This is a genomic window from Proteus genomosp. 4 str. ATCC 51469 (genome assembly GCF_003144375.1).
Classification (GTDB): domain Bacteria; phylum Pseudomonadota; class Gammaproteobacteria; order Enterobacterales; family Enterobacteriaceae; genus Proteus.
Map to the genome: position 1 here is coordinate 288,358 of NZ_PENV01000003.1, position 46,985 is coordinate 335,342.

Genomic DNA, 46,985 nt, shown 5'->3' on the forward strand with positions numbered 1-46,985 from the left:
GCTGGCTTAATTGTTCTAATAATAATTCATGCGTTGATTCAAAACAGCGCAGATGAATTTGCTCATGATCAATCACCGCCGTTTCTAATACGCGACTGACTAATTGTTTAGATAATGCATCCGCAACACCGACATCAAACAACAAGTTCGATTCACGACTATAGTTGACGATATCCAGCATCTCTTGGCTTAACATAAACATTTTATCGGCATAACGAAAAATAAGTTGCCCCAACTCTGAAGGAACTAACCCCCTTCCTTGGCGTTTAAACAACTTACCACCCAATCTTTCTTCTAATGCCTTAATTTGCCCTGTAATCGTCTGAGGTGTCAGATACAGAGCTTCTGCTGCACCTACAACAGAGCCTTCTTTACACACATGCCAAAAATAATAAAGATGGTTAAAATTGAGATGTGACACCCGCATAGTTATCTTCCTTTCAACTTCTGTGCCTTAAACACAGATTATGTAATAACGCATTAGTTTGCGATTGGCTTTCCTTGCATCCAATCCTCATAAAAACACCTACGGCACAATACACTGTATTGCACCGTAGATTTAAATATATAGCTCGGTATTTATTGTGTTGAGAAACTCAAATCCGTAATAAATTTCCTTATATTGACTTCGTTTTTGACTTCGGTAAAACAGAACGAAGCAACAAATATCCCACAACTGCAGCTACCGTTGAACCTACTAAAATACCCAGCTTAGAGTAGGTATTATAAGCTTCACTTGCACCATCAAATGCTAATCCTGCGATAAAGATAGACATAGTAAAACCGATACCACAGAGCACAGATACTGCAAATATTTGCTTAAGATTAATCGCATCTGGTAATTTTGCAATGCCTAGTTTTACCGAAACCCAACTAAAGAGGAAAATTCCAATCGGCTTACCCAAAAATAGTCCCAATGCGATACCTAATGGTAATGCGGATAACATGCCATCTAATGTCACGCCATTTAAGGAAACGCCCGCATTACTAAATGCAAATAGTGGCAAAATTAAATAGGCAACCCAAGGATGTAACACATGCTCTAATTCTTCAGAAGGCGAATCACCCTCTTTATTTCTTAATGGGATAATGAATCCGACAATAACACCCGCAATAGTGGCATGAATGCCCGATTTTAAAATACACACCCACAAAACAAACCCAAGAACTAAGTAAGCAGCAGTATTACCAACTTTACGCCAGTTCATTATGCCCAGAGCAATAACAATCAACCCAGCCAAAGCCAATGGCATCAGTGCAATACTCTTTGAATAAAAGAGTGCAATAATCACAATAACGCCTAAGTCATCGATAATTGCTAAGGCCAATAAAAAAACCTTTAATTCAACAGGGACACGTTTACCTAATAACGCCATCACCCCCAATGCAAATGCAATATCTGTTGCCGCTGGAATTGCCCAACCTTGTTGCCCTACAGCATCGGTATGATTGAACATAAGATAAACCAATGCAGGCGCTAACATTCCACCTACAGCGGCAATTGCAGGGAAAATGGCTCTATCACGTTGAGCTAAAGAACCTTCTTTTAATTCACGTTTAACTTCTAATCCGACCACCAAAAAGAAAATAGCCATTAAGGCATCATTTACCCAAAGCAGTAATGGCTTATCAAGTTCGAATGCACCAAACTTGAGCATAATAGGAATAGATAAAAACTCATTATACAAAGCACTTAGAGGTGTGTTCGCCATAATTAATGCGATAATAGCAGCAATAATCAGAAGAATACCGCCTGATGCCTCTAATCTCAAAAATTGTCTAATAATTGCCGTCATAATATTAACCTCAAAATTACTAATCTTGTTAATAATATGCTAACCATGGATTCGTAAAAAACAGTTTATTTATGGATAACAGATCGTTTTTTTCGAGTTGATAGAGAAATATTAAGGAAAACAAGATAGGTAGTCATAATTAAGTAACATTATTTCTTAATGTGAAAATATAACCATAATTAGAAAGGTAACATGCAATATATTGAAAAATATATAATTTTTTAACTCATTAATAAAAATAAGCATCTAGTTCAATAAACAACACCAATCGACAAAATAGACCAAACATATTAATTTTTAATTATCAAAAAATAATATTATTTTTGTCTCTTTCATTTATAGCATCCTTAGATTATGAGAGAAAAGAAAATGTTATATATTTCACTATTTATCCATTGTGTTATGGTTTTATAAAAATAATTTTCGCTTTAGTACAAAGGCCTTTATCAATATGTCGATTACCGTTTTTATTGCCGTGCTATTTGCCGCTGTCTTCCATGCATGTTGGAATGCATTAGTCAAAGTAGGCAGTGATCGATTTCTTGGGATCTCATTACTTACTTTTTTTTCAGGTATTGTGACAATCCCTGCTCTATTTTGGGTTGGACTACCCGATATAGAAGCATGGAAATGGCTTATTCTTTCTGTCCTATTTCATATTGGTTACACTCTTTCTTTAAGCCGATGTTATACCTTGGCAGACTTTAATCAGGTCTATCCGATTTCTCGCGGTAGTGCGCCATTAATGACCGCTGTCCTTGGCTTTTTTCTTTTTCATGAAACCCTTCCTGTTAATGGCTTGCTCGGCATTTTATTGATTATTTTGGGTATTATCCTTATTTCACGTAGCCGAAAAATAGCGACGTTTAATTTACGTAAAGATGCACTCTTTTTTGCGCTTCTTACCGCATTATTTACCGCAAGTTATACCCTATCTGATGGTAATGGCTCCCGAGTAGGAGAAACACCTTTTGCTTATATTTTATGGCTCTTCTTTTTAAATGGTATCGTAATGTATTTGCTGGCATGGCTCCGTTATCGCCAGCACTTAAAAGCCAAAATAAAAGATTATTGGAAGCCCGCATTTTTAGGTGGTGTCATGCAATTAATCAGTTATGGCATAGTGATATGGGCGATGAGTCATGCTTCTATTGTGCTGGTAGCGGCATTAAGAGAAACCAGTGTATTGTTTGCTATGGTCTTATCTGTTTATTTGCTAAAAGAACAATTTAACCGCAAACAATTATTAGCGTGTTTAGTCATTTTAGCGGGTATTGTCGCCATCAAGATGGGATAATCTTGCGCCATATTCAAATAAAAAGGCCCGATGATAAATACTATCATCGGGCCTTTTTGAAAGAAGGAGTAAAAATTATTTCGTTAAATCATCAAAGAATTTTTTCACACCATCTAGGAAGCTTTTAGAGCGCGGTGTATTTTTCTCACCACTTTTACCACCGAATGATTCACCAAGTTGTTCCATTAACTCTTTTTGTTTCTCATTGAGTTTAACTGGAGTTTCAACAACAACACGGCACATCAAATCACCGATAGTGCTACTACGTACAGACTTGACGCCTTTACCTTTCATACGGAACATTTTGCCCGTTTGAGTTTCTGCTGGGATTTTAAGTTTTACACGGCCATCCAGTGTAGGAACTTCAATTTCGCCCCCCAAAGCAGCAATCGCAAAGTTAATCGGAACTTCACAATAAAGGTTATTACCATCACGCTCAAATATATGATGTTGACGAACATGAACCTGTACATATAAATCGCCTGCTGGTGCACCATTCTCGCCGGCTTCACCTTCACCACTTAAGCGAATTCGATCACCCGTATCAACGCCAGCTGGGATTTTAACAGACAGTGTTTTATAACGCTCAACACGACCATCACCATGACATTTAGAGCAAGGCTCTTTAATCACTTTACCGCGACCATGACACGTTGGACATGCTTGTTGTACAGTGAAGAAACCTTGACGTAAATGAACCTGACCCGCCCCATGACAGGTAGAGCATGTTTCTGCCGAAGTACCTTCTTTAGCACCACTACCGTGGCATTTATCACAAGTTTCTAATGTCGGTATACGAATTTCTTTGGTCACACCACGAACCGCTTCTTCAAGCGTTAATTCCATGTTGTATTGTAAGTCAGAACCTCGTGATGCGCGTTGTTGACGGCGACCACCACCAAAAATATCACCAAAGACATCACCGAAAATATCACCAAAGTCAGCGCCACCACCGAAACCGCCACCACCTTGGCCGCCAAATCCGCCTTGCTCAAAAGCAGCATGACCATATTGATCGTAAGCTGCACGCTTTTGTGCATCACTTAAAATTTCGTAGGCTTCTTTAATTTCTTTAAATTTTGATTCTGACTCTTTATCACCCTGATTACGGTCTGGATGATATTTCATTGCTAAACGCTTATATGCACGCTTAATTTCTTTTTCATCGGCATTTTTGCTTAAACCGAGAACTTCGTAAAAATCTCTTTTTGCCATTCTAGATTACCCTTGACATAAGCACACGGGCGTAGAGTTTCCTCGACGCCCGTGTTCGGTATCAGTAACTATTCACAGTGAGTTACCGTGGCCCGTTAAGGGCATTATTTCTTGTCTTTGCCGTCAACTTCTTCAAATTCTGCATCGACAACATCATCATCTTTCTTCGCACTTGCATCTGCGCCAGCAGCATTACCTGCGGCACCTGCTTGTGCTTGTTGTTGTGCGATTTCTAACAGTTTCTCAGAAGCTTCAACTAATGCTTTAATTTTTGCTTCGATAGCGTCTTTATCTTCGCCTTTAGAAGCAATTTCTAACTCACTTACCGCTTTTTCGATAGCTTCTTTATCGTTCGCCGGTAATTTATCACCAGCTTCTTCAATTTGTTTACGAGTACCGTGAACTAATTGGTCTGCTTGGTTACGAGTTTGCACTAATTCTTCAAATTTACGGTCTGATTCTGCATTGGCTTCTGCATCACGTACCATTTTTTGGATTTCTTCTTCATTTAAACCAGAAGAAGCTTTAATTGTGATGTTTTGCTCACGACCACTGTTTTTATCTTTAGCTGATACATGCAAAATACCATCAGCATCGATATCAAAAGTAACTTCGATTTGTGGCATACCGCGTGGCGCAGCCTGAATGCCATCTAAGTTAAATTGACCCAGTGATTTGTTATCACTAGCACGTTTACGTTCACCTTGTAATACGTGAATAGTTACAGCAGATTGGTTATCTTCTGCGGTAGAGAACACTTGACTATGTTTAGTTGGGATTGTGGTATTTTTTCCGATCAGGGAAGTCATTACACCACCCATTGTTTCGATACCTAAAGACAGTGGAGTTACGTCAAGTAACAGAACGTCTTTAACATCACCCGCTAATACACCGCCTTGAACCGCAGCACCCATTGCAACCGCTTCATCAGGGTTAACGTCTTTACGTGGTTCTTTACCAAAGAAATCAGCAACAGTTTTCTGAACCATTGGCATACGAGTTTGACCACCAACCAGAATAACGTCGTTAACTTCACTTACTTTCAGGCCAGCATCTTCTAATGCAACACGTACTGGTTCCATTGAACGCTTAACTAAATCTTCAACTAAAGATTCTAATTTTGCACGAGTTACTTTGATATTTAAGTGTTTAGGACCTGTTGCATCGGCAGTAACGTATGGCAAGTTAACATCTGTTTGTTGTGCTGAAGATAATTCAATTTTCGCTTTTTCAGCAGCTTCTTTCAGACGTTGCATTGCTAATGGATCGTTACGTAGATCAATGCCTTGTTCTTTTTTAAACTCATCAACTAAGTAGTTAATTAAACGGCTATCGAAATCTTCACCACCTAAGTGAGTATCACCATTGGTTGACAGAACTTCATAGGTTTTTTCGCCATCTACTTCATCGATTTCGATGATAGAGATATCGAATGTACCACCACCTAAGTCATAAACTGCGATAGTACGGTTACCGACTTCACGATCTAAACCGTAAGCCAGAGCAGCCGCTGTTGGTTCGTTAATAATACGTTTAACTTCAAGACCTGCGATACGGCCCGCATCTTTAGTTGCTTGACGTTGCGCATCATTAAAGTAAGCAGGAACGGTAATCACTGCCTCAGTAACTGCTTCACCTAAATAGTCTTCTGCTGTTTTCTTCATTTTTTTCAGGACTTCAGCAGATACTTGTGGTGGAGCCATTTTATCGTTACGAGCTTCAATCCAAGCATCACCATTATCAGCCTTAACAATTTTGTAAGGCATGATAGCAACGTCACGTTGAACTTCTTCATCTTCAAAACGACGGCCAATTAAACGTTTGATGGCAAATAAAGTATTTTGTGGGTTAGTCACAGCCTGACGTTTTGCTGGCTGACCAACTAAGATTTCACCATCTTGTGCATATGCAACGATTGAAGGAGTAGTACGATCGCCCTCACTGTTTTCAATAACCCGGGCAGTTTTGCCATCCATTACAGCAACACAAGAGTTAGTTGTACCCAGGTCAATACCAATAATTTTACCCATTTAAACGCCTCCAAAGAGAATTCTTTATCAATTTGACTACCAATCTATATGAGGATGAATATTCATTTTTCAAGTCAAAAATTAATAGACTTAACAACATCATCTCAAAGCGGATATAAAATCAACGCAACTCAATAGTGGTAATTGCAGTTGAAAAGAAGATGGGGTCATAAATACATTCATCAAGGGGAATCATTAAAAAAAATGCAAAAAATGCGAAAAAAATGATCCAGCCAAGTCCGGATAAATTAAAAGTTATTATTTATCAATATATTAAAACAATCACCAATAGCATCATGGTGAATTAACACACAAATTTTAAGACTTAACTTAAAATTCGAGTATAACAAGTTGAAAATAAAGGTTTTTTAATAAATCACGAAGAAAAAAGAGATTAAATAGAATGAGGTTATTTTTGTACTACTTGAATACAGTATGAATTCCAAGCATTCATACAAACAAACAGTTTAAATAACCTCTTAAATTATTTATGCAGAGGTAGAACGACGGGCTGATTTTGGTCTAAATGCTTTCACAATATCTTCATTTGTTTCAACGTAAGGGCCATCTAACAACTGGATACAATAAGGTACACTCGCAAAAATACCACTAACAATCACTTTGCCTTCGCTATCTTTTAACCCTTCTAACGTTTCTGCAATCGCTTTGGGTTGTCCGGGTAAGTTTAAAATTAATGCTTGGTTACGAATAACACCAACTTGTCGGGATAAAATTGCAGTGGGTACAAATTTTAGGCTAATTTGGCGCATTTGTTCACCAAAACCAGGCATTTCTCTATCTGCAATGGCCAATGTTGCATCTGGAGTAACATCACGGCGTGCAGGCCCCGTTCCTCCCGTTGTTAGCACTAAATGGCAACCTGATTCATCAACAAGTTCACAAAGTGTTTGCTCAATCATCAATTGTTCATCTGGGATCAAACGAGATTCGATATGAAAAGGCGTTGTTAACGCAGTTTTTAGCCAAGCCTCTAAAGCGGGTAAGCCTTTATCTTCATAAACCCCACTTGATGCGCGATCAGAAACAGAAACTAACCCTATGCGTAATTCATTCATATCAACCTCAATTAATCAATGACCATCTAACTTGCGCGCAGATATTACCATGAGAACACAAGAGAATTAAAAATAATCTCAATATATTAATGATGTTTAATATTTGATTATTGAGAACGGATAATAAAAATTGATAACTCTCTATTTTTATTTATCGTTAACTAAAATAGAAAAAGGGAGCGTAAGCTCCCCCTCTTTAATCCTAAATAATATTAATTAATATTATTCATCAATATATTTAGCTATATAAGATGCCGCTAAACTTTTAGCTTCTGCTAATTGTGCTGCATTTAATGCACGAGCAGTACGTTTTAGCATTGCTTCATCACCATCACCATTTTCAACAGCAACAGTAAACCATGCATAAGCTTCTTTCAGGTCACGTTTAACGCCTTTACCGTAGTAATAGTTTAACGCAAGATTGTTTTGTGCAAGACCATTACCTTGAATCGCTGATTTTTTGTACCATTCAACGGCTTTACGTGCATCTTTAGCCACACCATCACCTTCATCGTACATCACACCTAAGTTATTTTGTGCGTCACGATTACCTTGGTTTGCAGCCTTCGTATACCAGAAAACAGCTTTAGCACCGTTACGCTCTACACCTTCACCGTCATCATAAGAGACAGCAAGATTATATTGTGCATCAGAGTGGCCTTGTTCTGCTGCTTTTGTATACCAGACAACTGCTTTTTCATGATCTTGTGCTACACCGATACCTTCATCATAAGAGATACCGAGATTGTATTGCGCATCACTATCACCTTGCTCACCAGCTTTAGTATACCAATACACGGCTTTCTCATGATCTTGCTTTACACCATCACCATCGTCATAAGAAACAGCAAGGTTGTATTGTGCTAAAGAAACGCCTTGAAGCGCAGCTTTGTTATACCAATAAACTGCTTTTTCTGCATCGCGATCAATGTCATCGCTCATGTCATACATAAGTGCTAAGTTTAACTGTGCTTCAGCATGACCTTGCTCTGCAGCTTTGGTATACCATTCCAGCGCTTTTTGCGCATCTTGTTCGACACCTTCGCCATTCTCATATTTTACGCCCAATTGATATTGAGACGCTGAATTTCCACCTTCAGCACTTTTTTCAATTGCAGGTAAAGAGAAAGCGGTTTTGCTCTCTGCCATTGCAGCGCCACCGAAAAATAACGATGCAAGTACCGTTGCCAAGACAATCTTTTTCATAATTCACCAATAATAAATAGAGTATTCTAATAATATATTTTTATAATTATTACTGGATAAATAATATATTCCAATCAATTTAATCTTAAAATTTTCTTAAATGTTATTTTGAGAAGAAAAAAATAAAAATACCCACCTGTAAAAGATGGGTATTTAAGATTTTTATAAGAATTTAACGACGAATTATAATAAATCCGCAATCATTTTCTCTAATTTTTCCTGATCGACAGCAAATTTACGAATACCGTCAGATAATTTATCTACTGCCATTGGGTCTGCATTATGCTCCCAATAGAATTGTGCTTCAGTGATAGCTTCTGGACGTGCTTTCACTTCACCTTTATAAGATAACTTATGTTCAACTTCACCTTCAGCTTCTGATAATTCTTTTAACAGAGCTGGTGCGATAGTTAAGCGGTCACAACCGGCTAATTCTAAAATCTCCCCCATATTACGGAAGCTTGCGCCCATAACAACAGTGTTATAACCATGTTGTTTGTAATAGTTGTAGATTTCAGTCACAGAAATAACACCTGGATCTTCAGCAGGTGCAAATTCTTTTTTATCTGTATTGGCTTTATACCAATCCATGATACGACCAACAAATGGAGAAATCAGGTAAACACCCGCTTCAGCACATGCACGAGCTTGAGCAAAAGAGAACAGTAAAGTCAGGTTACAGTTGATACCTTCTTTTTCTAATTGCTCTGCGGCACGAATACCCTGCCAAGTAGATGCTAATTTGATAAGAATACGGTCGTTACTAATACCTGCATCGTTATAAAGCTTCATTAAGTGGCGTGCTTTTTCGATACATGCTTGAGTATCATAAGACAGACGAGCATCCACTTCTGTTGAAATGCGGCCAGGGATCAGTTTTAAAATTTCTAAACCAATATTTACTGCCAGCTTGTCACAAGCATCAACGATTTGTTGTTCACGAGAATCGCTTTGTGAGCGTGCCCATTCAATCGCTTCATCAATTAATTTACGATATTCAGGAATTTGAGCTGCATTTAAAATTAAAGATGGGTTGGTAGTTGCGTCTTGAGGCTGATACAGTTTCATTGCTGCAATGTCGCCAGTGTCAGCAACAACTGTTGTCAGTTTACGCAAAGAAGTCAATTTGTTGGTCATTTTGTTTATCTCATCTACTAGGTAAATCTGTTTGCAGTCACCTGCGGATATCTATTGATAATAACATGGACTGCTCACACTACAAGACGCTTAGATTCATACAAAGCAATTATTTGAATGCCAAACGTTTTCGCGAAACAAAAGCGGAAAAAAACAGAAAAAGATCACAGGCTGAATCGTTTAAATTGTCGATTTTTACCCCAAATAAGAGAAACCATTGTTTTTTCCTATTACTATAATTTAGCCTATTATCGAAAGAATTTGTTATATTTGATGAACATTAAAATAGCCAATTGAGGGAATTATGCTAATTACTATTTCACCAGCTAAAACACTGGACTTCGAATCGCCTTTAGCAACAACGCATTTCACCCAACCTGAATTGCTAAAATATTCCCAACAACTTATCGAAGAGTGTCGAAAGTTATCTTCAAGTGATATTGCAAGCTTAATGAAGATAAGCGATAAACTCGCAGGATTAAATGCTGCTCGTTTTGGTGAGTGGCAACCTAATTTCACACCTGAAAATGCGCGCCAAGCTATTTTGGCATTTAAAGGTGATGTTTATACAGGCATGCAAGCTGAACTCTTTTCTGAAGATGATTTTCAATTTGCTCAACAACATTTACGCATGCTTTCAGGTTTATATGGTGTATTACGCCCTCTGGATTTAATGCAACCTTATCGTCTTGAAATGGGAATAAAGCTAAAAAATAAGAAAGGTAGTGATTTATACCAATTTTGGGGAAACACGATTACAGAAGCATTAAATAAAGCGATTGAAGCACAAGGTGATAACGTTTTAGTTAATTTAGCCTCTGATGAATATTTTAAATCAGTTAACCCGAAAAAACTCAATGCTGAAATTATTAAACCTATTTTTCTAGATGAGAAGAATGGGAAATACAAAGTCATTAGCTTTTACGCTAAAAAGGCGCGCGGATTAATGAGCCGTTTTATTATTCAAGAAAAACTCACTGACAAAACACAACTTAAAGAATTTGATTTAGAGGGTTATCAATTTAACGCTGCTGAATCTGAAGGTAATACCTTAGTATTTAAACGTACCGAATCACTGGTCAAATAAAAATATTGATCACCCATTATCTTACAAATAAAAACAGCACTAACATAAGTGCTGTTTTTTATATTGAAGATCACAAATGTTTTGTCACTAATGGCAAAGGTGACCATATAGGTGATGGAATAAATTCACTACCTTGCATTATTGCCAATTGTTGCTCGTTAAATTGAGCCATTTCTTGAATAATTAAAGCAAGAGATGGTATAGAAAGCGTGCTTTGCTTTTCAATAACAGTAACTGAAGAATTAATCTCATCTTCTTTTACCCTTAAGGTTAAAGTAAATTGGTTATCTTGTGTTTTATACTGCCTTTCATCACCAATTTGAGAATAAATTAACCTATCATGCTCAGATAACCCAGAAATAAAAATATGGCTATTTTTACCTTCATCATAAACAATAACTTCACCACAGCGTTTTTTTACAATATAAACATTACTGCCAGTTCCCCCACTTAAATAATCAAGGCCTGATCCCGAGATCAAAAGGTCATTTCCACTCCCTGCATTTAGGCTATCATTACCCTCTCCAGCAATTAAAATATGATGCCCATGATTAACCACAATACTATCGTCTCCTGCACCAGCATCTATCACAGAACTATTTTTATTGTGATTAACAACAATATCATCCCCATCCATAAGGTAGAGAACTGACAATAGATCGGTTGCTTGGTTTTGTTGCTCTTGCAAGGTGGTAGAGGTCGATACTAATTCAGAGTGAGAAGGATAAAGGGAATATGCAAGCAATGCCTCTTTATTTAAGCTCAGTGATCCAGGGATCATAAGTACATCATCTTCTGAGCTGAGAGCTAAATTTAAATCATCAGTAGGTATAAGCAATTGTTGCTTATTCTCTTGTGTGGGAAGAGTAAAGACGACATTGTCTTTATCAATTAGGCGAATTTTCATACCAGAGTCAACAATAGATTGAAGATGTGATAATTCAAATACAAGTTTCAGGTGAGCATTCGGATGATAGCGGTGAGATAAAACACCATTATGAAACTTTAAATCAAACCCACTGATATCAGATAAAATAAAATTACTAATACAATCAGGAGTTAATTTATTTGAATGGTTAGAAAGAGAGATAGTGATTGTTTCATGTTTATCTTGCGCTAAAAATGTTTTGATTTGATAGCTATCATGACCTGAACTGAGTTTAATTAACGAATTAGGAGTAATACCAAGATAATAATTATCACAATCATTGCCATCAATAGTAAATCGTATGTTCTCGTCGATAGAAAATCCACTGTAATGTAATTGGGGTAATAAGTTAATTATTATCATTTCATTAGGATATGAAATACTTAAAGAGTGATTATTATTATCTATATAAAAATGTTGAACATTCTTATTGTTACTGCTGTATTGTTGTAAATAACTAAACTGATAAAATATATTATCTTTACTACTTGTACATTCTTTAGCTGTTAGCATAAATCCGTCATTCATAACTAAAGTATATCGATGAGATAATGCTTTCCCTTCTTTATCTTTATAAACATTTTTCAATTTTATTGAATGATAAATTAAATCATTATTTTTATTTCCATCATTCACTTTTATATCAAATAAAATATCTTTTCCATAACGACGGATCGCAGAAATCTCATCAAAACGATAATTCAATTTTACAATACTGGTATTATCTTGAGAAAATTCATTAATAATTGTTTCAAACTGAATATTATAACTTTGTTCTAACGATGCCCTTAAAATAATATAACTATCATTCCCTTCACCACCTTCAGCATATCCTTCCTGTAATACTAAAGTATCATTTCCCCCTAATCCATATAATAAATCTGCCCCGCCACCACCATCTAAGTAATTATCCTCTTGATTGCCATAAATAATATCATTGCCTGTTTCACTCCCTATAACATTTTCAATACTGTCTAAATAAGCAATGACACTTTGATTTTGTAATACGATATTAGGCATAGAATCAATCAATTGCCTTGAGTAAAAGCCATCCTTATCTTGATAAAGAAAAAGTTTCGAGTGGAAATTTTGGCTATTTGTTTCTTCTTCTGCCTCTTTGAACTTAACGTAATTATCTAATAAATTAACTTCATAACCCGTATATTTATTTTTTGTCTTAATAATACGGAGTGTGTCACATCCTTCACGCCCATAAAAACGACTAGCATAAAGAGGTGATCTCGAAGTAAATAAATTAAATGTATCATCTTTATTTCCTCCACTTAGCCTTTTAGTTCCATTATAAATATCAAAGGTATTTTTAGTATTTGAAGGAGCGACAATAATATCATCACCGTTATGAGTATTAAAATAAAAAACCTCACTTTCATTCCAACCCAAATTATAATATCTTTCATATTTATTAGCTTTTATTAAATCATTAGTTACTTTTTTTTCACCAAATAGATGAATGCTATTTTCTCGTGTTGTTTTTATTCTTCTGAAAAAATCATCATCAACAACCTCAGAGAATATAGGTGAATTATCATCTGAAATAATATCTATAGAGTAACGTTTCAATTCATTAATATAAAAATCCATATCAAAAATAAGTATTTCATTTGTGGCTATAGCTTCTTTAGGTAGATAATACTTATATTCTGTTTTTTCTGAACGTAAATGATAAGAGAGTGCTGCTATTTTTTCTGCTTCTTTTTGACTCATATTTAATGATATTCGCTGAGCAACATACTCACCAAAAGAATTTAAAATTGAATCTAATTTCTTACCCATTAGGTTTGGCACTATCTTATAATAATAACATTCTTGATATATTTGTTTCTCATTAGTATAGAAATAACGAGCAAGATTAAATTGCTTTCTTATTTCTTCAAGATAATTAGCTGCATTTTTATCGATCAATGATTCTAATTGCGTTTTGGTTTCTAAATAGATAATTTCATTTTTTTTATCCGGTATAAGATCCCCCATCAAAAATGCATAAAAGCCATTATTCAGCTCTTCTAGTGGTGTAAAATGCACTTTTGTTTTTGCTTCCTCAATAAGCCTTGCTGCTGTATAAATTGAAGTTGCTAAAGCAATAACGGCGCCTGCAACAATACCTATAGGACCAGCAATTGTTGAGCCTGCAAGCATCGCAACAGAAACCCCCAAAGTTACCAATCCAGACACTACAGCCAAAGATCCATTAACAATATAATCAATACGTTGCTTTTCACTATTTTCATCTGAAATTCGACTAAAATTATCGTAAACATTATAAATATCGAAGCCAATAGAAAGTATATTCAGCCCAACACCTATTTTTGTGCTTATTTTATTAATATATTCCAATGGATTATTACTATATTTTAGCAATCCTTTAGCTAATGAAATTTCAATTACTTCAGACAAACCATTGTAGACCATTTCAGACCACATTATAGCAAGGTTATTAATGATCTCTTGACGTTCTTTTGATGTCAACAATGGATTATTAAGTTGTTCAGCCAGCATAAACGTAGAATTAACTGACTGCCACATACTATAAGTAATATTAGCATAACCAATCTTACTTATTATTTTCATATGTCGTGGAATTATTGATGACAGTTTCCTTAATACATCCCAATCATTATTACTATATTTTTTATTTTCTAACTCAATAATTTTAGCTAATCTTTCATAAGCAACAATATAATCAATTCTATTAGCATCATTAGAAAGTAGATATTTAATTTTATCTTCTTTACTATTTAGCAAATAAGAAAATAGAGAAATTATCTGTTTGTCTTTTTCATTGCCAGAAATAGATAAAAAATAATCATTCAAATGATGAGGATCGAAGGTGAGTTTTGACTCCCATTTATCTATCTTACTAAGATCAATTAAATCGATACTTTTTCCATTAATTATCGCTCCTACATTAACCAATAATTGCTTATCAAAAAAATGTTCATTTATTTTTAATTTTTCTTTATTAAATAATAGTTGGCCATTCATCTCTAATATATTTAATTGATTAAAGTTACTTGCTTTTTCTAAAGCCTTAGAGGGAGATGATGTATTTAGTATCTCTTTATGATGGATCATTGTAATAATATTTTTAAGTGAATTTATGATCCTTTTATAGTTTTCAAAATTAGAGATATTATCTAATAACACTCTGTATAAATTACCTTTTTTATTTCTATCAAAAAATGAATTAAGTAAATTTCTTGAAAAGAAACTTAATTTATTTATCAATGTTGGATTATCATAAATTGCATGAATCACCTCAATTGTTTTATTTGTTTTTTCAATTAATGTCAGTGATCCTTCTGATAAGGAAATCAATGATTGCCATTGTTGATATGTTATTCCCCCCATTAAATATTGATTAAATTTTTTATTAATCAGCGGATCATGTATCATTTGTGTTAACTTATTTTTTATTTTTGTTTTACTTGAAACATTAAAAAAAGCAGATAACTCATATTGATATTTTTCACATGCAATATTTATGGAAATATCATTATTGATAAGCTTATCACTGAGCTCATTTAATTTTTCCCTATACTGTTTGATATTAACATTATCAATTTTATTGATGATAGAACCGAGTTGATAAAGATTAAGCCCATAATGATTAAGTTTAATGTAATTAAAGATATCTAATACTGTGATTTTATCTGAATAGTCATAAATAACAGTTTTAATATCTTTTTCATAGCCTAGTTTAAATTCTTTATTATCACGATAATTAGGATGTATTTTAGAAACAAATTGGTATAACCCCTCAGTTAATTTTTGATTTTCTTTTTTTATTTTTTCATTAAGTGAGATGGGTTCTATATTATTAGATTCTATCTCAGGAATGATGACATGAGATAGTACAACATTTGCAAGTAAAGGTTTATCTATATGTTGTCGTTTGACTAAAGGTTTAACAATTACGTTATCCTTTGATAGAGATAATCTATTATCAATTATTTGATAAATAGGCATATTTAGTCGTTGAGCAACTCCTTCAATAAAAAAATCACCATATTGGTGACTTAACAATTTATCCTTTTTTGCAAAAACAATTGTTTTTTCATTAAAAAATTGATTTTCTAAAATAATATTATATAGTTTTTCGACTTCATCTTTTTGTCTAATTAATTCTTGATTAAAAAGACTTCCTTCACTATTTCCTGTTACTATTATTCTTATTCTATTTTTTAGACAATAATCCAAAAGATGACTTACTTCTGGCTTATCTTTTAGATATGAGGTTAACTCTTCACTTTTAATACCATTATAGAAGTAATTTATAATATCTTCTTGATAATACATTTCTATATTATCAAGAATAATATTATCTATAATTTTATCAGTAAAGATAATGTTTTCAGAAAATAAAAAGTTTAAATTTTCTTTACTATCATCAAATAATAAATAACTACAATCTATTTTATTTTTATTTTGATTAAGTGATTTTTCTAAAAGAACACGAGGATCATCTTCATTAATAAAGAAATTATTTTGATAGTATCCATAATTTTTTTCACGGTAATTATTGAGAAAATAATTTTCCAATTGAATCATTTCATGAATAATCATTTTATTGGTGAATTGCTGATTTATAAAAAAATCAAAATACAAATCGTTATAAGAGCTTAATTTATTACCTTTTTTTAAATCTATTTCATTTTCAATAAAGCCAATTAACTTACTTACATAATTATGATTTTTATATTCTAATAATTTCTTATAGTTATCTTTTAAATGTAACTTATTTCCTTCTTCTAATAAAAGAGTATTTTTTAATTCTGGAATATCAATTCCTTTAATTACTTCATCTATATATTGATGATTCTCTTTAAACTCAATAGTATAATCATATCCGTAAACTCCCATACTTCTATTTTCATCTAGTGATAAATAAGGACTTTCAATAATATTATTGTAAATGAAATTACTAACACCTTTATTACCTTCATTAATTTCATTAATCATTAATTGATAAAACTTTGCAGCAACTAAACTATTTTTTTTAGATAAGGCGATTAACTTATCTTTCCCATAAATTAACTTATCATAGAATAACTTACTTTCTATTTTTTCCTTTACTTTATTTAATATATTAAAAAGAGATATACCTTTATTATTATAATTAAAATATTCTATTTTGTTAATAAGAGAGAAACTTGCTGACAATTTATCAAAATATATATTTCCTTCTAAGATATCAATTAAAGAAACTATTTCATTTAATAAAGTAGATTTGCTTCCTTTTAATAAATAACTATTAATCTTAATCAGCTCACGGTAGTATATATCACTAAATTCAATATAATTTTTATTTATTATTATTTCTTGAAAATTATCAAACTCAGTTTCTTGAATATTTATATCACCATTATCATTTTTATTTAAAATAATTTTACTGGCTTTTTCATTCTTTACGATCTGAGGAAAATGGTTTTTTATTAAATAAATCCCTTCATCAAAATTAGAATTCTTTACAACAACTTCTATTATTTTATTGTTTCTTTTTAGCTCAACTATAAGATCACGATGTTCATTATAATGAAGAACACGCCCTGTAATATTTTCATCAAAGGGTAATGCAAAACCTATTTTCTTTATATTATCAGCAAGACCTTTATTTATCTCTACATCATTATAATCCCATACATTTCGGTAATTTGATTCTTTATTATTTATATACTCATCAAAAATAATATATTTTTCATTATCAATATCATGTGAGCCATAAAAATCCATTTTACTCTCTAAAATTTTATTTATAGATTCAACACTAGAATACTCTAATAATTCACTATTAGAATCAAACAAAGAAAATTTATAATAATTTTCAGAGTATTTTTTATATGAAATAGCAATAGCATGATCTTTAAATCCAATAATAGCATAATAATTATCATTATTTTTTATGATGTACTCTAAATATTCATTAATTTTGTTTTTATCATATGCTATTTTTCTTATATGTGATCTTTTTAATCCTCGTTGTTCTAAGATTTTACTATATTCTCTTGATTTTATTGAATCAAATACAAAATATTGTACTTTTTCACTTAACCTTTCCATTTGGAAATGCTGAGAAAATATGATACTTTTTATTTCTTTAATTAGATTTAATATTTCGTATTCCCGTATACTACTAAATAAAATTGAATCAAATTTATCGGCTATAAATTCTTGTTCATTTTGATAAGATCGCACATTCTCCTTTAACCAGAATAAATATTTATTCCCTCCTTCTAAACCACCATTTATAACTTCGACTAAATAGTTCAAACTCAGCCCATAACATAATCCATTAAGATTTTGAATATGACTAAAATCATAATTAGTTTCTGTTGAGGTAATTAAATTTATCCGGCTCATTATTCTTTCTAATGGTTTTAATAGATCCGTATATTGTGAAAATTTTTTCATAACATTATGTTTTATTTTTGTAATAAACCAACCTGTACCGACTTTATAAAGTAAATGTTCTCCACTATCCGTTATTTGCTCATATTTAGATTTTGCAATTGTAAATGCTTCTTCTATATCAGAGACATATATATGCAGTATTTTCTCTGTTTTGTTCAAGTTATCTCTAACAATAAAAATATTTTTATACGAATAATTCTCATTAAGCTCAATACTAATATCTTTATTGATACTTATTTTTTCTTTAATTTTAATATTATTGATTATCATATCAAGAATGTTTTTATTATTAACACTCCAATTTTCTGTATTATTAAAATTATTAGAATATTCTTTTTTATTATAAAATCGATAATATAAAAATCCATCATCATTCTTAATATTTATAAGAGAATTATTTTTATTTATTAGGCTATTTTTATCATAAAAAAACTCAGCACATCCATTAAAATCAATAATTTTAAAACTATTATTTTCATTATCTATTTGTATAAATAGCTTATTATCTTCAAATTCCAAATAGTAATCACCAGAAGCATTATGCTGCATTAATAATTCCAATCGTTCTTTTTTTATTTTATTAGATCCTCTTCCTGCTAATTTTGCACTATTAACAAATAGTTCCTCTATGCTTTTATTGATTTTTTTCCTAATTAAATCAAGCTGTTTTGTAAATTCATTTTTATGATAAAGTGAAAAACTATTCTCTATTCTTTCTAGAAACTCATTCGCAGCATACTCATTTTTAGAAATAAAAATAGATATATAATTTTCTGTTAATATTCTTTTTACAGATTGTACTTTAAAAAAAAGTTCTGAATTATTTTCTTTTATATGATTTTCAATTTTCAATACAATTTCATTTATATTATCTTTGAATAGCACTTTTTTGAATCCATTCATATTTAATTTCCTTACATTTAATTAGACTGTTTTCTGGAAATAAAATATATATATTAAATTTTATTTTTTTTAAATGCTTACTTTCCTATTTTAGATAAAAAAATAGCTCAATAAAATATTGAGCTATTTAATTAAATATAAATCTAATTTTTAAAAATAATGATTACTTAGGTGCTCTTTCAAGTAAGAATGCACGTAATTGAGCAAAATCAGCTGGTAAGAAATGTGATAACAGTTCTTTATCAGCCCGCTCTGCAAGCTCTTTAGGAAGCGGTAATTCACCGCCTAAAATGCGTTCTACACTTTCTTTAAACTTCGCTGGGTGTGCAGTACCCAAGAATAAACCGTATTCACCCTCTTGAAGCTCATCACGTAATAAACGATAAGCAACAGCTGCATGTGGCTCTGAAATATAACCTTTTTTTGCAAGCTCACGTACTGTTTCTTCAGTTGTTTCATCACTAACAGCACCATGAGATAAATCGGAGAGATCCCACTCTTTACGACGGTACAATTCTTCAATACGTGGCCAGTTATTAGGCTGGCTAACATCCATTGCATTAGAAAGTGTTGCAATAGTACGGTGAGGTTCCCATTTACCATTATCTAAATAGCGAGGAACCGTATCATTTACGTTTGTTGCTGCAATAAAACGTTTAACAGGTAATCCTAAAGATTTAGCTAATAGACCCGCAGTTAAATCACCAAAGTTACCACTTGGTACAGAGATCACGAGTTGTTCATGTTTTTCAGCAGGAATTTGGGCAACAGCTTCAAAGTAATAACAAATTTGAGCCAATAGTCGGCTGATATTGATAGAGTTTGCTGAGTTCAAATACATTGTTTTCTTTAAGAACTCATCATCAAAAGCTTGTTTTACTAATGATTGGCAAGCATCGAAGTCATCTTTAATTGCAACAGTGTGAATATTTTCACCTAATGTACAGAACAATTTTTCCTGTAATGGGCTAATTTTGCCTTCAGGATAAAGAATAACAACTTGTACATTTTCTAATTTGTAGAATGCATGAGCAACGGCAGCACCAGTATCACCAGATGTTGCAGTTAAAATAGTTACAGGTTGATTGCCTGCAACTTCTGACAACATCTGCGCCATAAAACGCCCACCAAAGTCTTTAAATGCTAATGTTGGACCGTGGAAAAGCTCTAAACAACTAATGTCGTCTTCAACCTGAGTCACAGGTGCAGGAAATGCAAATGCAGTGTTAATTCGTTTTGCTAATACATCAGCAGGAATTTCATCACCAATAAATGCCGTTAAAATACGGCTACTGCGTGTTGCAAAATCAAGCGCTAATAATTCATCAATTTCAGCTTTAGAAAACGACGGTAAGTCCTGTGGAAAAAAGAGACCTTGATGTTTACCTAAACCTTGCTTTACTGCTTGAGCAAAGCTAACTTGCTCTTGATTATCTTTCAAATTGTATAATTTCATGACTTACCCTATCTGTCTTGCGCCACGCGTATCTAAACGGCAGATATGCACAAAACCTTCACTGTTTTGTACATAGTGTTGTTTTAACCATTCGGCCATATCTTGTGCGATTTCTAATGAATCAGTAATGGTAAAAAGAGTAGGGCCTGAACCTGAAATGCCACAAGCCAATGCCCCTTTCTTTTGTGAAGCTTCTCTGGCTTTTTCAAATCCTGGCAGCAACTGAGTGCGATAAGGTTCAGCTATCACATCTTTCATTAAATTTGCCGCTAATTCAGGTTGTTGAGTATGACAAGCATGAATAAAACCAGATAAATAGCGTCCGTGATTAATGATATCTGCCTTAGCATATTCTTTTGGTAATATGGCTCTGGCTTGTGCAGTAGAGACTTTAATTCCTGGATAAGCCATTACCCAGTACCAGTTTTCAAATGTAGGTACAGATTGGCAAATGATACCATTTTGTTCAAGAATAAGTTGTAGGCCGCCTAAATAGCAAGGTGCAACATTATCATAGTGAACACTTCCTGAAATGCGCCCTTCCAATTCACCCATCATTAATAACAATTGTCTTTCGTTGAAAGGCTTTTTAGCGAACTCATTAAGTGCAACTAATGCAGCAACAACCGAACAAGCACTTGATCCTAAACCAGAACCAATTGGCATGTTTTTTTCTAAAACCATTGCCACAGGAAGTTCTTTGCCTAATTTCTCACAGAATAACTGCCAACATTGATACACAATATTTTGTTTAGGATCAGCGGGTAATTTGCTAACAAAGTGCCCTTTACTTTCCAGTGTAAATGATGAAGCGGCATCAACGGTGACACAATCGCCGAGCAATTGTCCATCAATAGGTGAAACCGCAGCGCCAAGAACATCAAACCCGACACTCACGTTACCTATTGATGCCGGTGCATAAACTTTAACCACGCTTAAACTCCCAATTTCCATGATAAGGTACGTAATACATCTGCAAACACTCCAGCGGCAGTAACATCATTACCCGCACCATATCCACGCAACACTAATGGAATTGGCTGATAGTAGCGAGTGTAAAAGGCTAAAGCATTTTCACCATTTTTTACTTTAAACAGAGGGTCATTAGCATCAACAGCCATCATTTTAACTTGGCATTGACCTTCATTAATAACACCGACATAGCGTAATACTTTACCTGCTTTTTGTGCTTCTTCGACCTTAGCATCAAATTCAACATCAACTTGAGGTAAACGACTTAAGAAACTTGCAACATCACCTGTGCTGTCAAATGAAGTCGGTAACACAGGCTCTACATCGATATCACTTAGCTCTAATTTATAACCTGCTTCACGGGCTAAAATCAGCAGTTTACGCGCAACATCCATCCCTGAAAGATCATCACGAGGATCAGGTTCTGTGAAACCTTTTTCTTTCGCTGAAAACGTTGCTTCTGACAAACTCTTACCTTCGTCTAACTGGCCAAAAATGTAAGAGAGTGAGCCTGAAAGAATACCATTAAATTGAACCAACTCATCACCTGCATTAAGCAAGTTCTGTAGGTTTTCAATAACTGGTAAACCTGCACCCACATTAGTGTCATATAAAAATTTACGACGTGAAGCTTCAGCGGCTTGTCGGATTTGATAGTAATAATCCATCGACAGCGTATTCGCTTTTTTGTTTGGTGTAACCACATTAAAACCATTTTGTAAGAAATTTGCGTATTGTTGCGCAATTTCCTCGTTTGATGTGCAATCAACAATCACTGGATTTAAGAAGTGGTACTCTTTTTCTAAGCGAATAAGCTGACTAAAACTAAACGGCGTTTTAGCTTCTTTTAAGGCTTGTTGCCAATTATCTAAATCAATACCTTGCATATTCGTTAACATGGCGCGTGAATTAGCAATGCCACATACACGAAGATCGATATGCTTATTTTTCAACCATGCCTGTTGACGATGAATTTGTTCAATTAATGCATTACCGACACCACCCGCACCAATCACAAAAACTTCAACGATTTGATTTGTGTTGAATAGCATTTGGTGACATAAACGTACCGCATTAGTTGCTGAGTCGTTGGCAATAACTGCAGAAATAGAGCGTTCAGACGAACCTTGAGCAATGGCAACAATATTAATATTGCCTCGTGTTAACGCAGAGAAGAATCGCGCTGAGATCCCTTTCAGTGTACGCATACCATCACCCACGACAGAGATTATCGCTACGTTTTCCATGATATCTAATGGATCAAGTACACCATCTTTTAATTCTAAATAGAATTCATCTGATAATGCTTTTTGCGCTCTAATCAGTTCTTTTTGTGGTACGCAAAAACTGATGCTGTATTCAGAAGAAGACTGTGTAATAAGAACAACAGAAATACCAGCTCTCGACATCACAGAGAATACGCGAGCCGCCATCCCTACCATACCTTTCATACCTGGGCCTGATACGTTGATCATTGCCATGTTATTAAGGTTAGTGATCCCTTTAACTGGAGTACTCTCATCTTTTTGACCATCGCCAATCAGTGTACCCGGTGCATCAGGATTACCTGTATTTTTAATCAAACAAGGAATTTGGAATTGGGCGATTGGAGCAATGGTGCGAGGATGAAGAACTTTAGCACCGAAGTAAGACAGTTCCATTGCCTCTTGATATGACATGCCCTTCAATAAACGAGCATCAGGTACTAAACGAGGATCACAAGTATAAACACCGTCAACATCAGTCCAAATTTCACAGCATTCAGCACGCAAACAGGCTGCTAATACTGCGGCTGAGTAGTCTGAACCATTGCGACCTAATACAACCAGTTCACCTTTTTCATTACCTGCAGTAAAACCAGCCATTAAAATCATATCGTCTTTCGCGATATTAAGTTCCAAGATACGGCGAGTAGATTCAGGAATATCAACGGTAGATTCTAGATAGTGACCTTGTGCGAGTAAATTTTTTACAGGATCAATAACAGTGACATTATAGCCACGAGCTTGTAAAACAGACTCCATAATGGCGATAGAGAGCTTTTCACCGCGACAAATCATTGCTGCATTAATGCTATCAGGGCATTGACCTAATAAAGAAATACCATGAAGGATGTGTCTAATTTCAGCAAATTCACGCTCAACTTTATCTTTTAAACGCTCATAATCGAAACCAGGCTGTTTTTCTCTTAAACCTTGTAATAAATTGGCAAAAATTTGTTCGGCTTCACGTACTTGAGTGAGAGGATCTTCGCCTTCTGCCGTTTTTTCAATCATTGCAACCAAATAATTCGTTATTTTGGCTGGTGCTGATAATACAAGAGCGACTTGTCCTTGCTCTCTTTTTTTCTCAGCGATATCAGCAACATTCAGCACACGCTCTGCATTGGCAACTGAAGTTCCCCCAAATTTTAACACTCGCATACAACTCTCCTGATTTTTCACCCAAAAAAAAACCCGCATTTCTCAATGCGGGCTTTTTCGATTTTCGTTTTTTATATGCGACAGCCCGTCCCGCAATATAAAATTCCGGTGGTGGTGGTAATAATTGTCATTTTAGCTGGGCTGTAAATACGCATAACTATCCTGTCTGTCTCAAATTTAGTTTGACTATATACTGGTTAAAGCAAAGCGAGAGAGATGTCAAATTTTTTCTTTTTTTTACACAAAAAATAAATCCTCACTTAAGTGAAATTTTTTCGAGTACTACCTCTATTGTAGTATAGATATTCCTATCACAAAGGGATAAACAAAGAAAATAAAGCTACTATTTTGGAGTTATTTGGGTATTTGTACTTTTATAAGGAATAAGGTATTTTAGGCTCCTTTAATTTGTGTAACAAAACTGGTAAAAAAAATAATCCCCACTATATTTAACATATATTTTTCTTTTACATTACATAAATCAAATTATATAGTTAACTATTGAAATCAGGGTTAAGCTGTTATCTTGATTTTGATATGTGTCAACAAAAGTTAGCTTTTTAGATGGTATTTAATACAACTGGTGTTATATTGCTGTTAATAGACTATGGGCGTTTTGCATTCTGATTTTAGCGTTCATTGTCGATTAAAATCGTAATTTTTTTGTAATAACGTGATGGTTATTTATCGAATTTCAATCTGGGTCTAGTTTTTGCGTGCTAATAACAAAAATGAATAACCACACAAGTGCACACACAGAAGTTAAACACAGATTTCCTTTTTCTATTTTTGGTAATTTTAGGTAGCAAATATGCAAACCCCGCACATTCTGATTGTTGAAGACGAAGTAGTTACTCGTAATACCCTGAAAAGCATATTCGAAGCTGAAGGGTATATCGTACACGAAGCCACTGATGGCAACGAAATGCACAATGTTCTATCTGATCATGATATTAATCTGGTTATTATGGACATTAACCTTCCTGGTAAAAATGGGCTGTTACTGGCTCGTGAATTACGTGAACAGGCAAGTGTTGCATTAATGTTCCTAACAGGTCGTGATAATGAAGTAGATAAAATCTTAGGCCTTGAAATTGGTGCCGATGATTACATTACTAAACCATTTAACCCTCGTGAATTAACGATTCGTGCTCGTAACTTATTGTCACGCACCATGAATTTAGTTAATGGCACAGAAGAACGCCGTTTAGTCGAGAGCTATAAATTCAATGGTTGGGAGCTTGATATTAACAGTCGCTCACTAATCAGCCCTGCTGGTGAACAATACAAATTACCACGCAGTGAATTTCGTGCGATGCTACATTTCTGCGAGAATCCAGGAAAAATCCAAACTCGTGCAGAATTACTGAAGAAAATGACAGGCCGTGAATTGAAACCTCATGATCGTACTGTTGACGTTACTATTCGTCGTATTCGTAAGCATTTCGAATCTACACCAGATACACCTGAAATCATTGCTACAATCCATGGTGAAGGTTATCGTTTCTGTGGTGATTTAGACGAGTGATTTGATTTTATCTCAAACACTTAACTAATAAAAACCCCCGAATAAATTCGGGGGTTTTCTTTTATGTAGCATCGTATTAATAAAATAACAAAAGATGAAAATTGATCTCAACAACTATTTTGAAAAAAAATACAGCTATTTTTTAAAAAATATTTTAAACCCTGTTCATATTAATTTTATTAATCATTAAGTTATCCAATTAATAAAAATCACTCTTTCCACGGCATAATAGGCACAGCACTGATCGCATTTTTTGGCGAGCCATCAATCACCTTATCGGAATAAGTTAAGTAAATCAGTGCATGACGTTCTTTATCGTAAAAACGGACAACTTGAAGCTTTTTAAAGACTAAAGATGTTCTTTTTTGGAAAACCACATCACCTCGGTTTTTTCCTTTAATCACCTTTTCACTTAATTCAATAGGCCCCACTTGCTGACAAGAAATTGCCGCATCCGCCGTATCTTCAGCAAGACCTAGACTTCCTGAGATCCCACCTGTTTTTGCACGACTTAAATAACAAGTCACATTTTTAACTTCAGGATCATCAAATGCTTCAATCACAATTTTATGGTTAGCACCAAAAAACTTAAATACGGTATCGACGTAACCAATTTCTTCCGCTTTTGCCATAAAAGAAAAAGGGAGTAAGATAGACACTGCTAGCATCTTTTTGAAATTTAACATATTTACTTTGTTCCATTGAAAAGATGAGAGAATATTAGGCCTAGAATAAAACAATCTTTTGCTAACTGATAGAAGAATTTGTGTACATCAGTCGCCGAAAAAGACTATATTTTACGACTGTCTAACAATATAACTTGTTATAGATGTTCAGGCTATTTACCATCTACCGCAATAAATAAACGAATATGACTAAGGGAGATGTATGGATCAAACCAACATCATACGTGATTTGCTCGCTTGGCTTGATAGTAACCTCGATAAGCCATTATCCCTCGATAATGTCGCAACCAAAGCAGGTTACTCCAAGTGGCATCTACAACGCATGTTTAAAGAAGTTACAGGACAAGCGATTGGTTCTTATATTCGTTCAAGGCGTCTATCTCGCGCGGCTGTTGCATTACGTTTAACGAGCCGCCCCATTTTAGACATTGCTTTGCAATATCGTTTTGATTCCCAACAGACGTTTACCCGTGCTTTTAAAAAGCAATTTGATAGAACTCCAGCACTTTATCGTCGTACTGATGAATGGTGCGCGGTGGGAATTTGTCCTCCTATTACTTTAGATCCTCAAAATTTACCAAAATGGGAATTTGTACAATTACCTGAGAAAAAACTTATTGGTATTGAGCAAACATGTAGCCATACACTTGAGCAATGGGCTGAAGCTTGTTCCGATATGCGCCAAACATTCTGGCGTTACTATATGAGCAAAATAAATGCGGTTCCTCACCAAGTTTATGGCCTTCATCATGCACAACATAGTGATGAACATGAAGATGAGCAACGTGTGCTTTATACCACTGCCGTTGAACCTGACTATGCGACATTTATTGAGGATGATTCAGCCCATGAAGTCTCATTAGCAGGAGGTGATTACATTCGCTTTGATTTCGAAGGTGAGGCAAAACGAGGGGCAATGCAGGAGTTTTTATTCCTGATTTATGGTGTTTGTTTACCTAAAATGGGACTAACTCGCCGTAAAGGTTATGACGTCGAAAAATACTATCTTAAAAATGTGCGTTACAGCAATGAGATGGTGACAGAGCCACAAGATCATATCGAACGCTTTGAATATTACATCCCCATTAAACGTGAAGATGTAACGGCATAAGAAAAAGCTCTCTTGATAGTCACGTCAAAGAGAGCTTTTATTTTTTAGCGTTGAACTTCATCTAATGCTGTATCAGTAAGATGACTCACATCTCCAGCCGTTTCAATCACCCAACCACTGGCAAGCCAAGGGCTGTTTTGATAATCAACACGAGAAATTGAACAATTACGCAGTCTTAAACGACGTTCTGCATATGCAGGTAATCCCAAAACGGTACTCAGCAAACATCCTAATGCAATACCATGGCTCACTAATAATGGGCGGCTATTTTCGGGCAAATCAAGGCACTGATTTAACGCAGCCTGCATTCGGCTCGCTAATTCTGCCATTGATTCTCCTTGGGGAATTCGTCCATCAGGTGTACCATCAATCAAACTCTTGCGCCAAGCCTCTTCTTGTGTCTTTAATGTTGCGATCTCTCGCTGTTCAAGAACGCCCATATTGAGTTCACGTAAACGTGAGTCAGTTATCACTTCACAACCACAAGCTTGTGCAATGATTTCTGCCGTTTGACGAGTACGGCCAAGATCGCTTGAGATAATGTGGGTAATACCTGCTGATTTTACTTTTTCAGCAACTTGCTGTGCTTGACGCACACCATTTGCTGTTAGTGGGCTATCAGATTGCCCTTGAATACGTCTCGCCACGTTCCATTCAGTTTCACCGTGGCGAACAAGATAGACCTGTAACATACATTTTTTCCGTTATACTGCTCTAATTTTTCAAAGGATGATTAATTCATTATGTATCATGTCATTGCAGCCACTACGAATCCAGCAAAAATCAACGCGATAAAACTCGCTTTTGAGCAAGTGTTCGGTAAAGATACCTTTGATATTGAAGATATTAATGTCGATAGCCGTGTTCCACAACAACCTATCGGAAACACAGAAACGAGAACTGGCGCACGTCAGCGTGTCATGGCAGCTCGTCAAGTTCGCCCTGAAGCAGATTTTTGGGTAGGTGTTGAAGCCGGTATTGAAGATGATATGACTTTTGCTTGGATTGTTGTCGAACATGGAAAAATTCGTGGCGAATCACGCTCTGCAAGCCTTATGCTACCAGAGCAGATCTTAAAAGGGATCCGTGAAGGCAGAGAGCTTGGTGATGAAATGGCTTTCTTGACTAAGATTGACAACATTAAACAACGTGGTGGTGCAATTGGTTATTTTACCGATGGCCTACTTAGTCGTACCTCTGTTTACCAGCAAGCATTAGTTTTGGCATTAGTGCCAGTAACTCATGATATCTATAAAGAACTCAATCAAAAAGAAGATTAATAATTAATCTGATATGTGTTTTTTAGGTAAATAAAGAAAGCAAAAAGCCATTTAATCATTTGATTAAATGGCTTTTTATCTTTCTAGCTCACATTATTATAATGCAACTATTTTTTCGTCATTAGCTCTTTTTCAAGCCATAACTTCACTTCATGTGGTGCCGTTTTTAAGCTATTAGAGCCTCTAGTAATAGTGGCGATACCAACGCCTAGCTCTTCTTTTAGCTCACGCTGACTTAAGTCTCCCCGCATTAGCTCTTGCACAATGCGTACTCGTGTCGCCAAAGCACTTCGTTCATCAGGTGTCATTAAAAGCTGTAAAATAGGAAAGTGCACATCTTGCTCAAATGCATGTTGTAATAACTCAACAAATCTTAGCCAGTGCTCATTCTCTTCAGGTGATAATGCAGGATCTTGCATCGTGAAAGCCTCTTTTTGCCACACTCATTAACTAGTACAAACTATATCATACTTTGCTAATGTACAAAGAGGCTCCCACAACAAATCGCCTTTTTATCCCTTAATAACGACTATTCCATTCATTCTCAGTTAATACGGGTTGTTGTTCACCCGCAAAATAACTATAAAAAACAGCAAAAGAGAGTACATTTTTGACATAACCACGGGTTTCTGCAAAAGGAATACTTTCTACAAACGCAATCGCATCTAGTTGGCCATTTGCATCAGATAACCAACGATCAACACGCGCAGGCCCCGCATTATATGCAGCACTTGCCAAAATACGGTTTTGGTTAAATCGCTGATAGACAGAATCAAGATAAGCAGTACCAATCTCAATATTTTTTACCGGATTTGTTAACTGCGCACTACTGACATAACCCGTAATACCCGCTTGTTTTACCGTAAATTCGGCCGTTTTTGGCATTACTTGCATTAAACCTGTTGCACCCGCTGAAGAGCGTGCTTGTGGGTTCCACGCGCTTTCTTGGCGAGCGATTGCCATTGCATAATTGCGGTCTATCGATTTATCTTTCGTGTATTGCTCAAACTCATTTTTCCAAGCAAGAGGAAAACGTTCTTCTAAGTGATCCCACATTTTTCCTGTAATAGTGGCTTGCACTGCTAAATCAGCCCATTTTTGTTCAAATGCATAGCGTGCTAATTCAGACTGCATTTGTGCAGGTTGTGAAGCAACATAGTTTGCCCACTCTGAGCGCGCTAAGTTATCCATTTGCCAATACATTAATTCACGAACACGTTGTACTTCTGGCTGATTAGGGATACTTGATGAAACACTCGGTGCCTTATCTATCACCATCACATATGGCTTACCTAATTTGCTCGCGGCAACCATTGGATAAAAACCACGATTTTGCGTCAGCGCTTCTAAAATAGCTTGTGCTTCGCTATTTTTACCTTGAGATTGCAATACCATTGCACGCCAATAACGCCACTCTTCCTTATTTTTACTTTCAGGGGAGAGCCTTTCTAACCACAATGCCAATTCAGCAGGTTGATTTTGGCTTAATGCTAGGCGTACACGACGTTCACGCAGTGTATCTGATGCGGTATCTTGAATAACGCTATCACGCCATTTCACCTGCTCAGATGTAGCATAAGGCATATATTGCCACGCCACAGTATCACGCATTAATTGGCGTTCACTAGCCGTCATTTTTTGGGCATGTGCGATATTATCCAGTTGTGCTCTTGCCGCATCTGCATCTTTTCTTGCCCAACGTGAAAATGCCGATTGTATGATAGAACGAGTGAAATCGGTTGGTGAAAGCGCGGTTGCATAGCGCCCAACTAAGTTTGGATAGTCTTGTAATTCAACTAAAGCATCACTAATCGTTTGATAGTTTTCTGGAAGGCGTCTTGCTAAATAAGCTGCAAGTCCTGTGTTTCCATTTTTAATGGCTAAGTTAATTCGTTCTAATACTAACTCTGGTGTTAATTGATTAGCTTTTTGCCATTCATCAAAAAGAGGATCACAACTTGATGGCATTGATGTGCCATTTAGCCATGCTTCTTTAGCCCCTATCCATGCGGTTTGAACATCGCCGGTTGCCCACTTGGCATAATAATAGTTACATCTAGCTGCTTTGGGATTCGGTGGATTAGGGCTAAAAGTCAATAAATTTTGCCATTCTTGACGCTTAGCCAATTCATTTACAAATAACGAAGGAAGTGCTTTTGCTGGTGGTAATGTTGGGTATTTCGTGACAAATTCAGTCACCGCAGCAGGCGCAATAACATCAAGATTATCGGTGATTTGGCGATATTCCAAATAAGGATAAAGTGGATAATTTTCTAATGTCGGGAGTAATTTTTCAACTTCATCTGTTTTTTTAAGATCCCATGCAGCTTTAATCTCTTGATAGCGAACACGTTGTTCACTTAATGAATCTGCTTGTGCCCATGTTGAAAAACACAAAGCCCCTATTGCGACTGCTAATGACCACTTTTGCTTAACCACGTAATGTCTCCCACCTCAAATAAAACCACCAAATACTGAATACATTAGCTAATATGATAATCATTAACAATGTAAGTTCCCCTCTTTAAGAGAAATTTTCATTACTTTCAGAAGAAGCACGAAAGGTAGATAAAAACCTCGCTTTTGACTAAGGTTTTCTTTTATAAATCGGGTATACTGGCGACTTTCATCATTTTCGGGTCTTTGGCAAATTACTGACATTGACTTTGCTATTGTTCATTTAGGTGCTCTAAAAACGCAGCTTAATTACAAAAAATTTGTTTTTATCGCGAAAAATGGCACCTCAGAGAAAATCTCTTTTATAATCAAAGGGTAATTATAGTGGCTCAATACGTTTATAGTATGTTGCGTGTCGGGAAAATTGTCCCACCAAAACGACATATCCTTAAAAACATTTCACTCAGCTTCTTCCCGGGCGCGAAAATTGGTGTGCTTGGTCTAAATGGTGCCGGTAAATCAACATTACTTCGCATTATGGCGGGTATCGATACTGATATTGAAGGTGAAGCACGTCCACAACCGGGTATTAAAATTGGTTATTTACCACAAGAACCAAAATTAAACCCTGAACATACCGTACGTGAAGCCGTTGAAGAAGCCGTTAGCGAACTAAAAAACGCATTAAACCGCCTTGATGAAGTTTACGCGGCTTATGCCGATCCTGATGCTGATTTTGATAAATTAGCTAAAGAACAGGGTCAATTAGAAGCAATTATTCAATCTCATGATGGTCATAACCTTGAAAACCAATTAGAGCGTGCAGCAGAAGCACTGCGCTTACCTGAGTGGGACGCTAAAATTGAGAAACTTTCAGGAGGTGAACGCCGCCGTGTCGCTATCTGTCGTCTGCTGTTAGAAAAACCAGATATGCTGTTATTAGATGAACCCACTAACCACTTAGACGCAGAATCTGTGGCTTGGTTAGAACGTTTCTTACACGATTATGAGGGAACTGTTGTTGCAATCACGCACGACCGTTATTTCCTTGATAACGTAGCGGGTTGGATCTTAGAACTTGACCGTGGTGAAGGTATTCCATGGGAAGGTAACTACTCTTCATGGTTAGAGCAAAAAGATGCACGTCTTGAGCAAGAAGCTGCAACTGAAGCTGCTCGCCATAAATCAATTCAAAAAGAACTTGAGTGGATCCGCCAAAATCCTAAAGGCCGTCAAGCAAAAGGTAAGGCTCGTCTGGCTCGCTTTGAAGAACTGAATAGCGTTGATTATCAAAAACGTAATGAAACCAGCGAACTCTTTATTCCACCTGGACCACGTTTAGGGGATAAAGTGTTAGAAATTAATAATCTAACAAAATCTTATGGTGATCGCGTTCTAATTGATGATTTAAACTTCTCTATTCCTAAAGGCGCTATTGTTGGTATTATCGGCCCTAACGGTGCGGGTAAATCAACGCTATTTCGTATGATCTCAGGTCAAGAACAACCAGACTCAGGTACTTTAGTACTAGGTGATACTGTTAAGTTAGCATCTGTTGATCAGTTCCGCGACAGCATGGATGACAGTAAAACTGTTTGGGAAGAAGTCTCTGGTGGCCAAGACATTATGCGTATTGGTAACTTTGAAATTCCAAGTCGTGCTTATGTTGGTCGCTTTAACTTTAAAGGCGTTGACCAAGGTAAACGTGTTGGCGAACTTTCTGGTGGTGAGCGTGGTCGTTTACACCTTGCTAAACTACTACAAGTTGGCGGTAACATGTTACTGCTCGATGAACCAACCAACGACCTCGACGTTGAAACTTTACGTGCATTAGAAAATGCCCTGTTAGAGTTCCCAGGTTGTGCCATGGTTATTTCCCATGACCGTTGGTTCCTTGACCGTATTGCCACACATATCATCGATTACCAAGATGAAGGTAAAGTGGAATTCTTCGAAGGTAACTTTACCGAATATGAAGAATACAAAAAACGTACATTAGGTAACGATGCTATTCAGCCTCGTCGCATGAAGTACAAACGTATGAGTAAATAATCGAGTTTATTTACGATACTTGATACTAAAAAAGCAGAGATTATTCTCTGCTTTTTTATATTTAATTAGCTTGAAATTTAATAAATATATTTAAAGTTTAAAATAGAAAAAATAAATTCTCATTAATCTAAAATAATCCCGAAAACACAGATATACCTCACCATTACTTAACGGATTATATTATGATAAGAATTAATTATTTTGAATTTTATAATTATCAATCTGAAATATTATTAGGTCATGTTATTCTAAATGGTATAAACAAAATCATCACTCCACTATTTAGAGATAATATTGATAAAGAAAATTTCTATCCTATTTTTATCACAAAATCATTTATAGGTAGAAAAGAACACCGATGGGAAATAAAAAGTTCAAAAATTCAAACTCTATCTGAGAATAATATTCTTATAAATATTTGGCTATCTCCAAGAAATGTTTCAAAAAGAAACTTATGCTTTATGTGATATGATCCAAACTGTTTGTGTTACGCGAATACTTCCTCCTTTATTTAAATTAAAAGGATACAATCAATATTATAGAAATGAGGATTATCGAGCTTCACTTTGTCGTGGAGATAAAAAATTATTAGATAAAGGGCTACTATCATCAATATCAAAAAATAAATTATATATAGAAATTGAAGAATTAAGAAAAACAAATAAAAATTTAGAATCAGAGTTATATTCTTTAAAAAATGACTTATTGATATTAAAAGAAATGTATATGTATAGCCATGAAAGCAATGCATTATATATTGATGAGGTTGATGATGATATTTTATCATACAAAAACTCTATTAGATAATTATATTGCTGTCATATTTTCACTATGATACTCTTATTTCGTTGGTGGGAATAAAAGAGGCGGCAATCTTCCCCGCGACGCTGAAAAATTGCGATGCCGACGAACACAAAGATTAAAACTAAAAAACCACCTTACGGTGGTTTTTTAGTTTCTGTTTTTTAAAATTATTTATTTTAATATGTAATAAATAATTATAAATAATAACTTAACTCTCTTGCTTATACTCAAACGTTAAAGGCGCAGTAAACGAAATATTACCATTTTCTAAACGATAGCTTTCAGGTGCGGGAAATGGCGAAGCGCGTTTAATCGTATTTAACGCTTCTCTATCAAGAATGCGATTACCTGATGATGTTTCCACTTTCGCATCTAACAACTCACCTTTTGCATTTAGCACAATAGAAACTTGTGTCACGCCTGTCGCTTTAAAACGTATTGCTGTTCTTGGATAACGTTTATACATCTCAATATGACTATGTATCAAACTTTCCCATCCCATTTGCCCACTTACAGAAGAGGAAGATAAACTATTAAATTGAGCACTACTGCTTGTATTAGAGCCAGAAATAGGCGCGCTTGTTACCTCCGATGGAGCTTCTGAGACAGGAAGATCATCAGGTACTTTCACCGCAACGGGTTTTGGCTTCACTACCGGTTTTACTTTCGGCTTTTCAGGAATACGCTCATAAGTGCCTTGTGCTACTACTGGCATTTTAGGTAAATCCAATACTTCTTTCACAGGCTCAGGTTCTGTCTCTGCTGGCTCAGGAACAGACATCACTTTCTCAGGTCCAACAGGAACTTCTTTTGTTTCTGCCTGTGCTAATTGATAGATACCGAGATCCATTGTCATCGCAGGTGGTAAAACGCCATGGCGTTCATCTTTAGAGGTTATCCAGCCAATAGCAACAACAACTAACGTTGCATGAAATAAAATACTGGCGGTTAATCCACCAATAGAAAATGAACCACGGCGTGAAAAAGTCGCCGACATACTACTCATAATTCTTGCCTCTGATTTTCTTTCTTGTGAATTATAGGCATAATATAAACACAAATGATATTGCTTATTATTAATAATACAATAAAAAATTAGCTTGATAATTATCATAACTTGTTCGCATGAGAAGCAGTAAGAGCTTATTATTTCACTCTTTTTTAGACACCAGAGATTATGGCTAGCGATAAATCATTGGCACAAAAAATTAGTTGTGCCTATCAATCAACCTATGGACAACTTGTGCGTTTTTTCCACAAACGTACGGGTAATTACCATGACGCAGATGATTTGTCTCAAGATGTGTTTACACTATGGCTAAACAGAAAAGAACAAACACCTGTACAAGAACAGCGTGCTTTTTTGTTCAAAATAGCGAACCACGTTTTGATTGACCATTGGAGAAAAAATCAAAAGCAAAAAGATATCTATCAGGATGATTGTGAACTAGATGACGCAGCTCAAAGTTATACCACGGAGCTTGATCCGGGATATGTCCTTGAGCATCAACAGCGTTTAGATCTACTTAGCGAAGCAATTGAAACATTACCTCCACGCCGTCGAGAAGCATTTGTTCTTTATCGTTTTGATGGATTATCACAAAGCGAAATTGCAGAGCAAATGGAAATCTCAATCAGCATGGTGGAAAAACATATTGCGGCTGCCCTATTACATTGCAAAAGATATGTCGATGCAGGACAGGAGAAATGCACGAATGATGAGTAAGCCGGAAAAAAACATACCGGAAACTAAACCTCACACAGATGAGGGAGCAGATCATCTTTTTTTAGAAAATGATGATGAATTACTCAATGACTCTATTGATGAGCAAGCAGCTCTTTGGTTCACCCGACAACATAGCCAAAGAATGACTCCAAAACAACGCCAAGAATTTAAAGAATGGATTGAAAATGATATAAATCGGCAAGCATATCAAGACATTGCGGGTATTTGGCGCCAATGTGATACATTATCACGACCAACAATAACCACTGTTGAAAAGAAAAAGCGTTCTCTTTGGCGCCCCGCTATCCACACTACCGCAACTTTTTGTCTACTCACTGTTTTATATCTCCCTTATAGTCATTTACCCGCATTACTGATGGATAATATGACGCTTGCAACCAGTGACTTACCGAAAGAGATGACCTTAGCCGATGGCTCTAAAGTCTATTTAGACAGGAACACGCAAGTCAGAGTCGCTTATGTACAAGAAGAAAGACAGCTATGGTTAGATAAAGGGCAAGCCTATTTCAAGGTCAAATCAAATCCTTATCGCCCTTTTTATGTTCATGCAGATACCCGATTAATTAAAGTTGTCGGCACTGAATTTGAAGTCAGCCGCTATAATGACAACCAAATTAACGTTGCTGTTCATGAAGGTATCGTTGAGGTTAAAGCAACTCCTAAATCCTCTCCTACATATTTGTATGCAGGCTCTCAAGCCACCAGCAAATTAACAAGTGACAGTTTTGTTATTTCTTCGGTCAATATTGATTCCGTGGGAAGTTGGCGTTTTGGTCAACTGCATTTCTTTGAACGCCCATTGAATGAAGTAATAACCAAACTCAAACCTTATCTTGATATCAATATTCAAATTTCCTCACCCGAAATTGCCAAAATGAAAGTCTCAGGGATCGCTAACATTAATGATGCCAAAGACTTTATTACCGCAATTCCACTTATATTGCCGGTTAATGTTGTTTTTACCGATAAAAATAATGCGTTAATTATCAATAAGTAAAAAGAAATATGAAAAATATTCTTTTTTACAGGTGAGGATAATTCTCATTTCACCCTCTTCCCTAGTAACAACAATTATTAAGTTAGTGAATGGGATTGGTGAAATGAAAATGAATAACAAAAAAGGGACCCTTAAGAGGTCTCTGCTAGCGTTGCTAATAAGTACCACTATTGCTGCACCTTGTGCTTATGCATCTACCGTTTCTGTGGCTTTACCAGAACAGTCTTTGGCTGATTCATTGAGTGCCATTGCAAAACAAGGGCAAGTACAAATTTTATTTGATGCAAATTCAGTTAAAAACCTGCGTGCTCCAGCACTTTCAGGTCAATTTGAAACACAAACTGCATTACAAAAAGTCTTAATTGGTAGTGGTTTAGAAATTATTCCACAAGGAAGTGGATTTGTTATTCGTCCTCTCGCCACGACTAACGCGATTGTCATTCCTGAAGTCAAAGTCACGGGTGTCGGTAGCAGTTATCACCCAGCTACCGATGTCATTTCCGCGCCACAATATATCACCGCAGAAGAGATAAAACAGCGTAATACTGGTGATGGAAACGTAACTGACTTACTGAAAAGTAACCCTGCTGTTCAATTTTCCAATAATGACAGCACATCAATGAATCAGGGTGAAATTAAACCTTCACGTATTTCTATTCATGGCTCTAGCAGTTATCAAAACTCCTATAAACTTGATGGTGTCAGTTTTAATAATGACTTTGACCCAGCAAACTCAGGTAATGGAGAAACCAACACTCGTATTAGTAGTGATGAGCAAGGTATGTATCTTGATAGTCGCTTAATTGATAGCGTCGCGGTTTATGATAACAACATTCCTGTTGAGTTTGGTGGTTTTACTGGCGGGACTGTCGAAGTACAAAGCCGTCGCTGGTCAGGCGAAACTCATGCCAATGCCTATTACCGCACAACGCGCTCAAGCTGGAACAATATTTTTACTGATCCAAAGCTGAATTTTGATACAGCTAATAATGATTTTAGTAACCCTGCTCGTTTCCAGAAAAAATATGATAAACAAAACTTTGGTGGTTGGTTTGAAACGAGTCTAACTGACAATACGGGGCTAATTTTCTCTGCATCACGTCGTGAATCAACCATTCCGATGATGATTAGTGCAGAGGGTGGAATTATCCTTACGCCAGATGGCCAGTTAGAACAAGTTGAACAAACGCCACACTATCGTGACCAAACCCGTACTTCCGATAACTATTTCATTAAATATTCGTGGGATATTTCAGAAAAACAAACCTTTGATTTATCAACAAATATCGCACGATACAAAAGCTATTTATTCTCAGGTTCAGTCTATAACTCAGGCTATGATAATGAGCATAATGGTTTAAGTTTTACTGCACTCTATAAGCATCAACTTGATCTTGGTTCATTAGAATTAACTGCGGGTTATCAAAACCTTGAAGATAAACGTTCTAATGATCAAGACTACTTCGTCACCATAAAAGACTATACCGATTGGCAAAACCCACAGCAGATAAGCAGTGGTGGTCAAGGCGATTTGAAAAGCAAACAAGAAACCTACAATGCCAAAAGTATCATGCGATTTAACCCAATTGAATGGGGCTCAGTTAGCCACCAGCCAACAACAGGGTTTGAAATTAGCCGTACTAAAGGCTCTTATGTTCGAGACAAAACCTATTACAACCACACCTATACTGGCTCTACATGGGGCGATGAGTGGATGGGTTCATTACAACAAACAACCCGTTTCTTAGCCGGTACACATGATGCTTCATATACCAACTACGCAATTTATGTTGACGATAATCTCCAATATAAGCGCTTAACTCTGCGTCCAGGTATTCGTTTAGATAGAGATGATTTTGTTCAAAAAAATAATATCTCTCCACGTTTAAGCGGAACTTATGATATTTGGGGCACTGGTAATACCTTAATTATTGGTGGCGTAAACCGTTACTATGGCCGTTCAATGCTGACTTATGCGCTTTATGGGGCACAGAACGCAGGCTTACAGCACTGCTACTTCTCTTGTGATAACGATAATCCAAGCGATTGGGAAAACCGTACCGACTTTGAAGGTGTTGATTCACTGAAAACACCTTATAACGATGAACTAACACTAGGCTTGCAACAAGAAATTGCATCAACCACTTGGCGTTTACAATACGTTCATCGTGAAGGTCGTGATGAAGTTCGTAGTGATACAAAATATCCAAATGACAAAGATAAAATAAGAATTCGCCATTTTAATAATAATGGACGCAGTACTCACGATACCTTAACGCTTTCTGTGAAAAACAGTCAGCCTTGGGAACTAGCACACGCCGATCATGTTTTTAATGCCTCTATTAGCTGGCAAAAAAGTAAAACAAATACGCCTAAAGACTCTGGTTATGCCAACTTCGATCCTAGTGCACAAGGGATGAACTACGACAAAGTATGGTATGACGGAAAAATCATCAATGCCAAAGACTTACCTTCTGGCAATTTTAACTCACCATTAAAAGTTACCGCTGAACTTACCAGTGTTTGGGATGATTTGGATTTGACTTGGTATAACCGTCTTCAATGGAATGGCGCTCGTTCACAAGCGGAGAAAGCCAATAATGGCTCCCCAAGACCAAGTGAATATGGCCCATTATTCGAATACAAAAAACGTAATTACAGCAGTCGTTTTTCTTGGGATACCAAATTGGGTTGGAAACCTGAATTTGCTTATGGCGTAGGTATCTCTGTTGAAGTGAATAACGTCCTTAACACTAAAAATGTAACTGACTACTTCACTTATCAAGATAAAGATTACAAATCGTATGAACCAGGTCGTCAGTTCTGGTTACAAGTCAGCTACGACTATTAATAAATTGACGAAGTTAATGTGAGCAACCAAGTCGATACACAATAAAAACATGACCAATAAGCAATGAAAACAATAAAACAATTTTTCTATTTAGTTTCACCTTTTTGGGGGCGGCGTGCCGCCCTTTACTGCTGGTTTCTATTGATTGTCTCTTTGACCTTAACCCTGTCATCCGTTTGGTTTAACGTCAAAATGAATGAATGGAATGGTAGTTTCTATAACGCATTACAACAACTTGATGGACAAGCTCTCTACAAGCTACTTCAACAATTTGTCATTATTATTGCAGGATTAATTACAGTCGTAGTAATGGGCGATTTCTTACGCCAAAAAATGGTTATTCGCTGGCGTGAAGGCATGACTGAACAAGTGCTCGATCGCTGGTTATCAAAAAACAGTAAACACTACATGTTAAGACTGACTTCTCAAGAGCCTGATAACCCGGATCAGCGTATTGCAGAAGATATTCGTTTACTGATTGAATCAACAATGCGTTTAACCGTGACATTTTTGCACTCGTTACTCACGCTTATCTCTTTTGCTACCATTCTTTGGTCACTGTCTGGCGCTATCTCTTTCACATTAGGAGGTAGCGAGTGGACAATTCCAGGGTATATGTTCTGGGCTTGTATTATCTATACCATTATCGGGATCACCATTACGCAGTTTATTGGCTCACCCTTGCGTAAGATTAATATGGATAAGCAACGCAAAGAAGCTGATTACCGTACTGCGCTCATCACCCGAAAACAACATGGCGATGCGATTGCAGGTCAACGTGGCGAAATCAGTGATCGCAATGAATTAATGGGGCGTTTTTTAGGGGTTATTCGTAACTGGAACAATCTTATCCGCTACGAAAGAAACCTTGCATTCTTCACTGTCGGCTATCAACAAGCCACTGCAATGGCACCGATTATTTTTGCCTTACCTAAATTCCTTGCTGGCGAATTAATGCTAGGGGGATTAATGCAATTAAGACAAGCCTTCTCTAGTGTTGCTGGTGCATTAAGCTGGTTTATTTTCTCTTATAAAGAGATTGCTGCATGGCAAGCAACAGTGACTCGTCTTTATAACTTCGTGGTACTTTTAGAGCATGATCATGAGCCAGAAGTCACAGATTTAAATAATAAACAGACTAAATTGAAGGCCAATCTTTCTCTGTTTATGCAAGATGACAGCCTGTTAATCCAAGATATTAACTTCTCTGTAAAAGCAGGTGAGTTAACCGTTATTGAAGGTTGTTCTGGCTTAGGAAAATCAACACTACTTAGAGCATTAAGTGGACATTGGCCTTATTTCAAAGGGGATATTCAACGCTCGCCAAATGTATGTTGGGTCCCACAACGTATGTATCTGCCTTTTGCACGTTTAGACAGTTTGCTCGCTTATCCTTGTCAGCCTAATCAGTTCTCCGCCAAAGAGTACGAAGAAGTACTTCATTTAGTGGGCTTAGACAAAATAAAAAATCAACTTTCACTAGAAACTGATTGGACAACACGCCTATCAGGTGGTGAGCAACAACGCCTTATTTTTGCCCGTTTATTACTCAATAAACCTGAGCTTATTTTATTAGATGAAACCACTTCTGCACTTGATGAGCAAAATGCATTAAACATGTTGCAGTTACTAAAACAACATCTGCCAACCGCAGGTATTGCCTTAGTCAGCCACCAGCGCTTTACACATGTGATTGCAGATAATGTGATTTCACTCAAAGCCCCTACCGTGTCCTCCTCTCAACCTGCTGGAGTTACCGAATATGTATCGTAAATTACTGATTATTTCAGTCAGTCTTTCACTTTTAGGGTGTGCGGCAAGCACTCCTAATCAAAATGACAAAAGTACGCTATTACTGCGTCCTGATGTCCGCCATTTTACCCTAGATAATGGTTTAGACGTCTACTTACTGCAACGCCCACAAACAGGTGTTGAAATGCGTCTATTGGTAAAAAGTGGTTCGGTTCAAGAAGATGAAAAACAGCTTGGTTTTTCACACTTTACTGAACATATGGCATTTAAAGGTACAACTCATTTTCCGGGAACAACGGGCTTTAAACAACTTGAAAGCCTAGGCATGAAATTAGGTAGTCATGTTAATGCCGCGACAAGTTTAAATGCGACGACTTATAAACTGTCATTGCCGAATGCAAACCCGATCCAGATTAAAACGGGATTAAAGATCTTATCTGACTGGGCATTTGAAATGACATTTGACCCTATCGAGTTTGATAAAGAGCGTCCTGTTATTGTTGAAGAGTGGCGTTTACGCCAAGGTATCGGTTTTCGTATTAACCGCCAGTTAGAAGAATTACGTTATTACGGTAGCCGTTATCTTGATCGTGATCCTATTGGCGATTTAGAAATCGTTAAGCATGGTGACGTGAAAGATGCAAAACGCTATTACGATACTTGGTATCAACCAGAAAGAATGGCATTAGTACTGGTTGGTAACTTTAATCAAGGTGATGCCATTGCCGATATCAAACAACTGTTTAACGCTAAAAATAGCGAAAACAAAGGAATTGATGATCCTTCTTGGCACAATTTTATCGACCATAAAGATCTACTGGTTAAAACAATTTTCGATAAAGAACAAGGTTCACGTATTTTACAATTCACCTTGCAACGTACTTTGCCAGCACCTTTAAACAGTCGACAAGGCCAATATGAAGATTTAATGGATTCATTATGGCTATCAATTTTAAATCAACGTTTCTCAACTATCGTTGATAATGGCTTAATGGCTTCTATTAGCGCTAATGCACAAGGCGCAATGCTAGACTCTCGTCGTTCACAACAATTGATGATTGCGCACCCTAAAGGCAACGATTATCAAGGTGCATTAGATATCTTATTTACAGAAGTTCAACGCCTAGCTTCTGTTCCAGTGACTCAAGAAGAGCTAGATAATGCCCGTAACGCAATGCTAAAACGCCTAAGCCAACAAGCTGCGGGTGAAGAGCGTTACGAGCACGATTATTTAGCCAACCAAATCACAACAGCCATTGAATTGGATATGCCAATTCAAACTAAAAAACAGGCACTAAATTTAAGCTATCAATTAATCAATAAAGTGACTCCTGAAACATTGTCAGCTTATTTTTCTCAATATCTAAAACAGTCATCACCACGAGTTGCTGTGATTGGTCCTGATAATGATGCTAATTTATTTAATGCAACTAAAGCAACACAACGTTGGCAAGAAATTAGACAGTCAAATCCAGGCGCATTTACCCTAAAAACACAAGCCGTTGTATTAGATATTAAACCTGAACTCACAGGTTCAATTGTTTCAACGCAATCACTCCCTATTGAAAAAACGCAACAGTGGACTCTGAGCAATAACGTAAAAGTAATTGTGAAAAATGACAGTTATCTCAAAGATAATATCCAAGTTTCACTGCGTATTCCTGGTGGTTCATCACTTGAAACAAATCAAAGCTTAGGCATGGTTCAATGGGCGTTGAAATTACCCGAAGTAAGCGGATATGGTAATTATAATGCGCGTGAATTAGCGTTATTTACCAAACAACACCAAATTAGTTTGCGCCCTTATAGTGAACTATTATTCCATGGTTTCCGTGGCGAAGCACCAATTGATGAACTAGAAACCTTACTAACCTTAATGCATCTAAAAATTACCTCTCCACAGTTTAACGGTGAGAAATTAGAGCAACAAAAACAAGCCATGGCATTAGGTATTTCAAAAACACCTGTTGAACGTACTTTCTTGGATAATATCAATAAAGAAAGCTATCAAAATGGCGAACGCTTAGTGGTTTCTCCGCAAGGTGCTTGGAAACAGTTTACTGCTCAACAATTACAGCAAACAAACCAAATGATCTTAGGACAACCGGCTGATATGACATTAGTTATCAGTGGTCCTGTCAATGTTAATCAGGTAAAACCTTTGATTGAACGCTGGGTTGCAAGTCTCCCGACACGCTCTGAACAGCGTCTATTCTGGGCAGATCCTGCCATTAATCCAAAACTGACTTCATTTAGCAAAACATACCCTATCGCAAGCAGTGATAAGAGTATGATTAGCATTCAATATGCAGCGCCAGCTCAATGGTCACAACAACAAGTACTTGCGCTAAATTTACTGGATACAGTGATCAGCCAACGTTTAAGACTCAACCTACGTGAAAGAGCAGGCGGAATTTATTCACTTGGGTTCTCTGAAATGTTAACGAAAGTACCTACAAGCTACTATACCGGTCGTTTAAACTTTACGGCATCACCTGAGCGTGCAGATGAATTAATCGCCCTTGCTCGTAAAGTCGTGAATGAAGTTAAGCAATCAGGTATTACAGAGAAAGAGTTACAAGAGGCTAAAAATATCTGGCTAACTGAAAATTCACAGGTAAATGACAGTGCAAGTTATTGGACAGAGGCGCTTGCTCAAGTTGCAACTGATGACCAACAGTATCAGCGCTTACTCACTGATCCTGCCATTATAAAAACATTAAGTGTTAACGACATAAACCAAGTAGCTCGCCAATGGTTAGGTGAAAATGAAAAGGTCTTTAAGTTAACGCCAGCAACTCAAAAATAAACATGACTTAGGTTTAAACCGATAAGCCATAAAGTTGCTTAAAATAAAACGCCCAGATCGAGTCTGCATATAGCGTGAGATCTGGGCGTTTGTTCATCAATTTTAATCAAGTTACAGCAATTAAATTCAAATTTATTGACTATTAAATTTATTAATCTTTTTTAACTGCAAAACGACCACTACCTAAAAACATCACAGCAATCGCAGCGAATAGATAGAAACCTGCACTTTCTGGTGCCCATCCCCCTGTTTTAGGATTTAATGCAAATAAATCACCAGAGTGAACCATTAAGACAGCAACAAACATTGTACCTGCTAAAACAAGTGCCGACGCACGAGTAAATAGACCGATAATCAATAAGATAGGCGCAACAACTTCCCCAATCACCGTACCATAGGCAATAAAAGCAGGTAGATTAAAATTAGCTAACATTCCTTGAATACCAGCTAATCCACCTGGTTCCATCTTATGAAGCCCATGTAATAACATTAAAACCCCAAGAGAAACACGTAATACAAGTTTACCTAAGTCAGAACAGTCAACAAGTTGATTAAATTTATTAATCATAACGTCTCCAAATTCAAAATAGTGATGTGTGTTTTTAATACATATTAATAGGTACACTACATTATATGATGAAATATTATGAATGAGTGTGATTTTTATTATCACTATTTGTTCTCATTAAGTAATCACTTAGATTATTATTGCTTTATAACGTGCTATTCACCTTTTCCATGATTAAGATCACAACTTGTTAACATAATGAACTCTTAATCACTCACTTCTCGTTATGCTATAGATATCTCATCTGACCAGTCTAAAAAGGGTATCTGATGGCACATTATTCTCATCTATTTTCTCCCCTTGATTTAGGGTTTACTGTACTAAAAAACCGAATATTAATGGGCTCTATGCATACTGGTCTTGAAGAAGATCCTAAAGATGCCCCAAAGCTTGCACAATTTTATGCACAAAGAGCCGCCGCAGGCGTTGCACTTATTGTCACAGGCGGGATATCACCTAATAAGCAAGGTGTATTATTGCCGCACGCCGCAACATTAATGTCTGACTCCCAGCTTGCACCGCATCAATTGGTTACTGATGCCGTTCATCAGCAAGGTGGTAAAATTGCTTTACAGATCTTGCATACTGGTCGCTATAGTTACCAACCTAATTTGGTAGCGCCTTCTGCTATTCAATCACCAATAACCCCTTTTATGCCAAAAGAAATGAGTCATGAACAAATCGAACAAACTATTGATGACTACATTCACTGCGCTCAATTAGCTCAAAAGGCAGGCTATGATGGTGTTGAGATAATGGGATCTGAAGGCTATTTAATTAATCAGTTTTTAGTCAGACATACGAATCAGCGAGACGATCAATGGGGTGGTAACATTGAAAATCGTTGTCGCTTCGCTTTACGTATTCTTAAAGGAATAAAAAAAGCCGTTGGTGAGCAATTTATTATTATTTATCGCCTTTCTATGCTGGATTTAATTAAAAATGGTTCAGATGCATCAGAGGTTGTTTATCTTGCCAAAGCAGTTGAAAAAGCGGGTGCCACAATGATCAATACAGGGATTGGCTGGCATGAAGCTCGAATTCCAACGATAGCGACGATGGTGCCAAGAGGCCAATTTGCAAATGTAACACGCGAATTAATGGGCAAAGTAAATATTCCTCTTATTACATCAAACCGCATTAACACACCACAAACTGCAGAAGCTATTTTAGCGGAAGGCTGTGCCGACATGGTTTCAATGGCACGCCCTTTTCTTGCAGATCCTGAGTTCGTTCTAAAAGCACAACTAGGACGTGAAGATGAAATTAATACCTGTATTGCTTGCAATCAAGCGTGTCTTGATGAAATATTTTCAGGGCAAACAGCATCTTGCTTAGTCAATCCTTTGGCTTGTCGAGAAACCGAACTTCTGGTTATTCCAACCCAACAACCTAAAAAACTCGCAGTTGTTGGCGCGGGGCCTGCGGGATTATCTTTTGCTATAACAGCGGCTAAACGTGGTCACCATGTAACACTCTTTGAAAAAGAAGATGTTATTGGTGGGCAGTTGAATATTGCTAGCCAAATTCCCGGAAAAGAAGAATTTAAGGAAACCTTACGTTACTTTAAACGGCAGTTAGAACTCACTGGTGTGATTGTTAAAAATAATACTGAAGCCACTCCTCATCATCTTAAACACTTTGATGAGATTGTTTTGGCCAGTGGTGTAACACCGCACCTTCCTGATATAGAAGGCCGAGATAATACGATTGTTAAAACTTATTTGGATGTTTTAAAGCACCATCAACCTGTAGGTAAAAACGTAGTGATTATTGGTAGCGGAGGTATTGGCTTTGATACCGGTCTCTATCTTACACAAAAAGGGCAATGCAGTAGCCTAAGCCCCTGTGCTTTTAACAAAGAATGGGGCATTGATCCAACGCTTTCATATCGTGGCGGTATAAAACCTGAAAATCACTTAAAAGATGATAATAAACAAATTATTATGACTCAACGTAAAGCTGGAAAGATAGGATTGAATTTAGGTAAAACAACTGGTTGGATACATCGACTAACATTAGAGAAAAAAGGCGTTAAATTCTTAACACATTGCCATTATCAAAAAATTACGCCAGAAGGTCTTGTTATTGAACAAGATGGAAAACAACAACTTCTTGTGGCCGATAACATTATATTATGTACAGGGCAACGCGCTTATCATCCTTTGCTTACTTCTTTAGAAAATAGCCATACAAAAGTCCATCTTATCGGCGGTGCTAAAGATGCCAGCGCATTAGATGCAAAACGTGCTATTAGACAAGGAACAGAATTAGCTCTCAATATTTAATTCTTTTTCGGTGCTTGAGCAAAAAGAAACCCCACATAAAAATGAACTGCACCCCAAAAGTTGGACACCAACTTTGGGGTGTTTTTCTATGGCTAAATATTCTCTTGATTTTAAACTAAATGTGATTAATTTTTATCTCGAAGGCAATGGTTTTCTATCA

General features: G+C 36.1%; 30 protein-coding genes (1 of these 30 running past the window's edge). 13 read left to right on the top strand and 17 right to left on the bottom strand.

Annotated features, from left to right (window positions below; all coding sequences use genetic code 11):
- Positions 1-427: the start of a transcriptional activator NhaR gene (gene nhaR, locus DK866_RS05600; RefSeq protein ID WP_109408059.1), read on the bottom strand. 494 nt of this gene lie to the left of the window's left edge; 427 of the gene's 921 nt are visible here — the first part of the coding sequence; it begins with the start codon at positions 425-427; its stop codon lies off the left edge, out of view.
- A gap of 190 nt (positions 428-617) precedes the next feature.
- On the bottom strand, positions 618-1,796 hold the full coding sequence (nhaA, locus tag DK866_RS05605) for a Na+/H+ antiporter NhaA (protein ID WP_109408060.1): 1,179 nt from the start codon (positions 1,794-1,796) through the stop codon (positions 618-620).
- Between the two features lie 451 nt (positions 1,797-2,247).
- Here nhaA and DK866_RS05610 point away from each other — a divergent pair, with 451 nt between their 5' ends.
- Positions 2,248-3,093 (top strand): DMT family transporter, encoded by an 846-nt coding sequence (locus DK866_RS05610; RefSeq protein ID WP_109408061.1) that lies wholly within the window; start codon positions 2,248-2,250, stop codon positions 3,091-3,093.
- Positions 3,094-3,168: 75 nt separating this feature from the next.
- Here the strand turns inward: DK866_RS05610 and dnaJ are convergent, their stop codons facing one another.
- The 5 genes from dnaJ to tal form a co-directional block, all read right to left on the bottom strand.
- A complete protein-coding gene (gene dnaJ / locus DK866_RS05615; RefSeq protein WP_109408062.1) occupies positions 3,169-4,308 on the bottom strand; it encodes a molecular chaperone DnaJ in 1,140 nt (379 codons plus the stop codon).
- A 104-nt stretch (positions 4,309-4,412) separates the two neighbouring features.
- Positions 4,413-6,338, bottom strand: a complete 1,926-nt coding sequence (dnaK, locus tag DK866_RS05620; protein ID WP_109408063.1) for a molecular chaperone DnaK — start codon at positions 6,336-6,338, stop codon at positions 4,413-4,415.
- A gap of 488 nt (positions 6,339-6,826) precedes the next feature.
- Complete coding sequence (gene mog / locus DK866_RS05625) at positions 6,827-7,414, bottom strand: molybdopterin adenylyltransferase (protein WP_109408064.1); 588 nt, start codon at positions 7,412-7,414, stop codon at positions 6,827-6,829.
- 222 nt (positions 7,415-7,636) lie between these two features.
- A complete protein-coding gene (locus tag DK866_RS05630; protein ID WP_109408065.1) occupies positions 7,637-8,620 on the bottom strand; it encodes an SEL1-like repeat protein in 984 nt (327 codons plus the stop codon).
- Positions 8,621-8,803: 183 nt separating this feature from the next.
- On the bottom strand, positions 8,804-9,757 hold the full coding sequence (gene tal, locus DK866_RS05635; protein WP_109371855.1) for a transaldolase: 954 nt from the start codon (positions 9,755-9,757) through the stop codon (positions 8,804-8,806).
- A 304-nt stretch (positions 9,758-10,061) separates the two neighbouring features.
- Here tal and yaaA point away from each other — a divergent pair, with 304 nt between their 5' ends.
- Positions 10,062-10,844: a peroxide stress protein YaaA gene (yaaA, locus tag DK866_RS05640; RefSeq protein WP_109408066.1), complete on the top strand. Its 783-nt coding sequence runs from the start codon at positions 10,062-10,064 to the stop codon at positions 10,842-10,844.
- Between the two features lie 70 nt (positions 10,845-10,914).
- On the opposite strand, the gene DK866_RS05645 is transcribed toward yaaA, so the two are convergent.
- The 4 genes from DK866_RS05645 to thrA all read right to left on the bottom strand — a co-directional run bounded on the left by DK866_RS05645 (position 10,915) and on the right by thrA (position 23,955).
- Complete coding sequence (locus DK866_RS05645) at positions 10,915-19,104, bottom strand: RTX toxin (RefSeq protein WP_109408067.1); 8,190 nt, start codon at positions 19,102-19,104, stop codon at positions 10,915-10,917.
- Positions 19,105-19,267: 163 nt separating this feature from the next.
- The gene (gene thrC / locus DK866_RS05650; protein ID WP_109408068.1) at positions 19,268-20,560 is read right to left on the bottom strand and encodes a threonine synthase; all 1,293 of its coding nucleotides are present in this window, start codon (positions 20,558-20,560) and stop codon (positions 19,268-19,270) included.
- 3 nt (positions 20,561-20,563) lie between these two features.
- Positions 20,564-21,514, bottom strand: coding sequence for a homoserine kinase (gene thrB, locus DK866_RS05655; RefSeq protein WP_208624171.1), 951 nt, complete (start codon positions 21,512-21,514; stop codon positions 20,564-20,566).
- Positions 21,496-23,955, bottom strand: a complete 2,460-nt coding sequence (gene thrA / locus DK866_RS05660) for a bifunctional aspartate kinase/homoserine dehydrogenase I (protein WP_109408069.1) — start codon at positions 23,953-23,955, stop codon at positions 21,496-21,498. Before thrA ends, thrB begins: the two co-directional genes overlap by 19 nt.
- Positions 23,956-24,766: 811 nt before the next feature.
- On the opposite strand from thrA, the gene arcA reads away from it, so the two are divergent.
- Complete coding sequence (arcA, locus tag DK866_RS05665) at positions 24,767-25,483, top strand: two-component system response regulator ArcA (protein ID WP_006535263.1); 717 nt, start codon at positions 24,767-24,769, stop codon at positions 25,481-25,483.
- 209 nt (positions 25,484-25,692) lie between these two features.
- Here the strand turns inward: arcA and creA are convergent, their stop codons facing one another.
- Positions 25,693-26,151 (bottom strand): protein CreA, encoded by a 459-nt coding sequence (creA, locus tag DK866_RS05670; protein ID WP_176694743.1) that lies wholly within the window; start codon positions 26,149-26,151, stop codon positions 25,693-25,695.
- Between the two features lie 220 nt (positions 26,152-26,371).
- Here creA and robA point away from each other — a divergent pair, with 220 nt between their 5' ends.
- On the top strand, positions 26,372-27,280 hold the full coding sequence (gene robA, locus DK866_RS05675) for an MDR efflux pump AcrAB transcriptional activator RobA (RefSeq protein WP_109408070.1): 909 nt from the start codon (positions 26,372-26,374) through the stop codon (positions 27,278-27,280).
- 44 nt (positions 27,281-27,324) lie between these two features.
- On the opposite strand, the gene gpmB is transcribed toward robA, so the two are convergent.
- On the bottom strand, positions 27,325-27,972 hold the full coding sequence (gene gpmB / locus DK866_RS05680; protein ID WP_109408071.1) for a 2,3-diphosphoglycerate-dependent phosphoglycerate mutase GpmB: 648 nt from the start codon (positions 27,970-27,972) through the stop codon (positions 27,325-27,327).
- 51 nt (positions 27,973-28,023) lie between these two features.
- Here gpmB and yjjX point away from each other — a divergent pair, with 51 nt between their 5' ends.
- Positions 28,024-28,560, top strand: a complete 537-nt coding sequence (yjjX, locus tag DK866_RS05685; RefSeq protein WP_109408072.1) for an inosine/xanthosine triphosphatase — start codon at positions 28,024-28,026, stop codon at positions 28,558-28,560.
- Positions 28,561-28,667: 107 nt separating this feature from the next.
- Here the strand turns inward: yjjX and trpR are convergent, their stop codons facing one another.
- Positions 28,668-28,979, bottom strand: a complete 312-nt coding sequence (gene trpR / locus DK866_RS05690) for a trp operon repressor (protein ID WP_072063739.1) — start codon at positions 28,977-28,979, stop codon at positions 28,668-28,670.
- 100 nt (positions 28,980-29,079) lie between these two features.
- Positions 29,080-30,999: a murein transglycosylase gene (sltY, locus tag DK866_RS05695; RefSeq protein WP_109408073.1), complete on the bottom strand. Its 1,920-nt coding sequence runs from the start codon at positions 30,997-30,999 to the stop codon at positions 29,080-29,082.
- Positions 31,000-31,341: 342 nt separating this feature from the next.
- Between sltY and ettA the strand changes: the two genes are divergently transcribed.
- Both ettA and DK866_RS05710 read left to right on the top strand, forming a co-directional pair.
- Positions 31,342-33,009, top strand: coding sequence for an energy-dependent translational throttle protein EttA (gene ettA, locus DK866_RS05700; RefSeq protein WP_109408074.1), 1,668 nt, complete (start codon positions 31,342-31,344; stop codon positions 33,007-33,009).
- Positions 33,010-33,444: 435 nt separating this feature from the next.
- Positions 33,445-33,816 (top strand): hypothetical protein, encoded by a 372-nt coding sequence (locus DK866_RS05710; protein ID WP_109408076.1) that lies wholly within the window; start codon positions 33,445-33,447, stop codon positions 33,814-33,816.
- 205 nt (positions 33,817-34,021) lie between these two features.
- Here the strand turns inward: DK866_RS05710 and DK866_RS05715 are convergent, their stop codons facing one another.
- On the bottom strand, positions 34,022-34,819 hold the full coding sequence (locus DK866_RS05715; RefSeq protein ID WP_109408077.1) for an energy transducer TonB: 798 nt from the start codon (positions 34,817-34,819) through the stop codon (positions 34,022-34,024).
- Positions 34,820-34,990: 171 nt separating this feature from the next.
- On the opposite strand from DK866_RS05715, the gene DK866_RS05720 reads away from it, so the two are divergent.
- The 5 genes from DK866_RS05720 (at position 34,991) to DK866_RS05740 (ending at position 43,969) form a co-directional block, all read left to right on the top strand.
- Complete coding sequence (locus DK866_RS05720; RefSeq protein ID WP_099074135.1) at positions 34,991-35,539, top strand: RNA polymerase sigma factor; 549 nt, start codon at positions 34,991-34,993, stop codon at positions 35,537-35,539.
- Complete coding sequence (locus DK866_RS05725; protein WP_244179653.1) at positions 35,529-36,557, top strand: FecR family protein; 1,029 nt, start codon at positions 35,529-35,531, stop codon at positions 36,555-36,557. The genes DK866_RS05720 and DK866_RS05725 overlap by 11 nt, the downstream gene beginning before the upstream one ends.
- Before the next feature lie 103 nt (positions 36,558-36,660).
- Positions 36,661-39,408 (top strand): TonB-dependent receptor, encoded by a 2,748-nt coding sequence (locus DK866_RS05730; protein ID WP_109408078.1) that lies wholly within the window; start codon positions 36,661-36,663, stop codon positions 39,406-39,408.
- 63 nt (positions 39,409-39,471) lie between these two features.
- Positions 39,472-41,181: an ABC transporter ATP-binding protein/permease gene (locus DK866_RS05735; protein ID WP_109408079.1), complete on the top strand. Its 1,710-nt coding sequence runs from the start codon at positions 39,472-39,474 to the stop codon at positions 41,179-41,181.
- On the top strand, positions 41,171-43,969 hold the full coding sequence (locus DK866_RS05740; protein ID WP_109408080.1) for a M16 family metallopeptidase: 2,799 nt from the start codon (positions 41,171-41,173) through the stop codon (positions 43,967-43,969). The genes DK866_RS05735 and DK866_RS05740 overlap by 11 nt, the downstream gene beginning before the upstream one ends.
- Positions 43,970-44,120: 151 nt before the next feature.
- Here the strand turns inward: DK866_RS05740 and DK866_RS05745 are convergent, their stop codons facing one another.
- On the bottom strand, positions 44,121-44,537 hold the full coding sequence (locus DK866_RS05745; protein WP_075671373.1) for a DoxX family protein: 417 nt from the start codon (positions 44,535-44,537) through the stop codon (positions 44,121-44,123).
- A gap of 269 nt (positions 44,538-44,806) precedes the next feature.
- Between DK866_RS05745 and DK866_RS05750 the strand changes: the two genes are divergently transcribed.
- Positions 44,807-46,825, top strand: a complete 2,019-nt coding sequence (locus tag DK866_RS05750) for an FAD-dependent oxidoreductase (protein ID WP_109408081.1) — start codon at positions 44,807-44,809, stop codon at positions 46,823-46,825.
- Positions 46,826-46,985 lie beyond the last annotated feature (160 nt).

What these genes read in the sequence shown, in the direction of transcription:
- nhaA (WP_109408060.1), bottom strand. Translation starts at nt 1,796, where the DNA reads ATGACGGCAATTATTAGACAATTTTTGAGATTAGAGGCATCAGGCGGT.
- DK866_RS05610 (WP_109408061.1), top strand. Translation starts at nt 2,248, where the DNA reads ATGTCGATTACCGTTTTTATTGCCGTGCTATTTGCCGCTGTCTTCCAT.
- dnaJ (WP_109408062.1), bottom strand. Translation starts at nt 4,308, where the DNA reads ATGGCAAAAAGAGATTTTTACGAAGTTCTCGGTTTAAGCAAAAATGCC.
- dnaK (WP_109408063.1), bottom strand. Translation starts at nt 6,338, where the DNA reads ATGGGTAAAATTATTGGTATTGACCTGGGTACAACTAACTCTTGTGTT.
- mog (WP_109408064.1), bottom strand. Translation starts at nt 7,414, where the DNA reads ATGAATGAATTACGCATAGGGTTAGTTTCTGTTTCTGATCGCGCATCA.
- DK866_RS05630 (WP_109408065.1), bottom strand. Translation starts at nt 8,620, where the DNA reads ATGAAAAAGATTGTCTTGGCAACGGTACTTGCATCGTTATTTTTCGGT.
- tal (WP_109371855.1), bottom strand. Translation starts at nt 9,757, where the DNA reads ATGACCAACAAATTGACTTCTTTGCGTAAACTGACAACAGTTGTTGCT.
- yaaA (WP_109408066.1), top strand. Translation starts at nt 10,062, where the DNA reads ATGCTAATTACTATTTCACCAGCTAAAACACTGGACTTCGAATCGCCT.
- DK866_RS05645 (WP_109408067.1), bottom strand. Translation starts at nt 19,104, where the DNA reads ATGAATGGATTCAAAAAAGTGCTATTCAAAGATAATATAAATGAAATT.
- thrC (WP_109408068.1), bottom strand. Translation starts at nt 20,560, where the DNA reads ATGAAATTATACAATTTGAAAGATAATCAAGAGCAAGTTAGCTTTGCT.
- thrB (WP_208624171.1), bottom strand. Translation starts at nt 21,514, where the DNA reads ATGGAAATTGGGAGTTTAAGCGTGGTTAAAGTTTATGCACCGGCATCA.
- thrA (WP_109408069.1), bottom strand. Translation starts at nt 23,955, where the DNA reads ATGCGAGTGTTAAAATTTGGGGGAACTTCAGTTGCCAATGCAGAGCGT.
- arcA (WP_006535263.1), top strand. Translation starts at nt 24,767, where the DNA reads ATGCAAACCCCGCACATTCTGATTGTTGAAGACGAAGTAGTTACTCGT.
- creA (WP_176694743.1), bottom strand. Translation starts at nt 26,151, where the DNA reads ATGCTAGCAGTGTCTATCTTACTCCCTTTTTCTTTTATGGCAAAAGCG.
- robA (WP_109408070.1), top strand. Translation starts at nt 26,372, where the DNA reads ATGGATCAAACCAACATCATACGTGATTTGCTCGCTTGGCTTGATAGT.
- gpmB (WP_109408071.1), bottom strand. Translation starts at nt 27,972, where the DNA reads ATGTTACAGGTCTATCTTGTTCGCCACGGTGAAACTGAATGGAACGTG.
- yjjX (WP_109408072.1), top strand. Translation starts at nt 28,024, where the DNA reads ATGTATCATGTCATTGCAGCCACTACGAATCCAGCAAAAATCAACGCG.
- trpR (WP_072063739.1), bottom strand. Translation starts at nt 28,979, where the DNA reads ATGCAAGATCCTGCATTATCACCTGAAGAGAATGAGCACTGGCTAAGA.
- DK866_RS05710 (WP_109408076.1), top strand. Translation starts at nt 33,445, where the DNA reads ATGTTTCAAAAAGAAACTTATGCTTTATGTGATATGATCCAAACTGTT.
- DK866_RS05715 (WP_109408077.1), bottom strand. Translation starts at nt 34,819, where the DNA reads ATGAGTAGTATGTCGGCGACTTTTTCACGCCGTGGTTCATTTTCTATT.
- DK866_RS05720 (WP_099074135.1), top strand. Translation starts at nt 34,991, where the DNA reads ATGGCTAGCGATAAATCATTGGCACAAAAAATTAGTTGTGCCTATCAA.
- DK866_RS05725 (WP_244179653.1), top strand. Translation starts at nt 35,529, where the DNA reads ATGATGAGTAAGCCGGAAAAAAACATACCGGAAACTAAACCTCACACA.
- DK866_RS05730 (WP_109408078.1), top strand. Translation starts at nt 36,661, where the DNA reads ATGAAAATGAATAACAAAAAAGGGACCCTTAAGAGGTCTCTGCTAGCG.
- DK866_RS05735 (WP_109408079.1), top strand. Translation starts at nt 39,472, where the DNA reads ATGAAAACAATAAAACAATTTTTCTATTTAGTTTCACCTTTTTGGGGG.
- DK866_RS05740 (WP_109408080.1), top strand. Translation starts at nt 41,171, where the DNA reads ATGTATCGTAAATTACTGATTATTTCAGTCAGTCTTTCACTTTTAGGG.
- DK866_RS05745 (WP_075671373.1), bottom strand. Translation starts at nt 44,537, where the DNA reads ATGATTAATAAATTTAATCAACTTGTTGACTGTTCTGACTTAGGTAAA.
- DK866_RS05750 (WP_109408081.1), top strand. Translation starts at nt 44,807, where the DNA reads ATGGCACATTATTCTCATCTATTTTCTCCCCTTGATTTAGGGTTTACT.